This is a genomic window from Chryseobacterium sp. BIGb0232, from assembly GCF_024810195.1.
In the GTDB taxonomy this organism is placed as follows: Bacteria; Bacteroidota; Bacteroidia; order Flavobacteriales; family Weeksellaceae; genus Chryseobacterium; species Chryseobacterium pennae.
Map to the genome: position 1 here is coordinate 1 of NZ_JANUEH010000001.1, position 57671 is coordinate 57671.

Genomic DNA, 57671 nt, shown 5'->3' on the forward strand with positions numbered 1-57671 from the left:
CGGACTCGAACCGATGACCTTCGGGTTATGAGCCCGACGAGCTACCTACTGCTCCATCCCGCGGTGTATTTTTAGAGTGCTTACCGAAAGCACTTGCTTAGTAGCGGGAACCGGACTCGAACCGATGACCTTCGGGTTATGAGCCCGACGAGCTACCTACTGCTCCATCCCGCGGTGTATTTTTAGAGTGTTTACCGAAAACACTTAACTTAGTAGCGGGAACCGGACTCGAACCGATGACCTTCGGGTTATGAGCCCGACGAGCTACCTACTGCTCCATCCCGCGGTGTATTTTTAGAGTGCTTACCGAAAGCACTTAACTTAGTAGCGGGAACCGGACTCGAACCGATGACCTTCGGGTTATGAGCCCGACGAGCTACCTACTGCTCCATCCCGCGATATTGGATTGCAAATGTACGACTTTTTTCGTAAACTAAAAATATTCACCCTCTTTTCGTCTCTAAATCCTTTTAGTAGCCGGATAATCAGTGAGAAAAATTTTGTCTGAAACCAGCCTTTTCTCTTTATACTTTCCCCATTTTAGACTTTAAAACTCATTCTTCTAACATTAAATCTATCAAGTAATGATTACAAAATATTCATTAACCTAGATAAAACTATTTCGAGATGATCAGATTTGAACAATAAATCTTACCATGAAAAATATAGCACTTATACTTACTCTTTCATTTTTCCTTTTTTCATGTAAAAAAAATAAGGATAAGTATGATCTGCCAGATACAAAAACTCATATTGCAAAAGTCACAGATACAACATCAATAAATGGCGTATTATTGGAGCTAATGGAAAAGCAGAGTTAAGGGTTAATTCAAAAACCTATACATTATCTGGAAATATAAAAATAAGTCCACCTTGTTATTTTCTAAGAGATGGAAATAAGAAATCAGAGAGCTTTTCTTATCCGGACATTAAAGTAGATCATACTTTAATTATTCTGGGAAATATAGAGAAGCAGGATAAGCCTAAAATTTGTGGCAAAGGCTTACAGGGAATTCTCTTTAAAAAGGACAGTATTATTATCACCTCTAAAACATTACAGCATTCTTTTGCATGTGCTGATACAGGAACAGATGAAAAAAACTTCTGGGGATTTGCTCATGATTAAACAATAAAAAAAGAGAAGCAATATGTATTACTTCTCTCATTGAGTAGCGGGAACCGGACTCGAACCGATGACCTTCGGGTTATGAGCCCGACGAGCTACCTACTGCTCCATCCCGCGATATTAGATTGCAAAGGTACGATTTTTTTTAAAAAATCCTAATTTTTCTTTTAAATAAAGGACTTTTATGAAAACTATTTTATTATTTGTATCTTTGTTTTATGGCAAAGATATTAAAAATTTATCCCGACAATCCACAGGAAAACCTTGTGAATGAAGTCATTAAAACATTAAATAATGGCGGATTGATTATCTATCCTTCAGATACGATTTATGCGCTTGGCTGTAATATTTTTGATATAAAAGCCATGGAAAAGTTAGCCCAACTGAAAAAATTGAAACTTGAAAAGTCAAAATTCTCAATCATCTGTAATGATCTGAGTCATCTTTCCGATTTTACAAGACCTATTGACACTTCGGTTTTCAGGTTTCTGAAAAGTCACCTTCCGGGACCATTTACTTTTATTCTTGAAGCTAACAAAAGTTTACCTTTAGCCTATAAAGGCCACAAAACAATCGGTATCCGTGTTCCGGACCATCCGATTCCGCAGCTTATTGTTGAAAAACTGGGACACCCTATTGCTTCCACCTCCATCAAAGATGATGATGAGATTATTGAATATTCTACAGATCCTGAGCTGATCGCTGAAAAATATGATCATCTGGTGGATATTGTTATTGATTCAGGGTATGGAGACAATGTGGCTTCAACCATTGTAGACCTTACTTCCGGGGAACCTGAAATTATCCGTCAGGGGAAAGGAATTATTTAGTTCGAGATTTTTGACGTTTAAGATTCTGATTAGTATAAGAGCAGTTGATAGGTTGTATGGGGCTTAATGGAAAATATTCTGTAGGAATTCTGCTCACATTTATGCTTCTAGGCATAGTGATGCTGTATGTTTTTCCTGTTATCAGTATGGTTACAGGAGTAAGAAGCATTACGGGAGATACTTTTTTTATCAGCAGGCTTACTATCTGGGCCGTTTTCCTAATTATACTTCTGTACAGTCATTATATTGAGAAAGAGTCTTTTTTAGTTCAGAAAGAGAAGAAATATTCCGTTTCGTTCAGTATAAAAGCTGTAATCTGCTTATATCTGTTCTGTATTTTTGGAGGAGCTGTGATCAATCTGTTGATCCAGAACTTCATCCATAAAGAAGAGAGCAGTAAAATTCTGCAATTCGCTTCAATTTTTAAGAATAATTATTTTTTAATTATTTTTACATGCTTTACAGCAGGTACTGTTGAAGAGCTTCTGATGCGGGGCTATATACAACCCAGGATTGAGAAAATATATAATAGTCCATATGCCGGAATTTTAGTTTCTGCTGCTTTATTCGGAATTCTGCACAGCACTTACGGAACCATTGGTCAGGTTGTAATACCTTTCTTTATTGGGATTATTTTTGCTTTGTTTTATAAAAAATATTCAAATATTAAAATTCTGATTGCCTGTCATTTTATGATCGATCTGATCTCACTGATGGCCATGAATTTTATTGATTTTAAACATTTATCTGTATTTTAACATTATGAAAATTGTAACATCACCTGCCAAATTAATGAACGTAGAAAATTCAACGGACCTGTTGAAATCCACGACTCCTAAATTCATTGAAGACGCAGCTTTTATACAAACTTATTTAAAAGAAAAATCACCAAAATATCTTTCCGAACTCATGGAAATCTCACCAAAACTGGCTGATGAAAACTGGGAAAGAAATCAAAAATGGAAGTCTAAACCTACTGCTAAAGAGTCTGCCCCTGCCATGTTTGCCTTTACCGGTGAAGTATACAGAGGCTTGGATGCTAAAACCCTCGACAAAGATGCAGTAGACTATCTGCAGAAAAATTACAGAATGCTTTCCGGGCTTTATGGCCTTTTGAAGCCTTCTGATAAGGTAATGCTGTACAGGCTTGAAATGGGACGTCATTTTGAATTCGACCAGTACAAAAACCTGTATGAATTCTGGAGAGAGAAGGTCACGGAACAGTTAAATACTGAAATGAAAAAAGGTGAAATTCTACTTCATCTGGCCAGTAATGAATACGGAAAAGTAATCGACAGAAAAAAACTGAACCATCAAGTGGTTGATTTTGATTTTTATGAACTAAAAGATGGTAAACTGAAAACCATTGTAGTGTATACAAAACATGCAAGAGGTCTTGTAGTAAGATTCTGTGCTGAAACCAAGGCTCAGACCCTTGATGATGTAAAAGCTTTCAACTATGAAGGATACAGAATTAACGAAGAGAAATCTACCGATACCAAACTGGTCTTCACTAGATAAATGAACACTGCAGAGATCCGAAATATAGCTGTTCCAAAGGTTCTGAAACTTGTTTTCTCAATAAGTTTCATGGTCAGCTGTGCCCAGGAAAAAAATGCATCCATAAATGGATCTCTTGACAATCACACTTTTAACAGTGCGTATAGTGATTCGGTAAACTTTGCAGCCACAAATATTTTTTCTGTTATAAAGTTTAAAAAGGCTGAACAAAAAAACAGCAGTTCCATCAATCGTGACGGACTTTATTACAATCAGGAATCTTATACAGAGTATCTTCGGGATGGCCGGAAACTGTATCAAAAATATAATTACGATACGAATGCTGTTGTAGAAAAATTTCATTATAAAAATAACCTTCTCGTTCTTAAAGAATCTGTTGAGAATAAAAACAGATCCCGGTATAACTGGCTTTTTTACAATAAAGAGAATAACCTTCAGGAAGAAATTGAGTATAAAAAAGATGACAGCCAATCGTTTATTTATGAAGGATATACACAGTACAGCTATTCTTCAGAAGCAAAAAAAATAACGGTTAAAATCCTTGATTACGGTTATGATTCTATAGCAGATCCCGAAAAGGAATATATTTTTGAATTTCCTTTTCTCACCAAAAAAACACCTTTGTACCAGTCTAAAATTCATCGTTATCAATGGATGAACGGAACCTATAAGCCTATTGACACTAAAGATTATATCATTGAAAACCGGGATGTAACTTTCCGTTATGATAAAAGCGGCTATCTGCTTTCAGAAACATGGTTTGCCAATCATCATTCTCTGGAAAATAAGACGGAATATTATTATTCTAAAGATTATCTGGAGCGTACTGAGCAGCAATATCATATGCTAGGAACAGAAAAATCGACAAAGACCACCCGAAGATATGATGATCACAATAATCTTGTTTTTGAGCAGAGTACAGAATATACGGGACATCTTCAGTATGCAGAATCTTTCGAATATGTTTATGATGAACAGGGAAACTGGATCTCAAAAAAACATTACAGGCAAGATCCTGATGAAGGTGCCAACAGTAAAAAGAAACTTATTGATTATGAATATCGTGAAATAAAATATTATGACCCGAATTCTGAACCAAAAAGTTTTTCTCTCCCTGAATTTCCGAAAGCTGCGGAGGATATCAGGATCAAAATTCCAAAGATATCCAACGAAAAACAGAGTCAGATAAATGCCTTTCAAGAGGCTGTGAAAAGTGGAAATTTCGATACTGAAATTACCCTGAAAAAAGCAAAAACTCTTGAAGAATTTACTCCAAAATTCTGGAATTTAAAAGACCAGAATTTTGGAAATTTAGATAACAGCCCTGAAGATGAAGCGGTTTGTGTTTATGAAACCCCAATAGAAGGAGATCTAGGCTTCGCTCAAAGTCTTGCTATTTATAAAAAAGAGGGAGAAAACTGGGTATTATGGCATCAGTCAACCAACCCTATTCTTTCTACTGAGCACGGCGGAATGATGGGAAATCCTTATGAAGGTATCAGTATTAAAAATAAAACTATTATCGTTAATCATTTTGGGGGAAGCCGGCAGAAATGGCATTACACCCATAGATACAGATTCCAGAACAATGCCTGGTACCTGATTGGAGCTTCCGTTAATTTCGGTTCACCATGTGATTATTTCCAGTCGTTGGATTATAATATATCTACAGGGGATGCAATATTTGATTATTATTCTGAAACCTGTAGTAAAAACAATGCGGTACAAACCAAAAACTGGAAAGAAAAAGTCAATAAAAAAATACCTTCTCCTTTAATGGATGAATTTCAGGTAGGCGAGAATAGAATTGAATTAAAAAGTAAGAAAACAGAAATGTTTTATTAAATACCATGACATTAGCAGAACTTAAAAAAAGTTTTTCAACCCATCTTTCAGAAACTTATACAGAATCGGAAAATGCATTTATCTTTCAGATTTTTGCAGAACATCTCTTAGGATTAAATGCAATTCAGCAACGCCAGTCAGCAGATCAGGAAATATCTTCAGAGAATGAAGAAAAATTCGGTCATATTATTTCAGAATTAAAAACAGGAAAGCCTTATTTGCAGATTTTAGGGGAAACGGAATTTTACGGAATGAAATTCTTTGTAGATGAAAATGTACTGATTCCCCGCCCGGAAACAGAAGAATTGCTTGAAATAGCAATACGGGAGATTAAAAAGTATCAAAACTTACCATCTGCAGCCCATGTTGTAAAGATTCTGGATATCGGAACCGGAAGCGGCATAATTCCTTTGGTTTTAAAAAAACATTTCCCTGAAACTGAAGTATCTTCAATGGATTTTTCTGAAAAAGCCCTGGAAACAGCAAAGCGGAATGCAGCCTATCATCAGCTGGATGTTACATTCATTCATGCAGATTATCTGAATACTCAGCTGACTGAAGAATATGATATTATAATCTCAAACCCTCCCTATATAGGTATTGAAGAAGAAACCGAGATTGCTGATTCGGTGAAAGGTTTTGAACCTGTAATGGCCCTGTTCTCTCCCACTTCTGATGCCCTGATCTTTTACAGAAAGATTGCTGAGGATGCAAAAGAGCATCTGAAAAATAATGGTCTCCTGTTTCTGGAGATCAATCAAAAGTTGGGACCTGAAACCCTGGAATTATATAAAGACTTCTCTGATGCACAGTTATTAAAAGACTTATCAGAAAATGACAGGTTCATTTATGGAAGAAAATAGTAATTTTATACCATAAAACATAACCATACATCACAGAAAATCATGGTCATCAAGCCACACAATATCGGAAACATCCAAATTGCAGAAGTAACTTCAGACCAGATGATCATTCAGTCTGCAGAAGACGGATTGGATCTTATGGGAAACATTTACTATCAGGGATTTGATAAAGTAATTATTTACGAAAAGGACATCACTCCAGATTTTTTTGACCTGAAAACCAAAGTTGCAGGAGAAATTCTACAAAAATTCTCCAATTACCGGATCGCATTGGCTATTGTTGGGGATTTTAGTAAGTATGAAAGCAAAAGTCTGCAAGATTTTATCTTTGAAAGTAATAAGACCCGGCACATCAACTTTGTTTCAAAACTTGAAGAAGCTTTTGAAAATTTTTCAAAATAACAAAAATTAGGAAAAACACCTATTAATAGGAATAAAAAGCTCTTGTTTTCACCGAAAACTCTGTTAAACAATTAATTGAGTAATAACACTTCTATTATACTATAAGCTTCCCTGTAAGACTACTTACGGGGTTTGTTTTTCACCCCATCCATTGAAAACCAATCAATTCCCTAAACCAAGCTGTACAAAAATAATCTATAAAAATTGTTTTATGTATAAAATTAATAACTGAAAATTAAATTTTAATTTAAAAATTAAACAAAATAAAATTTAATCACCATAAAATAGGCAAATAAAATGAATTATTTATATATTTGCACTAAACACAAAAGGATTATGAATTATACTTTTTTAGTAGCCATTAAACATATCACGGCTATTTAACTCATCTTATTTTTGAATTCTCTTTGCAGAATAAAAAGATCATCCTCAGCTATGAGGTATGTATTTATTATGTCTGTTATTGATCTTATTGGAAGAAGTTTCCATATACAGGTTTATTCAATGAAGTATCAATCCAACAGGATTGTGATACATATTTTTCTGCTATAGCCGAAACTATCTAAAAAGTCTAATACCATTGTCTTTTACAAAAACACAACCATAAAAACACATTTAAAGAGAGTATTAACGCTAAAAACAAACAAATTAACGTATCATAAATACACTTACATGAAAAATTATTTCGTATCAATTATTTTATTTTCAATGAGTTCATTTGCTTATGCACAGATTGGGATTAACATATCCAATCCGGATGCAAGCGCAGCCTTAGATATTTCCAGTCAAAATAAAGGAATGCTGATTCCAAGGCTTACGACAGCTAAAAGGGATGCAATCCCCAATCCTGCCAATTCTCTTCTTATCTATGACACTGATAAAAAGTGCTTAAGTCAAAATATCGGAACTCCTTCCAGCCCAGATTGGCTATGCATCAGTGGGAATGCTGTAAAAATGTTTTATATGCCTAGCGTATCTTTTGATACTTCTCAAAATGCTACTGCTCAAACCAAAGATTTATATACCTTATATAAGAATCAATTTGGTACTCCAAAAGCAAAAAGCACAAGTGCTCCTGCTTCTATTCCATTCTTCCCGTCAAGTAAAGATCTTTATTATTATGTAACGGATGCTGACCCTAATGTATTCAGAAATATTTCTATTTCTGATTCCGGAGTCATGACATATGATGTGAGAGCTGCGGCTACAGACTGTTCATTTATTAATATTGTTTTTGTTGTAAAATAATGGAGTTATGAACAGAAATAATTTAATCTTACATTTTCAAAAAATTCTGTTTATTGCGTCCTTGTTTATTTTTTCACAACACATTACAGCTCAAAATCAACAAGGCACAGGCTATCCTTATTTTGTTAATTTCACCCAAGGGCTACAACCTCAGGAAGCCTATAAGGTAGCAACAAGCGGAGTTCAAAATGATGCAACTTTTACTACGGAAGGGCTAAGGCTAACCCGGAATGTGACTAATATATCCGGTGGCGTTATCCTTGCGGACAAAAAATTTACCAGTGATCAGGGAATTAAATTCGAATTTGAATATGTTATCTATGGTGGAAATTCCAACGGAGGTGACGGAATCTCCATATTTTTGGTAGATGGATCCATTCCCAAAGATCAGCTTAATCTCGGCTATTTTGGTGGAGGATTAGGCTATACTTTTGTGATGAGAAATCCAAGACAAGGAGGAAATCTGGAAGGTTTGAGAGGCGCATATCTGGGAATTGGTCTCGATGAATTCGGAAACTTTAAAACAAGATTTCGTCAAGGGGACAGAACCAGAAACGGACTTACCGATGTATCTATAGCTGATGGCCGGAATAATGTAACTTTAAGAGGCAAACGTGGGAATCAGTATCTTTCATCTTCTGAACCTGCCGGATACAATGGCTATCCGCTGCTTTACAGTACGGCAACCAACGCTTCTCCTTCAAGCAGCAACCGTTCAGTATCCCTAAATACTCAAACCGGAAAGCATATTGCTATTAAAAACTCAACTTTTAGCCAGTTTACTATGGAAAACGGGGGAAATTCAATTCCTCAGAATGATTCTGATGCCAGATTCCGTAAGGTATATGTCACTCTAATTCCTAATCCTGCAGGAGGCTATAATATTACGTTAGAGATTCAGCATGGCAACGTCAAGGAAAAGGTTATTGACAGCTACTATTATCCTACATCTTTAAAATATACAGAGAATGCAATGCAAAACAATCAGGTAAGAACGCTGGATACTTCACCTCCTTCCACTTTCAGAATTGGATTTGCGGCTTCCACCGGTGATGCCAAAAATATACATTTGCTAAAAAATCTGGGAGTTACCAAACCTTATGCCGCTGAAGTTACCGATGATCTGTTTGCAGGATGTCCGGGAATAAAATCTACCTATTCACCCCTGCTGAACGATGCAGCTTATACTTCAAGAACGGGTCAAAATCCACCTGTTGCTTCTTATGATAATATTGACTTCAATTCATTCCGGTTTTTAGATATCAATGGTACCGTTATTCCTAATATAACCGGAGGTATCTATACCAATAGCGAAGGAACATGGACCTATTATCCGGCAACCGGAAAATTAGCATTTAAACCGGCTAACGGATTTACCGGAGTAGCCAAAATAAGATATGACATCAAAGGCGGTGGAAGGAATGGCTCTGAAGTCCCTTATAATCAGGAAGACTATCGATCCATGCCAGGATTAATACAAGTTAATATTTCCAATACTAACAATTGTAGTAAAGCTTGTGTGATTTCCAATAAGAATGTCACTCAAAAAATACAAATCAATCCATAGCAGACAATACCCTAAAATTTAAAAACCGACTTTTGTCGGTTTTTTTATATTTATGGATGAATAGTTTGAAACCTATGGCATCATCACAAAAGATATACTCAGTGGGAATAGGCTGTATGAAATCAACTCTTCATTTCTTTAGATTTAAAATAGCCAACAGCATCTTCTATCGCTTTATCTATCGGCTGATATTGAATTTCCAGATCTTTTACTGATTTTTGATTGGAATAATAATTCTTGATTTGCAAAGCTTTCATATTGTAAGTGCTTAGCGCTGTGCTCACATTAAACATCCGCAACCTATCTCCTATCCATCCTAAAATAGATAAAATGATATTAGCAATAGGGATCATCATGGGTTTTTGCTCCGTTATTCTATTGATCTTTCTAAAAAAATCTTTATAGCTCAGGTTTTCATTCGCTAAAAGATATCTTTCCTTATTTTTTCCCTTTTCAATAGCTAAAATAACCCCATCGGCTGCATCTTCAGCGTGCACAAAATTCTTACCTCCTTTCGGATAAAAAATCAACTTCTTTTTCCAGGCCCAGAAAATTAATTTCCCTGAACTTGGTTTTACATCATAAGCTCCGATCATGAAAGCAGGATTCAGAATGACAACTTCTGTATTTCTACGATTCTCTAAAAGATAATTTTCAGCATTTAATTTACTTTGAGCATAGAAAGAATCTGTAAAAGGGTATTTCTGATTTTCATCTTCACTTCCCGGCTTTTCCTTGCTTCCATATCCGATTGTATTGGCTGAACTTACAAACAGGAACCTCTGTACGCCACAGGTTTCCGCCTGAGAGAAGAGATTTATAGTAATATCATAGTTTATTTTTTTATAATTTTCGTAACGGATCAGGTTCTGATTCGTTTCTGCAGCGATGTGAATGATGCAGTCAACATCTTTAAAGAACGAGGAAAGATCAGATGAAAGTTCTCCTTCAACCAGTTTCAGGTTTTCAGTTTTTTCACCCAGATATTTGCTTTTCTGGCGCACCAGAGCAATAACAGAATAACCATTTTGTAATAATTTAATGATAACATTGGTTCCCAGAAGCCCGGTAGCTCCGGTTACAAAAACTTTTTTCATACTTCAATCTCTCTTTTAATCGCCTGGGTCATCAGGGGTAGTTTTATCCAAATAGGAAGAATCTTCATCATCAGCCAGCTGATTGGGTTGACCATAATTACGGAGTCTTTTTTTAATAGCTGCTGAATGCACCGGGCTGCTACTTTATCCGGATTTAAAAGCGTCAGCCTGCCAAAGAAACCTTGTTTTTCTATTCTTTTACAGACATCTGCATTGGTTTTCATAGCACCGGGATTCACTACACTTACAAAAACATTGGTATCTTTTAGTTCTTCATGCAATCCTCTGGAAAAGGAATGGATAAAACTTTTAGAGGCAGGATATACTGTTTTAAAGCCTATCGGAGAAAATGCGGCCATGCTTGAAACATTCAGAATATAGGCATTGGGTTGCTTCAATAGATTAGGAAGCAGCTGATGGGTAATAAGGGATGTTGCCGTTACATTCACCTGCAAAATGGTATTGATATACTCAGAAGTTGCTTCGGTAAACTTTCTGGTACCGCCAAGTCCAGCATTATTGATCAGAATATGAATATTAAAAGATGAATTAAGCCATTCTGTAAGCTTCATTACATTTTCATTGACAGACAGGTCCACTTCGTAATAATAAGCCTTTATAGAGTACTTTTCTTCAAGAGTAAGGGCAAGTTCCTTTAAATCCTGATTGGGTAGGCTCACCAGAATGACATTGATCTTTTTCCTGGCCAGATGTTCTGCAAAAGCTTTTCCCAATCCCTGACTTGCTCCTGTAACCACAGCGTATGATTCTTTGGTATCCATAAGATTAAATTTTATGATACAAAACTATCACAGAAGCGGTCTTTTAATGTTCAGGATTATCTGAACGAACCTATTTTTAATGAAAAGATAAAATATTTACAAACAATTAAAAGTCAAGTAATTAAACTTAAACACAAGGTAAAAGTTTATAAACTAGAACCTATTTTTAAACTCAGAAGGAGTCTGACCTGTTATTTTTTTAAAGGTGGTATTAAAAGAAGTCTTGGAATTGAAACCTGATTCATAAGCAATTCCCAGAATAGATAACTTGCTGTTAGAATCTTTAAGAAGGCTTTGGGCATACTCAACCCTGAACTCATTCACGTACTGGAAAAAATTCTTTTGAAAGCCTGTATTAATTACATAAGATAACTGATGGGTAGAAACGGATAAGACCTCTGCCAGTTTAATGAGATTCAGTTCACTATCCAGATAAGGTTTTTGTGTTTCCATAATATTTCCAAGCTTCGTTTTGATCCTTACCAGCTCTTCATCAGAGATCAGCTTCTTTTTCACTTCTTCAGAATCAGGATTATCATTCATCGAGATCAATTCTTCACGTTGTTTTTCTTCCAGAGGATAGATCTCTTTCTGTTTTAAAGAATAGTAACCGACACAATAAATAACCACCAGAAATATGGCATTGATAAAGAAATTTAATGACTTGGGATCATAAAACAGATTGTAAACCACATAGATGATGTTTACAACAAGTATCACCAGGATAATATATTCCAGCCAGTTCAGATTGATTCCTTCTGTATTGGAAGAAAACTGCTGGATTTTCCGCTGATGTTTTCTGATGGTGATATAAGAGATTACGGTATAAAACAATGCCTGAACCATAATCAGGATAATGCTCAGAAACTCGAAAGGCTTGGTATATCCCAGACCTGTCAGTACAAGACACATCATGAATGCCGCTGGAAACAACAGAAATTTTAAATCTGTTATTCTAAATGTAAAAGAAGGATTGGTATAAAATAATACACTAAAGTAAAAAAAGACAGGCGTCAGATATTGTACAAACCTCACCAAAAAAAGGGAATGGAACTCTATTGCTGAGCCGGTTATCAGGAAAAGCACTTCATCCATCCAGAAGGTAGACCAAAGAAAAAGAAAGATTCCAAAACAGAAATTGGCTTTCCGGTTAACTTTTAAAGGGTTTGCAATCTTCAGCAGAGAAAGCAAAACCAATGAACCATAGATAAGTATCACGATGAAACTATTGAATTCTGATGTGTTCATTGGTTTTGATATTTTAAATTAAAAATAATCTTTTATCCTATTCGTTTCCTGACGAAAATCTGATAGCCCAGATAAATCAGCGGAAGTGACATCACTCCCAGGAAAAGTATGTTACTCATCGCCAGCTGCGGATGCAGTACAATAGAATAAACAAGTCCGAAGAAAGCACCTCCAAGGTGAGCTGCGTGCCCCAGGTTATCCCATTGCTTAGGATTAAGCATCATGTATACTGAATATCCGAAATACAGTGTTCCGAACAGCCATCCCGGTAAGAAATTCACGCTGATCTCATTTGGGGCCATAGCTATGGAAGCAAAAATGATTCCCGAAACAGCTCCAGAAGCTCCGATCGCGGAATACCAAGGCTGTTTCTGATAAATCTGTAAACTGAATAAGTTTCCAAGAATCATCGACCCGAAATAGATAATCAAAAATCCTATTTCTCCAAAGAAATGAACCACCACTCCCTGAAAGAAGTATAGGGAAAGCATATTGAAAAACAGGTGCATAAAGTCTGCATGCAAAAATGCAGAACTGATCAGCCTTATATATTCTTTACGGTTGGCAATCGCTCCAACATTGAATTTATATTTTTCAAATAGCCCTGTATTATTGAATCCCACATAACTAAATATACAGGTAACTGCAATAATGATCAAAACAACTATATCCATCTGATGTTTTTATTATATTCTTTATTATAAGCTTTATAGGGCCTATTCTGTTTCTATTTCTCCATCTGCCTCAAACAGATCTCCTATAATACCGCCATCTTCATCCATATCTCCCATGGATTCTGGTTCTTCATAGATTTCCGGTTCTTCTTCTACAGGTTCAGGAATAGTGATATTGATTGCTTTTACTTTAAATTTAGTAAACTGGTTACCAATTGCTTTTATTCCTTTTACGGTAATGAATTCATCAATATTAATGGTTTCCGCATCACGTTCTTTGCCTTTATCTTTTGTGAAAATAATTTCTGCTGTTGCATCATTAGCCACAATTACATTCTCTATAAATGACTTAGGATGTTCAGATGGCATAAAGGTCTGTACGTTAACAGTATTTTCCAGTAAGAATCTCTTGATGAAATAAATGTCCTTTTCCCCATCATAGTAGATACACGTAATTGGCTGTGCAGGTCTCCATTTTTCCAATACCAGATATTCGTCATCGAAACGGTTCCCAAGATCAAACGAAACAAGCTTTACTTCTCCATTGGTATTGATGGTTAAAATTTTATCATCACCTTTGAAACTCCCCAGCAAACTACCTCTTGCATCAGCATTCAGTCTTCTTACTGTATCATCAAACCAGATTCTTCTTGGGGCTAGTGTAGAAACACCTTCTTCTTTAAGATCTACTTTCTTCACTGCATATTTGGTTACCAGATTTCCTTTGGAATCACGTCCTTTAATTGCTAGATCAGAGAAATTGATCTCCATTTTATTCTTTCTGATTCTCGGATTTGGTTTTAAAAGAACAGTAACGGTTTCCGCTTCACCATTAGGATTTGCTGAAAAATATAATGTTTCTGAACCTTTTTTGTCTGAAGCCAGCGGATAATCTGTATTTCGGGTTACTCCCGTCACAGAAAAACGTTTCATATAATAAGGTCCTTCCCTACCTTCACGGTAGATCATGTTGTAAACTGTTCTCTTATCATTTTTCTTCCATATGGCAACATGAAGAATGTCTTTTCCAACAAAGGTTTTAGCCTCCACTTTTACGACTTTCATGCTACCGTCTTTTCTGAAAATAATGATGTCATCTATATCCGAACAATCAAAAAGGTACTGATCTTTCTTCAGTGAGGTTCCGATGAAGCCTTCTTCAAAATTGGCATAGAACTTCTCATTGGCTACAGCTACTTTCGTTGCATCAATGGTATCAAAGATTCTAAGTTCTGTTTTTCTCTGCTTATCCTTTCCGTATTTCTTCTGAATATTCAGATAGTAATCGATAGCATATGTAATCAGGTTGGCAAGATGATGTTTTACCTGCTCAATTTTACCTTCCAGAGCAGCTATATTTTCTTTAAATTTATCTAAATCGAATCTTGAAATTCTCTTGATCCTGATCTCTGTTAATTTTAAAATATCTTCTTCCGTTACCGCTCTTAAAAGGTGTTTGGTATGAGGTTTTAATCCTATATCAATAGTTTTTAAAACATCTTCCCAGCTCTTCACCTCTTCAATATCGTGGTAAATCCTGTTTTCGATGAAGATTCTTTCCAGTGAGGAGAAATGCCAGCTTTCCTGAAGCTCATGAAGTTCTATTTCAAGCTCTTTTTTAAGCAATGAAACCGTATGATCGGTATTCGTTTTCAGAATATCGGAAACATTCATGAACATTGGTTTATCACCTACAATCACACAGGCATTCGGAGAAATCGTTACCTGACAGTCTGTAAAGGCATACAGCGCATCAATTGTCTTATCCGGAGACACATCATTATGAATATGAATCAGGATTTCAACTTTATCGGATGTATTGTCTTCAATTTTCTTAATCTTGATCTTTCCTTTCTCATTGGCTTTTAAGATAGAATCGATCAGATCACTCGTTGTTTTGGAATAAGGAAGTTCAGAGATCACCAGCATATGTTTATCCGTCTGGGTGATTTTAGCTCTGGCTCTTACTTTTCCTCCTCGGTGACCGTCATTATATTCTGATACATCAAGATAACCAGCGGTTAAAAAATCCGGGTAAATCTCAAATTTCTTACCTTTTAAATGGGCAACAGATGCATTGATAAGTTCGTTGAAGTTATGCGGAAGGATCTTGGTGGAAAGTCCAACTCCAATTCCTTCCACTCCCTGAGCAAGAAGCAAAGGAAATTTTACAGGAAGGTCTATTGGCTCGTTATTTCTACCATCATAGGATTTTGTCCATTCCGTAGTTTTAGGGTTAAAGACTACTTCCAGGGCAAAAGGGGTCAGTCTGGCTTCAATATACCTCGCTGCTGCTGCAGAATCTCCAGTATAGATGTTCCCCCAGTTTCCCTGAGTATCAATCAGTAATTCTTTCTGCCCAACCTGCACCATGGCATCTGTAATGGAAGCATCACCGTGAGGGTGATATTTCATGGTATTTCCCACGATGTTGGCCACCTTATTGTAACGGCCATCTTCCAGTTCCCGCATAGAGTGCATAATTCTTCGCTGAACAGGCTTAAGCCCGTCAAATATCGAAGGAATAGCCCTATCCAAAATTACATAGGAAGCATAATCCAGAAACCAGTCTTTGTAAAGACCGGAAACCTTTTTTAAGCTTTCACCCTCATGCGAATATTCTTCTGTCGTCATCTGTTATATTAATCTTTTTTCTCTTTATTGGCTTTTACCACTTTATTCAGAGAGAGTTTTAAATCGTTTACTTCTTTTCTGGTCAAATAAGAGATCTGGTACTTCAGAATAGTAGATCCATTATTCTTACTTGAGACGGTAATGTATAGTCTTTTGATGAAAAAAATACTTACTACGTCATATTTTATCAGTTTATACTTTGGAAATTCATCATGAAGAGCCTTGCTTAAAAAGGGAATAATATTCCTGTTCTTAAAATGCAGTGCTTCTCCGTCACTGTCATATTCAAAAATCTGTCTTCCATTCAGAAAAAAAAATATCAGCAACAATACAGGAATGATAACCATCAGATAACTTTCATTACCTAATGCATGAAACCTATAATTATTGGCTAAAAATCCTATTATTCCAAACACTACCATCATAATTAGCAGTGTATTTATAAAGTTATAAAATGATGTTTTACTACGGTTACTTAATCTCATTGTGATTCTTATGCGGTGTTCATTAGCTTTAGCTATTTACTTCATCAAGAATGGTTTTTTTATCAATATCAGAATCGTCTTCCACTACCAGGTTCTCAAGAATGAAAGTCTGTCTGTCCGGTGTATTTTTACCCATATAAAACTCCAGTAGCTGGTCTATGGTCTGGTCTTTTCCAATCACCACCGGTTCTAAACGGATATCTTTACCTATGAAATGCTTAAATTCATCCGGAGAAATCTCTCCCAACCCTTTGAATCGGGTAATTTCAGGATTTTTTCCAAGATCATTCAATGCTTTTACTCTTTCTGCTTCTGAATAGCAGTATCTTGTCTCTTTTTTATTTCTAACCCTGAATAATGGGGTCTGAAGAATATAGAGATGGTTATTTTTAATCAGATCTGGAAAAAATTGCAGGAAGAATGTAATCATCAACAGACGGATGTGCATTCCATCGACATCGGCATCAGTTGCAATAATTACCTGATTGTATCTCAGGTCTTCCAAACTTTCTTCAATATTTAAAGCAGCCTGAAGAAGATTGAATTCTTCATTCTCATACACCACTTTCTTCGTTAGTCCATAGCAATTCAGAGGCTTCCCTTTTAGTGAGAATACCGCCTGAGTTTCTACGTCTCTCGATTTCGTAATCGATCCGGATGCAGAATCTCCCTCGGTGATAAAGATCTGTGTATCTCCTTTTCTTTCAGCTTTCTGGTCGTTGTAATGCTGTCTGCAGTCACGAAGTTTTTTATTGTGAAGAGAAACTTTTTTAGCTCTTTCTCTTGCCAGTTTCTGGATTCCGGAAAGTTCTTTTCTCTCTCTTTCAGAGATCAGAATTTTTCTCTGGATTGCTTCTGCAATTTCAGGATTCTTGTGTAAGAAATTATCCAGTTTGCTTTTCAGAAAATCAATAATAAAAGTCCTTACAGTAGGGCCATTCGGTCCCATATCATTAGATCCCAGCTTTGTTTTGGTCTGAGATTCAAAAACAGGTTCTTCCACATTGATAGAAATCGCTGCAATGATTGATTTTCTGATATCGGAAGCATCAAAGTTTTTATTAAAGAATTCACGGATCGTTTTCACATAGGCTTCACGAAAAGCATTAAGGTGAGTTCCCCCTTGCGTTGTATTCTGTCCGTTAACAAATGAAAAATAGGTTTCCATTTGTGATTTATCGGAATGGGTAATCGCCAATTCAATATCGTCCCCTTTTAAATGAACGATCGGATATAAAGTATCGCTTTCCAGTTCTTCTTCCAAAAGATCCTTCAGACCGTTTTCAGAAAAATAAGTTTCCCCGTTGAATAATATTTTTAGTCCGGGATTCAGATATGCATAATTGCGGAGCATTCTTTCGATATACTCTTTTCTATATTTGAAATGCAGGAAAATATCCCCATCCGGAATAAATGAAATTTCAGTTCCATTTCTGTCTGAGGTTTCTTTTTCATCAAAGTTTTCCGTGATTATTCCGCGGGAAAATTCCGCCATTTTCATTTTTCCGTCACGGAAAGAACGTACTTTGAAATATTCTGAAAGGGCATTTACTGCTTTCGTTCCGACTCCGTTCAGCCCGACCGATTTTTTGAAGGCTTTACTGTCGTATTTACCTCCGGTATTCATTTTGGAAACGGCATCTACCATTTTTCCCAGCGGAATTCCACGACCAAAGTCACGAATGGTAACCTTGCCGTCATCCAGTTTTATTTCAATTCTTTTACCGGATCTCATCCTGAACTCATCAATGGAGTTATCCAGGATTTCTTTAAGTAAAATGTAAATACCGTCATCGGCAGATGAACCGTCACCGAGCTTCCCGATGTACATGCCGGGACGCAGACGGATATGTTCCTGCCAATCGAGGGTTCTGATATTCTCTTCGGAGTAGGTTGGATTTATTTCTTGTGACATATATGATTTCAGCAAACATACAAAAATACGAAATTGTCCAAAATTATCCGAATTTTAGTCTTCATTTTTTTATCAACATTCTTCCTGAAATCAGTATTCATATCATAAAAAGTAGACTTAAAGGGATAAAGAATAAAGGGCAAGTGTCTATATTCCGACAATTACCCTTTACAATTATTGTTTAGTACTCTCCAGCTGGCCAATTATATTTTTAAGCATAACCGGAACAATTAATTTATGAAATGGACGAACCGGCAGAAAATATAGCACTCCCAGCCAGTTATGAAATTTTACGGTAGTGGAAATCGTTAAAGAATTTTCATCCTGTCCTCCTTGATTTTTATCGAACAAAAGAGAGACTCTGAAGTCCAGATGTTTATCATCTTCCCCAAGAATAATCTCATTACTGGTCTTATCGAACACCTTGAAAATCCCTACCCGTTCCCCTACTTCACAGGTAAAGGAATCAGAATCTTTTACCGGAACAGTCTCTGCACCTGTTTTGAGACCGAATAATTTCACCACCTTGTTTCTGAAGGCAAACATCTTTTTTCCCCATTTAGGCCCACTTGTAAAAAAGGCTTTTCCAATTTGTGTAATATTAAAATTCTGCCCATTACCAACCAGCCCACCTACAAAACTGTCAGCATAATCAAACTCATCTTTTCCTTGAGCCAAAATGGATTTTGCCGGAAACTCAATCTTCTTAATTTTCATGATCATTGGTTTAAAATTATTTTTAGCATAACAAATGTAAACATCATCGAACATATCTAAAAGTAAAAAGTTATATTTTTTAAACAATTGTTTAAAGTTATTTTTTACTGCTGAAAATTCTAAGGGAATTTGTTGAAAAAACGATGATTTTATCTCCGATAAAATTGATTACGGGTAGATCTTATACAGGTTACACCAGAATCTTAAAGATTAATATTTTTTAATAGCCACGAATACACTAATCAGTTCATTAGCACATTCGTGGCAAAAATAAAGTGTATACCTGAGAATCTTTGATTCTCTTGCACCTTAAAAACAGTTCCTCTTATAAATTCTTTGCACCATTGGGTTTCCCAACCTAAAACTATTTTAATGACTTATTTAAATAATTCATTAAATTCGGTATCAACAAAATCTGTTTTTTTATGATACAACTTCCTTTATCTAAGCTTTCCAATGTAGGAACCACCATTTTCAGTCAGATGACGCAGCTGGCCAATGAAAATGAAGCGATTAATCTTTCTCAGGGGTTTCCTGATTTCATGCCGGATCCTGAATTGCTGAACAATGTAGATCACTTTATTAAAAAAGGCTTCAATCAGTATGCACCATTGGGAGGAATGATTGCTTTAAAGGAAGAGATAGCAAGGAAAATAGAGAACAGCCATCAGGCTGCTTATCATCCAGATTCGGAAATTACCGTTACTGCAGGGGGAACTCAAGCTATATTTACCGCTATTGCTACTTTTATTAAGAAAGATGATGAAGTGATTATTTTTGAACCGGCTTATGATTGTTATGAACCTACCGTTGAGCTTTTCGGAGGCATTGTAAAAAGATTCGAAATGAAAGCTCCGGATTATCAAATCGACTGGATTGCTGTAAAAAACCTGATCAGCGACAAAACTAAAATGATCATCCTCAATAATCCTAACAATCCTTCCGGAAAAATCTTACAAGAAGAGGACATTAAAGCACTAATTCAATTGGTAAAGGGAACTTCTATTCTTATTTTGAGTGATGAAGTATATGAGAATATTGTTTTTGATGGAAAACAGCATTTAAGTATCTGTAAATATCCTGAATTAAAAGAAAGAAGTCTTCTTGTGGCTTCATTCGGAAAACTTTTTCACGTTACGGGATGGAAGGTAGGATACTGTGCGGCTCCAAAAGCTTTAACCGATGAATTCAGAAAGGTACACCAGTTCAATGTTTTCTGTGTAAACACCCCTATTCAGCTTGCTTTGGCAGAGTATATGAAAAATGACGAGCATTATATCCATCTTAATCAGTTCTTTCAGGAGAAAAGAGATTTTCTGAGAAAAGGGCTTTCCGGGACTTCTTTTGAACTTTTGGATTGTGAGGGAACTTACTTCCAGGCTGTAAAATATTCTAAAATTTCGGATAAAAATGATTTTGATTTTGCCAGCGAACTGACAATTAATCATAAAGTGGCCACTGTTCCATTTTCTTCTTTTTATAAAAATAAGCTGAATGAAAATGTAATCCGGCTATGTTTTGCCAAGAAACAGGAAACGCTGGAAAGAGCTTTAGAAAATCTTTCAAAACTATAATGATGTAAGGTTCACCGGAAGTATTGTAAGCCCGGCATCAAGGAACTTATTCATTATCAGAAGTAAGTAATAAATTACGATATTTATATTTTTTCTTCAAAAGGTGATTTAATGTTAAAACTTTTCATACATTCGTAATAACTAACTTATTAAAAATCAGAATCATGAAAAACAAAACATTAGCAAAAGCAAAGCATTTGAATAAAAAAGAGCTGCGCACGATCAATGGAGGACTTTTAATGTGTCTTGATGCTTCATTAAGATGCAGACAGTATCATCCTAAGTGTGCAGAAGATCAATGTAAGCCGGGACAGCCACAACAACCTTGGGATTAATTCCTGAACAATACTTAATATCTTAAATATCACGATTATGAAAACAGATATTCTACTGAAGAGACTTAGTAAAAAAGAATTAAAGACTATTGCTGGGGGTATGCTGGACTGTATGCCTGCTCAGAAAGTCTGTCTGCCTCATATGGAGCCATGCAATTCTAATGTTGATGAAAATGGCTGTGCTATGATTTCTCCTCATTGCGGACAAAAAATATGCAGACCTTAATAACAACCAATTTAACACAATCTAAACTATGAAAAACAATATCGAACTTAACGGAAGAAAATTGAACAAGAAACAACTGATCACCATCAAAGGTGGACTGAAAATCTGCAGACCGGAAGGCTTTACAGAATGTAAAGAATATGGGAAATTCTGCGGTGAACCGGAATGTAAAGCTCCTTTATAGTTCAACAAGACTCTACATCATAAAAAAGTCTATCTCCAATAGGGATAGACTTTTGTTTTTATATGTTACTATTTACAGGCAATACAACAACACCCCTATTAATTTGATACAATCACAAAACTTATTTTTCTCTCATACGGGATTTACAATTGGTATTTTCCGTATATTCGTTATACATAACTTACTAAATATCAAACCATGAACAAACAAAATTTAAACAGAGGAAAAAAACTAGCCAAGAAAGAGTTGGAAATGATTACAGGAGGAGGAGAGGTAAGATGTAAAATCTATGGGGACCGATGTTATTATTATGGCCCGGGATGCAGGGAAAAAGAATGCCAGCCACCCGTTCCTGTTGATCCGATTGACGATTACTCAATAATTATATAAAATAAGAACCGGCATACTTTACCGGTTCTTATTGTTATTAAAGAAACATTCCTCCTGAAACTTCAATTCTTTGTCCGTTAATCCAGCCAGCGTCATCTGTACATAAAAAAGCCACTACCCCACCGATATCATCTGGAAGGCCTACTCTACCCAAAGCTGTAGAACCGGATACCATATCATTGATTTCTTTATTATCTCTTACTCTTCCGCCACCGAAATCCGTTTCAATAGCTCCGGGAGCTATTACATTTGCTTTTATTTTTCTGGAACCCAATTCTTTGGCCATATATTTTGTAAGCATTTCCACTCCTGCTTTTATAGAACCATAGACAGAAGAGCCTGGTGTTGCAAACCTTGCCAGCCCTGAAGAAATATTAATAATTCCTCCGCCATCATTGATGAAAGGCAGTAGTTTCTGAGTTAAGAAGAATACTCCTTTAAAATGAATGTCTACCATATCATCCATCTGTTCTTCCGTAACTTCTGTAATAGGTGAATATAAAGCTGTTCCAGCATTATTAACCAGGTAATCAATATGAGAATTACCGGTGGATTCTTCTAGGTGACGGGTAACATTTTTAATAAAATTATCAAAGCTTTTACGGTCTTTTGTATCTAGCTGAAATGCTGCTGCATTCCTTCCTATAGCTTTTATTTCATCCACAACAGCTTCTGCTTCTTCCTCATTGTTTCTATATGTAATGATCACATCAAGTCCTTTTTGCGCAATCTTAAGTGCTGAGTTTTTACCTAAACCTCTGTTTCCTCCGGTTACCAATGCTATTTTTGTCTTTGTGTCCATATTTTGGGTTGTTTTAGTGATACAAAGTTGGAATATTTACAGCGAAAAGCATTTACTCGAATCAATCCGAAATTTGCAAAATTCAAATCATGCACGGAATTCTAAAGGAGTAAACGATGTTTTTCTCTTGAAAAAGTTTGAAAAGTGGGCTATTTCTTCAAAGCCGAGAGTATAAGAGATTTCAGATATATTCCATTGGGTTTGTCTCAAAAGGATCTTCGCTTCCTGGATAATGCGGTCACCAATAAATTCCGTAGTGGTTTTGCCGGTGCTTTCTTTTAATCTTTTATTGAGATAATTAACATGTACTGATAATCTTTCAGCGTAGTCATTGGCAGCTCTCAGTTGTAACCGTTGTTCCCTTGATTCAATGGGAAACTGCCTTTCCAACAATTCTATAAATAGAGATACTACTCTTATGGACGCATCTTTTGAAACTGAAATTTTTGTAGCAGGCTGCAGTTTTTGTCCATAATGAATAAGCTCCCAGACGTAATTTCTGATCAGATCATATTTAAATATATAATCCGAATCTATTTCTTTTTTTATTTTTTTAAAGAGAAGTTCTATTTCATCTGCCCAGTCATCATCAATTTCAAATATAGGAACCGCCCCAGGTTGAAAAATAGGCAGATTTTCCAAGGTATTGTAAGAGGCTTCTTTCATAAAAAAGTCTTCCGTAAATACACAAAAACTTCCTGATTGCTGAGCATTCTCCGGAATCCAATGGTATGGAACCTTAGGAGTGGCAAACAGCAATGCATTTCTTTCTATGGAAACGGTCTTATCGGCATACTCGGCTCTGTTTTCCCCTCTGATCAAACTTATTTTGTAATATTTCCGTCTGTTATAGGGCATTTCTGAAGTATTCCGTACTCTTTCAAGGGTTTGAGCAATGTCGAATACATTAAAGTGACCAATATCTTTGTGGAGGCCTTTAGGAAAAATATCTTCCAAGCTTTTTCCCAGCTTGGCAGTCATTTCCCTGTAAAAATCTTCTAGTGAAGCATGGGCTAATTTTTCCATAACAGATAACTTGTAAAATTCAAATATACAAAGTTATGAGGTCTCTTTTTTATCTGTTGTTTTTCAATATTAAGAATCTGCTTATTCCTGTTAAAGATTCTTGGCTGATATTCCAAACTCTTTTTTGAAAGCAAAAGAAAAGTGTGAAAAATCTTCAAAACCAAGATCAAGATAAATATCGCCTGGTCTTAGTTTTTTCTCTTCAATAAGAAAACGAGCTTCCTGTAATCGTCTTTTTACTAACCAGCGATTGGGTGTTTCATTAAAGATCTTTTTAAAATCTCTTTTAAATGCTGATAAACTTCGTCCTGTAAGAAAAGCCAACCTCTCTACATTCACATTGAATTTATAGTTTTTTTGCATAAACTGCTCAAGATCCAAACGCCCCGGAATTCCAAAATCAAAAAGGACATCTGCTAATTCAGGATGTATTTGCAGGAGAATGAGTAAAAGTTCTTCTCTTTTTACATCAGAAAAAGCACTGCTGATATTCCCTGAATCTGTATAATAAGGTTCTAATGAAATTAAAAAATGATCTATTAGTTTGTCTTTTTTTATGGAAATAAATGCATCTTTTGAATTAAATTTCTGAAAAGACAGGGTATGTTTTTTCAGAAATTCTTTCAAAAACAATTCGTCAAAGATAAAAACCACCTTTTCAAATTTATCATTGTCTTTCTGTTTATTATAACGTGCCAGTCTATTTTTCCTTACGATACAGCTATTCCCCGGCTTAAGGGTGTAGTGTTTATTTCCATCATAACCATTCATTGTACCCTTTGCCAGAAAAAGGAAGAAATGTTCTGATATAAACTGCTCAGGAGAAATAAGAGGTCCCACAAAGCAGGATTTTATTTCAGTAATCTTCATTTTGCATTATTTTACGTTTTTCCACCATTGTTTAAAAGTTTGAGCTCCATCATCCAATCTCACCACCTCACCTATTATTGGGGTAGCCAGACGGTAGTTTTTTGATTGGGACAAGGCATAAATTCGGTTAAGAGGTTCATTCCACGGATGCTTTGCCAGGGTAAACTTAGAGTGATGAACGGGCAATAGGTTTTTCGCTTTTAGTTCAGCAGTTGCCAATGCCACTTCTTCAGGCAGTTCATGTACGGATCGCCAGGCTTTGTTATACTGTCCACACTCCATGATTGCCCAGTCTATAGCAGGATGATCTGCAGCTATTTTCTTAAAACGGTCACTATATCCGCCATCCCCGCTATAATAAATATTCATCGCTGAAGACTGAATGAAAAAAGACAGCCACAATGCCTGTGAATCTTTAAATCCCCTGCCTCCTGCATGATGAGTATTCTCTGTATATATTGCAAAGCCCTGTTTTACTTCCAGCTTATCTCCCCAATCTTTTTCGATAATTTGCTTAGGTTTATACCCCCATTTTTCATAATGTGCTCCTGCTCCCAAACCACAAACCACAAATTTCACTTTAGATTGTAGTGCTTTTACAGTCTCATAATCCAGATGATCATAGTGATCATGGGAAAGTAGCATATAATCAATTTCAGGCATATCGGCTACAGTATATACATCACTTCCTTTATAAGCTTTTACCCCCCATGGCAAAGGAGATGCTTTACCACTGAAAACAGGATCCACCAAAATTTTAATCCCATCTACCTGTAAAAAGAAAGATGAATGCCCAAACCAAACCAATATATTCTCATGAGAGGGAATAGCCTTTAAATTTGTTTTCACGGAGGGTAAAACACCTTCAGGTTCGGTATTCGGATAAGTTTCAACCATGGATTTCCAAATTTCTTCTATAAAACTGTATCCCGGAGTAATAACAGGCTTTTCTTCAAGATTCCTGAATTTTCCGTTTTTGTAGTGAACTGATTCTTTTATTGATGCCAGTCTTTCACCTTCAGGAAGTGCTCCGAACTGAGGCTGTTTCATATAAAAATAAACGGTAACCGTCACGATTAAAATGAGACACAGTAAAACAGCGCCTACAGTTTTGATTATTGTTAAAATTTTTTTCATCGGGTAGCTTCTTTTATATCCTTTACTTCCAGTACAGCACTCTTATATCCATTTTCAGCACAATGAATCATTGACAGCCCTACTTCTTCCATAGTACAGATCCAATCAGGAAATAGGAAATACCATACGGGAGACAAGACCTCAAAAAAACGATAAATAAAACGAACATTTTTCTGCCCTTTTACTGGTTTCATAAATCCGGGACGAAAGTTATAAACTGCTTTAAAAGGGAGTTTCAGCAGGGCATTTTCTGTCCGTCCTTTTACTCTTGCCCACATTACTTTTCCTTTCTCTGTACTGTCTGTACGGTTTCCGGAGACATAAATAAAAGTCATAGTTTTGTTTATTTGAGATAATATTTCTGCGAAAGGTAACACAAAATCATAAGTCTTCCGGGTAAAACTTTCTTCAGTTTCTCCTACAGAACTTACTCCTGCACAAAAGAAGCAGGCATCATATTCCTTAAGTTCTGTACTGTAGTTGTTAATTTCAGAAAAATCTTTTATAATAAGCTCTTTAAGCTTATTATGCTTACGTTCTGAAGATTTTCTGCTGACAGTTAATACTTCCGTGACTTCCGGATTATTAAGACACACCAGTAAAACTCCTTCTCCCACCAATCCTGTTGCTCCTGTGATGATTACTTTCATTTTAAATCTGGTTAAATTTAATTAAACTTTCTGCAGCAGCCACAATGGCTTCTTCGGCACTTCTGGGTTTCCAATGTAACAATGTTTTCGCTTTTTCATTACTTGCTTTTTTTACCAGACCTAAATGTGGAACAATCATTTTAATCTTCGGATTGAAAACTGACAGCAATCGTATTACCCAGCTTGGCAACTCCTTTGTTGGAACTTTATGGGCAACATCCCCTAGGTTTCTTCTTAAGATTTTTGCAACTTCCAGCATCGACAGTGCTTCCCCGGCAACAGCAATGAAACGCTGCCCGTTTGCTTCAGGCATTGTTAGGGCTCTAAAATGAAGATCTGCTACATCCCGGACATCCACATATCCTGTAATGAGTTTAGGGCAACCTTTCATTTCTCCGTTCATCATTTGTCTTATAATCTGGATAGAATGGGCATAGTCAGTTGATAAAACAGGCCCCATAACAGTTGTTGGATTAACTACAGATAATTCCATACTCTCCCCTTCACTTTGTATAAATTCCCAGGCTGCTTTCTCAGAAATGGTTTTAGAGCGCTGATAAGGAAATACCGTATCATTAAGAACTGTCCAGTCTTCTTCTGTATAAGGTGTATCTTTCAGAGTTCCGTAGCTTACTGCACCAAAAGCAGATGTCAATACAACTCTTTTTACTCCCGCTTTCTTTGCTGCCCGCAATACAAATAAAACTCCATTCTTAGCAGGAATAACAAAATCATCTTCTGTTTTTGCATCTGTATTGGGAGTAGGTGATGCTGTATGCATAACATACTGACAACCTTCAGCAGCTTTATCCCAACTAGCTTCATTTTGTAAATCAGCTTCGGTAAAAGATATATCTTCAAAAGAAGTGATTCCACCCTCTTTAAGCATTTCTTTTACCAATTCTGCTTTTTTAAGGGAACGGAGTGTAGCTTTCACTTTATACCCGTTATTAAGCAAAGTGATTATAGAATAACAGGCAATAAATCCTGAACCACCAGTTACGAGAACCGTTTCTTTTTTTTCCATTTTCTTACGTATTTATAAAGCAAATTTCCTGATTAAAACACAGATAGAGTTTGTTGAAAAGTTCTTTTTTATGTGTTGAAAGGTTCATCATATTGAAGAAGATCAATTTAGTCTCAATTACTAATTTAAATGCATTTTATTAAAATAATTATCATTTTATCTATAAACAGTGATTTATATTCAATTATTTTCATTACATTCGTTATAACTAACTCACTAAAAATCAAATCAATGAAAAATCAATTTTTACAATTCGGGAAAAAACTTAATAAAAAAGAACTTACAACGATTAGAGGAGGATTACTGAACTGTATGGAATCGGTACTTTGTCCCACTCCACATGAACCATGTGAATCTCCATATCCTAATGGCTGTACCATTATTTCACCTGTCTGCGGACAAAAAGAGTGCAGACCAGCACCCATCACTATAGAATAATTCTCAAATCTCTTAAAATTAATACTATGAATAACGGCAAAAAACTGAACAAAAAAGAATTAAAATCCATCAAAGGTGGATTACAGATGTGTCTTGATCCTGAAACAAGACGATGCATAGATACTGGAATACGATGCGCGGAAAGAGAGTGCAGATATGTACCTGAGCCTCCATTTCCAAACTAATTAAAAAAACTAACTATCAGGTAATTTAAAACTAAAAATATGAAAAATAAAAACTTAAACAACGGCAAAAAACTAAATAAAAAAGAGCTAAGATCCATCACTGGAGGATTAAGACAATGTATAGACCCTATGACTGGCAAATGCAGAATTTTTGGCTTTGGATGCGCAGAAATACAATGCAGACCTGTATTGGAACTTTAAGAAACATATATCAGCTTAAATAACGCAAAAAAGCTAAACAAAAAGGAATTAAGGATTGCTGCCAGTGGACTCATGAAATGTACCTGAATCTGATATTCCTTAGGAGAAACTCCTCAAAGGTTAATAAAAAAATAACATCTAAAATCAACAACTATGAAAAATCAAAATTTAAGTAAGGGGCAAAAACTAAACAAAAAAGAATTAAGATCCATTACCGGAGGATTAATGCGATGTTATGATCCAATGACAGGCAGCTGCTTTATGACAGGACCAAAGTGTGGTGAAACAATTTGCAGATTTGTACTGGAACCAGAGGACCCATTCATGTAAGATATTTAACTATACCTGTTTAAAATACAAAACACTTCTGTTCATTTGGAAGTGTTTTTTTTATAAAGAAAGCTTATATCTTTTACAGGCCCTGAGCACGAAAAAAGTAAAGCAGGAATTGCAAAATATAAGATTTTCACAGTTACTGCATTTATTAAAAAAAGCTTCCAAACTTACACAAAAAGTAAATTCTTTTTATAATTTTCAATGCATCATTATATGCAAAAAAACGCTCCCAAATACATGGAAACGCTTTTTTTATAAACTAACTTTAATATTTTTTCTTATACGTTGAATCTAAAGTGCATGATGTCACCATCCTGTACAATATATTCTTTACCTTCTACAGAAAGTTTTCCGGCTTCTTTTACTTTTACTTCTGAACCGTACGTCATATAATCATTATATTTGATTACTTCTGCACGGATGAATCCTTTTTCAAAGTCTGTGTGGATTACTCCAGCTGCCTGAGGAGCCGTCCATCCCTGTCCGATAGTCCATGCTCTTACTTCTTTTACTCCGGCAGTGAAATACGTCTGAAGTTTTAAAAGATCGTAAGCTTTTCTGATCAAACGGTTTACTCCCGGTTCTGTAAGACCTAGCTCGTCAAGGAAAATTTCTCTTTCTTCGAAAGTCTCTAATTCATTGATGTCAGCTTCAATCTGAGCAGCTAATACAACTACTTCAGCCCCTTCATTTTTAGCCATCTCTTCGATCTTTGCAATCCAATCGTTTCCGTTTTTGATAGAATTTTCATCTACGTTACAAACGTAAAGTACCGGCTTATTCGTTAAAAGCTGAACTTCAGCAATGATTGACTTTGCAAAATCATCCATCGCAAATTCTCTTGCGTTTTTCCCATCTTCTAAGAATTTCTGTAAATTCTGAAGGGTTTCGTAAGTAAGAAGATCTTCTTTCTTACCGGATTTGATGAATTTTTTAGCTTTTTCAACTGCTTTCCCTACTGTTTCAAGATCTTTCAGTTGAAGTTCAATATCAATGATTTCTTTATCTCTTAACGGATCTACTGAACCTTCTACGTGAATGATATTTCCATTATCAAAACATCTTAAAACATGGATAATTGCCTCACACTCACGAATATTTGCCAAGAACTGATTCCCCAATCCTTCTCCTTTGCTGGCACCTTTTACAAGACCTGCAATATCAACGATTTCAACAACAGCCGGTAAAACTCTTTCAGGTTTTACGATTTTCTCCAATTCAAACAATCTCTGATCCGGCACTGAAACTGTTCCCAGGTTCGGTTCAATAGTACAGAAAGGATAGTTTGCTGATTGAGCTTTTGCATTGCTCAGACAGTTAAAAAGTGTTGATTTACCTACATTCGGCAGGCCTACGATTCCACATTTCATATTGTAAAATTCAAAGTTTAAGGTTTAAGGTTGGAAGTTCTAAGTTTTCAGATTCAAAGTTTTCACTCTGATTGTTGATTCCTGAACTTTCAGCGTGCAAAGATAGTGAATTTTAAGGGAGTTTCATAATAAAAAAATCTGCCAGCATTCCTGACAGATTTTCAAGCAGTTTTTGCTTCACCGGTGATTTTTAGGGATTATTTCCTGTGGCTTCCTGGGCCAGAGGAACATCATTCGGGGCTTCCTGTAAAGTTTTATCTAAAGTAAATAAAGATTCATCCGTAGCTCTGTCTCCGCCTGCAATTTTTAATTTATCGATAAGGTTCTGAGCTAATGTTTCTTCTTCAATCTGTTCCTGTACAAACCACTGCATAAAATTCCAGGTTGCCCAGTCTTTTTCGGCCATAGAAAGATCTACGATTTTGTAGATGGCGGTTGTATTGTCTACTTCATGTTTGAAAACACCTTCAAAACAGGCTGTAAGGCTTTCCGGATCTGCCGGAGGAGCCGGTATGGCATTTACTTTTGGTTTTCCGCCTCTGTTTAAAATATACTCCATAAATTTGATCGAATGGTTTCTTTCTTCCTGAGAATGACGGTAAAGAAAATTGGCAATTCCCTGATAACCTTTATCATCGGCCCAAATGCCATACGACAGAAAAATGTGTGATGCATGAATCTCCTTGTTCATTTGGTCACTAAGTGCTTTTTCCACCTTTGCGGAAAGTCTGTTAGTATTCATAATGTTATATTTTGGTGATTATGTGATTATTCATGCAAAAATGATTCCGAGAAGGCTTTGACTTTACATTGAAACAGATAAGTTTAATTTATAATATTCTGATTTTTATTATTTTAAATTAATAATTTATAAATATTCACAATACACAATAAAAACACAATACATTAAAAATCAACAAACTATACTGCATACGAGTTACAAAAACATCTTCGTAGTGAATTTCTTTTTTAATGAAAGGCTGCCATTTGAAAAAGTCTAAATAATTACAAAGTATATCCACCGGAGTTACCCAAATTTAATGAATAATTAATCATGAAAAATCCCTAAATTTTCACTCAGGGATTTTATATTTCAGAAATATTTACATTATTGGTTAGAAATAAACTTATTTCTAATTTATAATTTTACTGCAGGAGATTCAAGTATTTTAACAGTTGAACTGGCAACAGATTTTACGACTCCTTGCTCATTCATAGGGATAGAACTATCTCTTAGTAAACCTTTAGTTATATCCATATTATTGATTTCGTATCTATAGCCTGGTGTGCATAAAACATAGGTACCATTTATAGTTATTGGAACGGTATAATTCACTTCTGAACCTTGCATTTTTGTAAATACTTTAATGCTTTTTTTACTATTAGCAGGCACCTTAGTTTTATAAGAACTAGTTAAGGTCTTTTCGTTTGTAGTATCTTCTCCCCAAGATTTTTCCCCACCTACCATTATTTCTACAGTCGTTTCCCCTTTCGCAGTGAGCGGAATACCGAATGATAAGGTTGAACCAATTTTCAAACTCCCTGAAAATTTCGTATTCCAAGTGTATTTGTAACCTGTTTTATAAGAATAGGTTACTGTAATTTCACTATCTTCATTACTTGCATTAGTCACCTCTGTTGAGAACACTTCATCAGGTAATTCTAATTGATTGGGTTTAGCTACAAGTTCTGGTTTTCCCAAAAGAACATAAGTATCTGCTTTCCACCAGTTTTTCTCTTCTTTAATATTTTTACGACCTAAAGCAAAATCACGAGTAAAAAGTACTCCATTAGGATCAGGATAACTACCCCCTGGGGTTAGAGATTTCAGCTGTTTTATAACCTCTTGTTGCTCCTTTCTGCCATTGTCAGTATCACTCAGATCCCATCCCATTTGAGATAAATATTTTTCAGTAAAAGGAACTTTGATATCCGATTGCTCCATTGATCTTGCAGATGTTTTAGCTCTATTCTTTAGCTCTGGAATCAAGTTGATTTCTTTTACTATTGTCCAACCTTGTGCTAATAATTCCTTTTCTGTTATACTGTTGTTGGGGGTAGTTGATTTCTCATTTTCTAATATGCTCGTGCTGTCAGCTCGCGAACAAGAAACAATAGATAGTACTGTAATCCCAACATATAGGAATTTTAAATATTTTTTTTTCATTGTATTTTAGCTATAAGGTGGCAACCCTTTTTTAATTAAAAAAAAAGTGTAGAAATATTGATTGTGTTCTAATTAGTGATTTTTAATTTTGCAGTCATCATTTTTACAATGTCAAATATACAATATAATTCACATAATTTTGATTAAATATTAATTTAAACCATTTATTAATAATAGTATTGTATTTTTTTTATGATTTTCATTTAAAATATAATTATTTAAACCCATTATGCATTTTGAAATAAAAATACTCTTCTAGAATATTTTTCATGAAAATAACGTCATTAACGATTATGTAATATAGATTATATTAATAAAAAATATAATATCAATTGATTATTGCAATTAAAATTAGTCGTAAATGATAGATTTTATACTAAAATCGCCAAAATATACAATGGATTATTTAAGTATAATTGTGAGTATAAATTATTAATACCCTTGCTTATTAGGTTTAAATTTTTAAAAACCTTTTTCACAGTTTTTTCTTCAAACCCAGAAATCTAAAGAATTCAACAAAAAAGAGGTTCAACTTAAAGTTAAACCCCTTCTAAATTTTATAAGATCTCTGGCAACGAATTATTTCATTTTCTTTGCCATATAATCACTTTCATTTCCTAGTCTGTTTATCGCTTTAATGGCTAATGCATTAAGCTTTTTCCCATCTTTAAACTTAGGAATATCTTTGGAAAGAGTATCCTGTGTCATAATTTCGGTTTGCCATACTCCGTCATACTGACTGAAAAGCACCCATTGGAAGACTTCTGAAGCATTTTTTGAACTCCATCTTGTCTGTGCAAAGCTTCCATTATCTGTAATAAATAAGGTTGGTGTTTGTAATGGAGCGGTCTTGATCCATGGAGATTTCGGAACTAGTGCTTTTTCACTGTAAGGTCCATTCTTCAAAGCTGGAAGCATTCCCGGGTTTTTAGTCAATCCTGCAATGCTCCAGTGAATTTCACCGGCATCATTCTTCAGGATCTTTCTGGAAATTTCAATCTGGTTTTTGATTTCTGTTGGGCGGTCATAGGTTTTAATCTCAACCGTATTCAAACCTGGCCATAAGTGACGTTTCATTGTATTTTCTGACTGCCACCAGTTTAGCAACGCTTCAAAGCCCTGCCCTTTTGAATCAATCGGCCAGTACAATTGTGGAGAGAAATAATCTACCCAACCTCTGTTTAACCATAATTTAGCATCCGCATATAACTCGTCAAACTGTGAAGATCCAACAATTCCTGCGGGATATCCCGGTTTCCAGATTCCAAATGGGCTGATTCCAAATCTTACGTTATTTTTTTCTGCATGAATTTCCTTATAGATACGTTCTACAAATTTATTCACGTTATCTCTTCTCCAGTCTGCTCTAGATAAGGTTCCGCCACTGCTTTGATAAGCGTTCCATGTAGCATAATCCGGGAAATCGGCTCCTTTGTTATAAGTAGCGTATGGATAGAAATAATCGTCAAAATGAATGGCATCAATGTCGTATCTTTTTACAATATCCTTCACAACATTGGAAACATGGTCCTGCGTTTTTGGATTAGCCGGATCAAACCAGTACATTCCATTTTTTAATCTCACCACAATATCAGACATTCTGTTAGCCATTGACATCTTATTAACTGTACCGCCATTGGTATGGTGGGCACGGTAAGGATTCAGCCATACGTGTAGTTCCAATCCTCTTTTGTGAGCTTCTTCGATCCAGAATAATAACGGATCATAGTTTGGATAAGGTGCAGCACCGGTTTCTCCAGTCAAGAAGTAAGACCATGGTTCAAGATTGCTTGTATACAAAGCATCTGCGGAAGGTCTGATCTGAAAGATGGCTGCATTGAAGTTATTATCTTTGAGCATATCCAGCATACTGATAGCTTCTGCTTTCTGCTGATCTACAGTAAGATTATTTTTGGAAGGCCAGTTAATATTGGCAACACTGGCAATCCATGCGCCACGGAATTCTCTTTTGATCTCCGGAAGATTGGTTCTGAATGTTTCTTCCGTTGTAGTTCCTGTGGTAGGCTTTACTGCTACAGGAGGTTTTGGCTGGGTTGTAGTGTTATTGGTATTAGGTTTTGTTGTATTTTTAACAGGAGGAGTCTTTGTTACATTGTTCTGAACGGAACATGAGATACTATAAGATGAAACAACTCCCAATAAAACGATAAGTTTTAATTTATTCATTTTCATAGCCGTAAAACTACTTTAAATTATATTTTACTATTTCGGATATTCTTTTGAAAAAATAAACAATTTTTCCGATTATTTAGAAAAAAAGCCTCGAAAAATTCGAGGCTTTTCTATATGATATTGATTATAAATCAGAGCTTATTAAGCTTTCCCTGATCTTTCAACTCTTTTTCTTTCTTCTTCAGAAAGAAGTTTCTTACGCATTCTGATAAAGTTTGGAGTTACCTCGATTGCCTCATCAGCCTGGATATATTCCATACATTCTTCAAGAGAGAATAAGATTTTTGGTGCAACACCTGTATCTTTATCTTTTCCAGAAGCTCTCATGTTATTCAACTGTTTTGCTTCAACGATGTTTACAACCAAGTCACCCGGCTTATTTTGCTCACCGATAACCATTCCTGCATAGATCTCCTCACCCGGATCAACATAGAACTTACCTCTATCCTGTAATTTAGCGATAGAATATTCTGTAGCTGGACCTTGAGTTTTGCTGATCAATACCCCATTACTTCTTCCAGGAATAGCTCCTTTGAAAGGCTTGTATTCTGTGAAACGGTGTGCCATAATAGCTTCACCTGCAGTAGCTGTCAACATTTGAGAACGCAATCCGATCAAACCTCTTGAAGGAATTTCGAATTCCATGTGCTGCATTTCACCTTTAGTTTCCATAATGTGAAGATCTCCTTTTCTCTGAGTCGCTAAGTCGATAACTCTTGAAGCAAATTCTTCAGGAACGTCTACAACTAAAGATTCATAAGGCTCACATTTTTCACCATCAATTTCTCTTAAGATAACCTGTGGCTGACCAATCGTCATTTCATACCCTTCTCTTCTCATTGTTTCGATCAAAACTGACAAGTGAAGAATACCTCTACCGAATACCAAGAAAGTATTGGCATCATCAGTCTGTTGAACTCTTAATGCTAAGTTTTTCTCTAATTCTTTATATAATCTTTCTTTCAGGTGATTAGAGGTAACATATTTACCGTCTTTACCGAAGAAAGGTGAATTGTTAATTGAGAACGTCATGTTCAACGTAGGCTCATCAATTGCAGTTCTTTCCAATGGCTCAGGATTTTCAAGATCTACGAAAGAATCTCCAATCTGGAAAGCATCAAAACCTACTACAGCACAGATATCTCCTGCCTGTACTTCAGTTACTTTTTTCTTCCCTAAACCTTCGAAAACGTATAATTCTTTTACTTTTCCTTTTACCACTTTTCCATCTGCCTGAGCAAGACCAATCCATTGAGATTCTTTAAGCTCTCCTCTTGTTACTTTTCCGATTGCAATTCTTCCTAAGAAAGAAGAGAAATCTAATGAAGTAATCTGCATCTGAAGGTTACCTTCAGTTACTTTAGGCTCAGGAACATACTGTAAGATACCATCTAATAATGGCATAATGTCTTCAGTTTGTTCTAATGAAGTGTTGAACCAACCTTGTTTTGAAGATCCATAGAATGTAGGGAAATCCAACTGCTCTTCTGTAGCTTCAAGGTTGAAGAATAAGTCAAATACTTTATCATGAACTTCATCAGGACGACAGTTTGGCTTATCTACTTTATTGATAACCACTAATGGTCTCAATCCTAATTCTAACGCTTTCTGTAGTACGAATCTTGTCTGTGGCATTGGTCCTTCGAACGCATCCACTAACAAAATAACTCCGTCAGCCATTTTCAATACTCTCTCTACTTCTCCACCGAAATCCGCGTGACCAGGAGTATCAATTACGTTAATTTTAGTGTCTTTATAAGTAACAGAAATATTCTTGGATAAGATGGTGATCCCTCTTTCTCTTTCAAGATCATTGTTATCCATAATTAATTCTCCACTCTCCTGATTTTCTCTGAAAATATTGGTAGCGTGGATGATTTTGTCAACCAAAGTCGTCTTACCGTGGTCAACGTGTGCGATAATCGCAATATTTCTAATGTTTTGCATATAGGATTTTTACGGGTGCAAAAATAGTGATTTTAAATGAATTAATTAAAAAGTTTATGCAATATTTAACAATTTCATAATGAGAAAATTAGATAAAATACTTTTACAGTCTTCTGAAAAACACATAATATTAAGGTTGAGTTATTTCATTGTTTCTCCCTTCTGCTCCTATAATTTTCCATGGCTATATTGATCAATTTATTCAGGAAATCTTATTTTGTATACTGATAATACCCTCTGAACGTTTTTTATTTGACCTTTGAAAAATTCCCTTAGCTTTTTGTCGTTAAATTATTTTTGATTGCTGAATGATCAATATAAGGCGAAAATGGATTCTTTTTTAAATACAACCAATTTACAATCTCTATATACTTTTTAATCTAACTCTTTCAACTATTCTATAATAAAATATTACACGTCAAGTTCTGACGCCACCCCTTTTTATCTTTGTCTCAATAAATTCTTGCAAGGATATTACACTATTTATTTTATTAAACACCAAAAACAAAAAAATGAATACAATTGAGTTAAATGACGTATTTACAGGGGAATGGACTGTATTTTTAGAAACTAATGAAAATTATATAGGAAATCCTATTACGGATGCCATGTGTGATGAAATCATTTATAAGAAAATTGATCAGAAATATTACAGAAGAGTTCTGGAAAATAACGAGGTTAATGTTCAATGGTTTGGAGCAAAGGGTGATGGAATTACCGAGGATACCCACGCAGTACAATTGGCTGTAGATTTCTTAAAAAATATCAAAGGCGGAACTTTATTCTTCCCAAAAGCAAAATATGTAATCCAGAGTGTAGATTTTATTGGTAAAGAATATTCTAATATTTCTATTATTGGAAACCAAGCCGTTATTAAGCAAAAAATTGGTATAAAAAGGTATATTGACAATTGTCCGGTATACCCTTCTGGGAGTAACACCCCCGAATACCCAAGAACTGGAGAAAATGACATTTGTCTTTGGAATGGTTATAAAGAACGTACCTCTTCCCGTCACACAGGTATGGATGGTGTATTTGTATTCAATTCCAAAGCATACAGGGAATATAACGATATCAATGCTATTAAAAATATTAAAATAAAAGGAATCCGTTTCGAAAGTCAGAATAATGTAACAGAAGACTTTGATGAATTAATGTCACAAGTTGTATTATGTGGGGTTTCTAATGTCCTAATTGAGGAATGTGAATTCATTCAGTTTTATTCTGACGGGATTACTATTTTAGGAAGCATCAATGAACATCCTGATACCAAAAGATGTTACAATGGCTATGTAGAAATCAGAAACTGTCTTTTTGACGGAGTAAACTGCAATAACCGCCAAGGTGTTTCTGTTTATTACTGTGACAGATCATTAATTGAAAACTGTACTTTCAAAAACATCACAAGAAGTGCAGAACCTGGAGAACCTGGAGCAATGCCGGGAGCTATTGATTATGAATCCGATTCTGTGAATATCTATCAAAGATCAGCTATTGTTAGAAATTGTTACTTCGAAAATATTGGTGGTAGCCTTGGAGCTATTTCAATACTTATACACAATGTAAAAGATGAATATCCTGATCCAATGGCCTTAGCTGGGTATACTCCAGAAGTTACAAACTCTGCAAATCCTGATCTTGATTCTATAAAAAAAGCGAATTCATTCAAAGGGTTTGTTTTTGAAAATAATATTTTTGAAAAGGTATTAGCTCCTCTAAGCATCATTGGTATAGAAAATTATATGGATTATAAAGGAAATTACATTGTCAAATTTGTTGATTCTTCTGTTAATCACGCCAAATTATTGATGAATCTGAGTAAAGCATATGGAGTCTTGATTGAAAACAATAGTTTTACCAATATTAAAGAAGGTGCTCTAGCGAGAGAGGGTGCCAATAAGGTTCTGTTAAAAAACAACAATATTTCCAATGTAGGAGAAGAGATCTGTATCCATATTTCTGATCTATCTTCTCATATTGAGATTATTGGAAATACATTCAAGCATATTAAAGCTCTAGCTATTAATTTTCAGAATAAGCTATCTCTTTCTAATAGTAAAATTATTGATAATGATTTTGGAACACCTCAAAATCTAAATAATATCTTAATGGTTTTAGGATCAGGAAATGCTACTCCGGAAGATTTTATTAATCTAGAAATAAGAGGAAATAAACATTCTGGATTCAATGATATTGGAATATATCCTTTCATGGTGGATCCAATATATCCAAACTACACTCAGATTCCACCTTCTAAAATTTTATATGGAGTATCAGAATTTCAAAGCGCGGATATATTCCCAGATCCTACCTATCTTGGAAATTTGATCGGTATGGTAAAAAATGAAAGACTAAAGGATTATAATGGTATTCCTATTATTGTTCAGACTTTTATTCCTTATGATCCTATCAATAAACAATATAGAAGGGTTGCCGTTAGTAATACAGCTTTCAGTGCCTGGAAGGAGATCTAATTATAAATTTCTTTTTATCTGAAAAACACCTCTTTTTGAGGTGTTTTTTACTAATTAATGTCTTATCAGCCGATACATCAAAATAATATCAATTAAAACCACAATGAAAAACTTCACCAGAAAAGATTTTTTGGAGACTTTATGATTAAAGATCAACATTCCGGAAGCAGCGCCTATAATACCTATCAATGAAAGACCTAAAAGAACATTCTCAGAAATCCTCCATTGCTGCCTTTTGGCTTGAAGTTTATCAAATCCAAAAACACAAAAGGTAATAAGATTAGCGATTAATAGAAAAGGAATCATTCTACAATTAATTTGCTGCAAAAATAAAGTTTAATTTATATATGAAAAAGCCCTGTCTTACTTCCACAAAATATTTGTCATATTATCAGCATAAGATTTTTTAAATTTGCCACTCATAAAAATGAAGTAATGACAGTACATGATTTGGCAGGAACTTATTCTATTAAAGGAAGCAATCAGGAAGAATCTGATGAATTTTCTTATCAGGGTACCTTAATTTTATCAGTTGATGAAAATGCCCGCATTATTGCCCAATGGATGATTGGCGATCATATCCAGAACGGAACAGGATTTTATAAAGACCGTATTTTAGTGCTTAACTTTAATTATGAAGGTGATGATCACAACATTTATAAAGGAGTTGCGGTATACCGTTGTCTGAGTCAGGATATCCTGGATGGTTTTTGGTCTGAGAAGCATGGTAACCCGCTGTATTTGGGGAGTGAGTATTGTGTGAGAATTGAGAACCCTATATTTTTGAATTGAGGGTTCTATATAAAAGCCTGAGATTTTCTTACTCAGGCTTTTTACTATTAATTTCTAAGCAAATGAGTATGAATACACGTGCTGATAAACAGCAATGCTCTTTAAGCTTACTTCTTCATCAGTATATTTATCTTCTGGGAGCCATAATAACTGCTCATAAATAGTGGCTTTTATACCAGCTTTTACTTCACGAATTTCTTTCCAGTGGGGAATATTTAATTTTTCATTTTTGAGAATTTCTAAAGTTTGCGTAGCCACTTTTTTCACTTTTTCTCTTTCATTCTTATTCAGGTCCTTATCTTGAATTAAAAGATCAAAAATGGATAAAGTAGGCTGATCTAAATTTTCTTGATAAGCTCTTTTTTCTTCTTGTGACAGGGATTGAATAAATGCTGACAATTGCTCAAAACTACGTATCAATTCTACTTCAGACTTACCATTATTGTAATCTTCAATAATTTCTTTATAACGCTCATAAAATTCTAAGCGTAGAGGATTTTCTTTAAGCATTTGTTCTAACTTTTGCTCTACTGCTTTGTTCAGATCATATACCAATTCATTTTTTCGAGAGAGTTTCTCAAATGCTTTTTTTAGTGCATCAATGTTCAATTTAGACAAATCTATCATGGTATACTGACTTTCCTGAACAACATCTACCACCACTGAATCATTGACCACACTCTGTAAACGTAAAATAATCTCGGTTACATCAGCGCTTTTAACCTTTTGATTAAGCCTACTGTAAATGGCGTCAATAGCGTTATATTGTGGAGTAAATTTTTTTGCCTGCTTTTCAGGAAAAAGTGCTTTATACTTTCTAAATACATTTCTGGCAGCTATTTCAAATTTAGCACGGGATTCATCATTTCTACATACAGCATTCGCACCATTATTTACGGCTGCAATTTTCCCCATAGCTGTAGCTCCAATTAATGTATCTAAATCAAAATTTTCTTCTTTTAACATTGCGATTACTTCATCAATAGCTTCCTTAATTTCACCAGACATTGCTTCTAGCTGCTCGAATGGCTTTTGATTATCATTACCATCTCCTTTTTTCTCTTTATCCCCTTCCCCATAAACAGCATAAGCTTTTTCTAATTGCTGATAAACATTACCATAATCAACGATCAGCCCGTTTTCTTTTTCATCATCATAAACTCTATTAGCTCTGGCAATGGTTTGCATTAAAGTATGGCCTTTGATAGGCTTGTCAAGATAAACTGTTGAAATTGCTGGAGCATCAAATCCTGTTATCCACATCGCACATACAATTGCCAATCGGAATGGATTCTCCTCATCTTTAAATTCTTTTTCAAGATTCCGTTCTACCATTTTACGACGATGGGTTTCAATATCTAAATTCAATTTTTTGAACTTATCAATTTCATTTTGCTCTGAACTGATTACAACCCCTACCTCTGTTGAAACGACTAAATTATATTTACGTTTTAATTCCTGCTCTTCTTGAAGATCTTTAGAGTCTGTAATCCTTTGTTCAAGTTCAGCAAGATATTCAGGCCAATACTCCATAATATAGTCATACATTCGGACTGCTGTCGGTTTATCAAGTGTAACAAGCATTGCTTTTCCCTGATACCCTCTCTCATTAAAATGCCAGACCAAATCTTTAGCGATTGCTCTCAAACGTGACTCTGCTGTAAGTATTGGATATTCTTTTTTAAACAGATAAGCAAGTTTCTTTTGCTGGTCTTCATCAAGGTTTTCATTTTCCAAAATCTCAGCCATTTGTTCATCCAATGCTGGATTATCTATATTCAATTGTTCGCCGCGATTCAAATATTTTAACGGAAGAGTAGCTTCATCTTCAATAGCTCTTTTAAAGTCATATACAGAAACATATTCTCCAAAGATATTTTTAGTAACTTCTTGCTCTTCTTTAATGATAGGAGTTCCTGTAAATCCTAAATATGAAGCATTTGGCAAGCCAAAAAACCTCATATTTCTTGCATATTTACCTCCTTGCGTACGATGTGCCTCATCAGAAATTACAATAATATTTTTCCTTTCAGTAATAAGAGGGTATTCTGTCTCTAATTCAGGATCAATAGAAAACTTGTGAATCAATGAAAATACATATCGATGATTCTCACTTAATAATTCTCTCAAATGATCTCTGCCTGTTACCCCTTTCTTTTTACCTGCAATTACATTTTTATTGTTAACAATTCCAACCCCTGAAAATGTATCATAAGCCTGATTCTCCAATTCTGTACGGTCAACAACAATTAAAAATGTATAAGAGCCTCCAAACTTGCGATGTATCTTCTCACAAAGAAAAACCATAGAATATGTTTTACCAGAGCCTTGAGTATGCCAATACACCCCTAATTTCCCTTCAAGATCATCTATATTCTGTACATTTTCCAACACTCTGTTTACTCCGATGAACTGGTGGTTCTTTGCCATCAGTTTTACAATATTTCCATTGCTTTCATCGAAGAGTAAAAAATTCTCAAAAATATCCATCAGGTTTTCAGGAGCACAAGTTCCTCTAAGCATTGTATCTAAACTTACAATTCCTTCAGCATCTTCTGTTATACGCTTCCAGTCAAGAAAATATTTGTAAGGACTAGTTACAGTACCCACTTTAGCATCAGTACCATTGCTCAAAATTACAAAAGCATTATGATAAAATAAATGAGGGATTGTATCCTTATAATCTTTAAAATTATCTTCATACGCAGATCGCAGATCAACAGCGTGAGATTTAAGCTCGAAAAAAACTAAAGGAATACCATTTATAAAACCAATTACATCAGGACGACGATTATGCAATTCACCGCTGACTTCTAATTGCCGAACAGCTAAAAAATGATTATTTAAGTAATCATTATAATCAAATATTCTTAAAGTTTTCTTTTGTGTTTTGCCTTGTTCATTTGTAAAAGAAATCTCAACCCCATTTTTAAGTAGTTGATATTTGGCTTTATTCTGTTGTGCAATAGTTTTATCTGCTTCTTTTTGAACTATTTTTTCTAAAGCTCTTGTGTACGCCAATTCCGGAAGGTCTGGATTTAACTGCTGTAAAGAATCTAAAACATATCGTTCTAAGACTACTTCACCTTTATTCTCACGACCTAATAATCCTTCAGTCCCAAAACTTTCGTTCTTCCAGGCTGTAGTAACTTCCCACCCAAGTTCTCTTAAAACTTCTTCGGTAGCGTTTTCTATTAATGCGTCTTCTGAGTATTCGTAGGACATATTAGCTTCTTTTTAATTTAGATAGATATTCATTCATCAATTTAATCATTTCATTGCGATGTTGCACTGCTTTTTTCCAATCCCAATCAGTATTTTTAAAAATTAATTCTGATTTTAAAGAGTCAGCGTCTGTTTTAGAATCATATTTTCCTTTTTTCTGCTTATAAGGCATATTGCTATATTCAGAGTTCATACCTGGAGACAATAGTACTAAATTTCCGAAATCATCAATGGGATGTTTTCCATCTAATTCTAAAAAATTCAATTCATCATCAGAAATATAGTTTATATGTTTATTTTCTTCTTTTGATTTCTGAGGAAAAATATGTTCAACTGAATTTTTTGCGGTTAATCTAAAGCTATTCCAACGATGTATGTCTAATTGATGAACACTACATAATTCATTTCTGTTTTTCCATAAAATATATTCTAATTTATAAAATATATAATTTGGATAATGAGTTCCGGAACATTGTCTTAAATAAATCTGTGTATTTTCTAAATGATTGAGTTCTTCTTCGAAATTTTGAAAAACTACTTCAAACGTTCTTTCTTTTAATTTAGAAGTATTTTTTGTAGAATAGAAAAGTATGTTCTCTAAAATCTCTAATTTCTCAAGCAATTGTTGATTCGATAATTTTTCATTTTGTAAAAAATATAAAAAAGGTGTTAACCAATATTGTGTTGTCATTTCTTGTGAATGATACAACATACCTTGAAGCTTTATTAAATCTTTTAAAATTTCATCTGTGGTTTCCAGTCGTTGAACACTAATTGTTTCATTGGTAGTACCGTTCTTATTTTTTAAAATACTTTTGGATAATTGAATAGATTCTATACCATGAAACTCTTCTTTAGCTTCATGATTGTAAATCCATTTAACAACATATTTATCAAATAACACACGTATTTTCCATAATAATTCTAAAAAACATTCTGCCTTATATTGAGTGTTAAAATTTTCTTCTACATTAAAAACCTCCAAGAGTTTTTTATCAATAACCTCTGCTGATAATTCCTTTGAAAAGCCATTTTTTAATTGATATACCCTTAAAGTGTGTAATAAAAATGCAGGAAAAGAAATAATACTTCTAATTGATTTACTAGAATATTCATTCTCTATAATTTCTTTCTTTGACTTATTATCTACATTCAGATTTGGATCTCTAAGAATTTCCAACAAAGATGGATTTGAGTCATCGTTAGTCTGTTCCGTTTTTAAAATTTGTAAAATGTCAATATTTTCAATTTCGAATTTCAATTTAGTTTCTAAGTTTTCTTCATAGAAAACGGCTGTACTTCCATATAAATCTTTCCAATTTAAATCGGCAACGTCTTTTACACTTTTTTCTATATATGTATTCATATCTGAACAAGCATCCCAAATAAGTGCATAAGTTAAACGTCTTTCTTTAGGAATCTTTTGCAACAACTTTGACTTCAACAGTTCGTGATGTTCAAGTTGCTTTCCTCGATTATTCATAGCTTCGAATACTCTATTCATATCCGACTTGTTAGGAATAAAAGTGTATGTCAGATTAATTTGTGTATAGAGAAAGTTTGCAAATTCAGAAAGGTCAATTAAAAAGCTATCTTGAAATTCATTTAGAAACCCTTTAATAAATGATCTTCCTTCCACCAAAGGAATTATTTCACTTACTTCACTTTCAGCTCCTTTTATTATTTCTCCTTTATCATTTAGAAACTCTTTAAAACTCTCCTTATCCTTAAGAAAATTTTGAGCCTTATCTCTAATTGAAAAATAAATTCTTGGTTCGTTAGGAGCTAGGTATGTAAAGTTTTTTAATAATTGATTGTGCTTTGATAGTTCATCACAAATCAGCCATAAAGTGGTAAACCTTTGTTGTCCATCTACTAAATCTATCTTTGACTCATTGTTCGACAACATTACGCCCCCCAAAAAGAAATCATAATTGATATCTTTCAAAAAAGCATTTTTAATATCTTCTAATAAAGTTTTGATCTGATTTGATTTCCATACATATAATCTTTGATAAATTGGGATATTAAATGTAAGCTGATATTCAACTACATTTTTTAGCGTTATTAAACCAGAAAATATCTTCTTATTATCTTGATAAGTAAGCGTTACAAAGTCGTCGTTTTTATTTAGCAAGGCTTCCATTGATCCAGTTTTGTTTTTCTGTAAGTTGATAGTTGGTTGTGATATTTTTTAAGTAGAATATTCTCACACATTGATAGTAATTTTGCCGGGCAGGTGAAAGCTTAGTTTGAAGTGTATCATCAAAATGAATAGTAATATCACCATTTTCTAATTTTTTATATATAAACCCTTCATAATAGTTCTCTTCAACTGCTCCCTTCAAAGCAGATAACACTTCGCTCGTGAGATAGGACTGTTGTATGAGCTGTAAAATATTACCATACACTCTCAGTAAAACAATAGGTGACTGCTCAACAATACTTGATCTATTCATTCGGAATGCTCCCATAAAATGTTCAAACCATTTTGTGAAAGGCTCAATTTGCTGTTCTCCAAATTTGTCGTAATACATTACGACAGCCATTTGGTAAAGGTTAATGAAATAATCATTGTACAATTCATAGATCAACGAGGTTATTGGATTTATTTCCTCAACCTTTTTTTCTCTAAATATATAATTGAATAAAGCAGTGTATTTTTCCGTAAATAAGAAGAAACCAATTCCTTTTTGAATAGGTTGATTTATAGTAAATGGAATATCAATACTTTCTGAACCATATAAACGTATTCTGGAATTGAGTTCAGGCTGCATTTGCTTATTAAACTTTAGACTGCTTCCTAATGTATTATTAAAAGAAGGGTACAGTTTAATATCATCTACTGTCTCGAAAACAACCGTATTTTTCTGAAAAGTATCTAAAAGTGATTTACGGGAAGCAAACCACAATTTATTTTTAGACCAAAAACGAATGCGCCATAATTGCTTAATGAATAATTCATTTAATGATTTGAGATTTGGTTCATTATGAATTTTCGCATTATTGAGTGAATTTATGCGATCAAATTTTTTAGCAAAAAACCTTAAGTATTCTTCATAGTTATTTAATTCTCTGAGATGATATGATTTAAAAAAATCTACCTCGTCTAAGGGAACACCTCTGTTATTTTGGCTATCAAAAAATACAAAGGCATTATCTTCGTTTTCTGTGATGATAAATGAGAAAACAAGTTTTTGAATAATTTTATTGAAGTTCTTGCTAATTAAACCTCCTCTGATACTTTTTAAAAGATTTCTATTTTCTTTAATGTGATTAGATGATACCTTAGATTTATAATTAAAATCAAAATTACCTCTACTTAGCACCGAATTATTTTCATTCCAAACATAATCCATAATTAATAAAGTCGTTAAGCGCTGTTGCCCATCAATTACTTCATACTTACCATCATTTTTATGAATCATTACTGAACCCATAAAATATTCTATGGCATCATCATTAAATTTATTGTCTTTAAAAAAATGATCATTCCAATCATTTAATAACTCTGTAATATGTTCCTTATTCCAAACATAAGGTCTTTGATAATCAGGAATAATAAGCTTTGTATCTGATTCAAATAAATCGTAAATACAAATTGTTCCTACTTCAAAAAGTTTTGTAGCATTTTCTACAGTATCTAAATCCATAGCTTAATTTATTATATTTCCCAATTCTTAACTCTAAAGACTCTTTTATCTACAGACTTTGTAACAAATTCAAATGCCTCATCGTTCACTAAAATATATTTTAGCTTTTTTTGATTCTCTTCTTTATTCCATTTGGAAATTGTATTCCTAAGTTTCACATTCAAAAAGGATGGTGCAACATTAAAAGACTCTCCTTCAGACTCTTCAGAATCTAAATAAATAGTAAAATCTCCTTTTCCCTTTTCGTGCAATATTCCTAATCTTATAGTAAAACGTGCATTTTCTAATGACGGATTATTTTGAACCAATTGAATGATACCATTAATTATTACTAAATCAGAAGCGATGCGATTAGCAGCTTCAAAAATAGTAATGTTTTGATAAGGCCCTATTTTTTGAGGATTATTGATATCCTTTCTTTTCAGATAGTTAATCATTTCAAAGTAAGCTCCGGTAACAGGTGGTTTAGGGAAAGGATTATCATTTAAAAAACCGAGATATCTTTCCTTAAAAGCACACAGAGCTTTATAATCAATATCAATTAATTCCTTAGGTTTAATTAAGTAATCTACCTTTTTCATATAATAAATTACTTATTAATTAGAATATAGGATAGTTCCCCTTTGTAGGTAACTTAATATATTTACCATTATACTCCCAATATTCAGAGTCTTTCAATGAAGAATGTACTTCAATCTTATAATCAGCAGAAATATTGATTAATCTTTTTCCCTCTAAATAAATATCAAACAAATCGTGAATGTCTGATCTCAATAAAATACCATTTGTTACTACACTTGTATGAATGCCGTTGTATGGCTGTATATGTGCAGCTTCTAATAATGACAAAACTTTACTTCTACTAATTGCACAAGTATTATCATAGGCTTTTAAGAGATCTTTTCTAAATTGGGATTGACGTAACCGTTTTTTTATTTTTTGTAAAGTGTACTGTAATTCCTCCTCATTTTTACTATTTATGAATTCATCATTTTCAATTTGTTCAGTTGAAACATTTCCAAATAGCTCATTCCAATGATTTTCATTTAAATTTGAAGTTATCAGTAAGCGTTTGTGAATTGCACCATTAGGTTTTTCTGGATCGACTTTACCTTTTTCTCTGATCTCATCATTTGCATTAGATTTAAATCTATCTAAATCAATTGTTTCAAAATTAAATTCAGTCTGATCTTCAAATCTAATTCTTCGATAATCATTGTCAGGATAACTATTGGCGGCAGTTGGCTTTGCAGCAACATAAATAGTAATATTATGAGCCTTAATTGTTTTTAGTTTATCCAAAATATGCCTAAACAAGATTGTATGATCCTTATATCTACCTCCGCCACCAGCATCAAGAATAAGGCCTTCTAAATGCGTTACACTATCATATCCATAAGATAGTTTTGCATCAAATGTAGTTTTTATTTCGTTCATAGGTTATTAGTTTTATTTTTTAATTATTTCTCATATTGTAAGGTTTCAGTTAGAAATCTAATCGCCCTTTCTACATTTGCATTACTAAAAATCGTCCGTTCTAACTTTGCTTCCCATTCCTTTTCAGATTTTATAATGTTCAAAACATTAGTAGTCGTAAACTCAAGATTCTTTTTAGAGAGCTCAACCAAACTATTATCAACCGTTGCTAAAAGCTCCAGCTCATCATTAGATTTGAACATAAACTCTGTAGTCAACCAATCCAAATCTGCGATTTGCCAGTAGTTGGAAAAGTATTTTTTAGCATCTTCAATTTTTTCGGCAACGACAAATCCTGTTGTTCCCTTTTCGCCTTTCCAATCTTTTATGTATTTACTAGTAAGCGCAATCTTTTCAGGACCACCGTATTTTGTTTTTGGATTGTAAGGCCCTGCAGCTTTTCTCAGATAATCCTGAATTTTATTGTCTGAATATCTGTGAAAGAGATAAGAAAGTTTGGTATATCTTTTTCTGCCTAAAGGAAATTTTTCACTTCCAAATCTATCAGTTAAACAAGCAATCAAAACGGCTTCTTTAAATTCTTTGGAGGCTTCTTTTTTAGGTTGTGCTAAAGGAATTATTTTAGCATTGGTTGATTTTACTTCTAAACTTTTCACATCAATCATTCCCGTCATCAATCTTGGAAGCAGAATATCTCGTGACTCACGTAAGAATTGATTTTGAGATTGAAGGTTAAATATTGAATATCTTAGACTCTTTGAATAATCATTCCATTTACTAAGAATATTTTTATTAGGTAGCGTAACTAAATAGTTTGTTATATCTTCATTTTTTAGATTTAAAACTGTAACTGAATTAGCTTTAGCTATACAATTATTTTTAAAATCTACAGAATTTAAAACATCGAATAAATAATATTTCAAATCTTCATCAGAAACAATTTTTGAAACTCTTTGATTCAAATAGTAACTTTTACCATCATCCGGCACAAATCCTACATTACCAATTAACAAACCTTCTCTTGTGACATCGGATAAAACCATCAGCAAGTCAAAAGGAGCTAAAATATGGTTTTCTTTCACTTTAGTTCCTTCAACTAAATATTTGTTTTTGATAAATTTCAGCCCTCCTCCAACTTCAAAATTTCCCATTCTAACAACTATATTATTGTTTTGTACGTCCTGAAAATCTTTACTTTTGAAAGCAAAGCCACTTATAAGTTTTATCTTTTCACCCAACTTCACTTTTACCCAATCTTCCGGTAAACCATTCTCATCAAAAACCGCTGTTTCATAACCCGGAAAACGCATTCGCACAAACCATTCTTCGTAGGTTTGTTGTGCCATTTCTTCCAAAATTTTGATGCGATTTTGATTGTTTTCTATCAAATCATCATAGCCAGATAAAATGTTGGCGATTTTGCGCTGGGTTTCTGGAGTAGGAAAGTCGAACACAAATTCTTTAATTCCTGAAATTGGAATTCTCATTTGATTTGCTGCACCTTTACCTCTCTGCTGAATGAAGTTTCTGAATTTCTGAGTTTCAGTTAAATAATATAAATATTTTTGATTTATCACTTCAGGATCTTTCGTTTTTAATGCAATAGCATTTTGATTTAAATAAAAATCCTTTACTAAACTATTCACTCGAATTGTTCTACCAGCAGCAGAGTTTACAAGAGAGGGGTGTGACCCTACAGTTGCTATAATAATATCATCTAATTCAAGCTTGTTCTTTATGTATTTTAAATGTAGGTTTTCATCTAAGTAAGAAATATCATTAATTGAAAAGCCAGATGAATTAAAGTTTGAAACTTTTAATACAGGAATTCCCTTATTTCTGTAATCAGACTCATTCCAACTACCACCATTAATAAAATTACAATTTGTCTCTAAATCTAAAATCATAATTTAAAAGCTTGAATTTGATTCATCAATTGGTTGGCTTCTGTATTCAGTTCGGCTAATTCACTGTGCAATTCATGCATTCGGGTTTTGTAATCAAAATCCATATCAATGTCGATATTTACACCAACATATCTTCCTGGTGTAAGGCTGTAATCCTGTTCCGCCACTTCTTCCAAATCCACTACCTTGCACAAACCTTCTACATCACGATAAGTTCCATCTGGAAAATGTTGATTAAACCAAGAATTATCTGCTGCTACTTCAGTAGTTTCATCTCGGTATAATGCCATTATAGCAGTTAATCCTTCCAATTGTTCAGGAGAAAAGTCATTAATAGTAGTGCTAACCTTTAGATAAACATTACGGGCATCGATCATCAGTATTTTATCTTGGTTCTCTTTTCTCTTGCCTTTATCAAAAAACCATAAATGGCAAGGTAGCGAACGGGTATAAAAAAAGTTGTTCCCGATAGAAACAATACAGTCTACATTTCCTGTTTTAACCAATTCTTCACGAATACGTTTTTCGGCATTTCCCGCATCGGTTGCTGAGGATGCCATTACAAAGCCTGCCCTTCCTGTCGGGTTTAGATATGACATAAAATACTGTATCCAAAGATAATTGGCATTTCCAATTGTCCCTTTACCAGTCAATGGTGCACCAAAAGGTAAACGTTTATCTTCTGCTAAAAATTTATTCTTAGCATCTACTTTATCCACATTAAAAGGCGGATTTGCCATCAGGAAATCGCACTTTCCAAATAATTCGTGCGGATCACTGTAAAAAGAGTTATTATTAGCAATATTGCCAGTTATTCCGTGGATGGCTAAGTTCATTTTAGCCAGACGAGTTGTATTACTTTTATATTCGGTACCATAAACTTGAATAGCTTCGTTAACTTTTTTGTTCTGATGGTCTTTGATAAAATGTGCAGTCTGTACAAACATACCGCCCGAACCACATGCGGGATCATGAATAGTCCCATGATCCGGCTGAATAAAATTCACAATCAGTTGTACCAATGACGGAGGGGTAAAGAATTCCCCTCCTTCCTGTGCACCGGCTCCCATCATGGAAAGCTTCATCAGGAAATATTCATATACCCTTCCGAAGACATCACCTTTCGCTTTTTGTACAGAGTCACTGTTAAAAATACGGATCAGGTTTGCCAGTAAATTATTATCAGAATCATCTTCAGGGGTCAGTTCCTGATAATTTTTAGGAAGAATACCTGCCAGTTCTTCATATTCAGCTTCAATAAGTTTCATGGCAGAATTTACAGCTTCTGCTAAATCTTCACTTTCAGGTAAATTGGCAAGGTGAGTATATTGCGCTTTTTCCGGTAAAAACATTGCGCCAATAGCCACATAATCATCTTTTCCGGCTTCACGACGTCTTCCTGTCCGAGGATTTATAGGTAACGTTTCTTGTAGTTTATCTTTTGCTTCTAAATATTTATTTTCGGCAAAACGCAATAAAATTAATCCTAATAATGGATCTTTATATTCAGCAGCAGTTAATTTTGAATTAGCCCTTAATTCATCTGCTGCTTCCCAAAGCTCTACTTCGAGCTGTTTAATATCTTTTTGAGTCATTTAATTTTGAAACATACTAATTTACATTTCTAATTCAGAAAAAATTATAGTATGATATATTTGATTTTAGCCTTCAAATATAAGGAAAGATATATTTTCAAGTAGTAAGAATAGACTTAAATAATATCATAATTACAAAGAAATTTCGACCACTTTCAAATGCATTTCAAAATTAAATCAGCATCCCCCCGAGCTAGGAGCTGTTGCAGCCTATCATTTCCACTAGAGTATTCAAATAAGCCAGATCTATATTTCTTTGCCAGCATAATCACTGCGCTCCAATCCTAATAAATACTTCACTTCCACAAAACAAAAAAGCTGCTTCCAAAAGAAAGCAGCCTATAGATTATTGATAAATCTAAAAATTATTTTTTAGCTTTTACATCAATTGCGATTTCGATGTCTTTGCTAATCATCCATTCTGCAGGATCAGTTTCAGTAGTTCCGAATTTGATTCCCCAGTCTGTTCTGTTTACAGTGAATTTAGCTTGGATAGCTGCAGTATTATCTACTACATCTACTTTAGCAGGGAAAGTAACATTCATTGTTTTTCCCATTAATGTAAGGTTTCCGCTTACTGTTTTGTTAGCTCCTGCTACAGCATCTTTTGGTGCTTCTTTTAGGTCCGCTACGCTTGTAATTTTAAAATCTGAAGCAGGGTTTTTCGCTACGTCAAAGAAGTCAGGGTTTTTAAGGTGAGCTTCAAGCTCTGCAGGTTTTTTATCTTTTTCAGTTACTGAAGCGGGATCAACTTTAATAGAAGTCATATCAATATTGAAGTTTCCAGCTACTACTTGTCCACCTTCAATGCTTAAGTCTCCTGATTTTACATTAAGAGTTCCCCAACGAGGAGCGAAACCTCCTTTATGGAAAGCTTTCCAATTCACAAGAGAAGTTGCAGCATCTACTGCCAATACTTCACCTTTACTCTCAGCAACCGACTGTTCTGTAGCTACTGATGTATCTGTTTTTTCTTTATTGTTACATGATGTTGCCAGCAATCCTACTGCTACTAATGCAATTACGCTAATTTTTTTCATATTATTGAACTGTTTAAAAAAGTTTATTGTTTTCGGATACAAAAATAGAAAAACCTTATGGGTCATCTCTTATCATACATCAAGAAATGTAAATTTTGTTACCAATGTTAGGATTTGTAATATAAGAAGAAATAAATGAGGTGTGGAAATAGTATAGTTTATTATAGTCTTCTTTTTGAATTTACACTTCTCATCATGAATTCCTATTTGATTTTCAAGATATTTTCAAAAATATTTTCATGTTAAATATTTAATGTGAAAATATTTAACATATTCAATCTTTACCTATAAAAATAATACCATAAAAAAATCACAAGGGAACATCTAAAATCTATTATAGGAAGAATTGATTACTGCCCAGCTGGCTTTTGCATACTTGCAGATGCCCATATGTATCATAAATAAAGTCCCTCGGTTAGAGGGATTTTATATATATGGTCTTAAGATTTATTATCTTCATAATTAGTCACAGTTTCTATTTTTCTCATATATATCATTAAGTTGTGAATTGTTTTTTAAAAATTATTATCTTAGTGATCAGTCACAGCTAGGATCTATAGGTCGGGTTATTTCAGCATGTTGTGAATTGCTTTCAAAAATTATTATCTTCTTGATTAGTCACAGCGTCTCCTGGTTCTATCGTATCCGGGAGCCGTTGTGAATTTATTTCAAAAAATTATTATCTTCGTGATTAGTCACAGCAAGTATGACAAAATGCGTAATGACCTGGCTGTTGTGAATTGCTTTCAAAAATTATTATCTTCGTGATTAGTCACAGCTAATGCTAAGATCCCTTCTTTATCCTTTCTGTTGTGAATTGCTTTCAAAAATTATTATCTTCGTGATTAGTCACAGCGCTAAAAAATTCTTAGAAAACCTTTAAAACGTTGGGAATTGCTTTCAAGAATTATTATCTTCGTGATTAGTCACAGCGAAAACGGAATGTTCATTCAGGTGTCAAAGGTTGGGAATTGCTTTCAAGAATTATTATCTTCGTGATTAGTCACAGCCAGGGAATTAAGAATGAGAGAGGAAGAATTGTTGGGAATTGCTTTCAAGAATTATTATCTTCGTGATTAGTCACAGCTTATATCTACGGTTACGAGTGGGAAAAGTAGTTGGGAATTGCTTTCAAGAATTATTATCTTCGTGATTAGTCACAGCAGCAAGACCTGTCTTCATTTATCAAACAGGGTTGGGAATTGCTTTCAAGAATTATTATCTTCGTGATTAGTCACAGCAATTACGATATTAAAATGGCAGCGGCTTATGTTGGGAATTGCTTTCAAGAATTATTATCTTCGTGATTAGTCACAGCTTACCCTCTTTAATAAAGTGACGGCAATTGGTTGGGAATTGCTTTCAAGAATTATTATCTTCGTGATTAGTCACAGCATTAAAATTCACTTGAGCTGTATCCCAATAGTTGGGAATTGCTTTCAAGAATTATTATCTTCGTGATTAGTCACAGCTTACTCGGATAAAAGAAAAGAGGCGGTATTGTTGGGAATTGCTTTCAAGAATTATTATCTTCGTGATTAGTCACAGCAATCATGAAACAGATACAATTAGATCTAAAGTTGGGAATTGCTTTCAAGAATTATTATCTTCGTGATTAGTCACAGCGGAATCTATTTTAATGGGAAAGATCACCTGGTTGGGAATTGCTTTCAAGAATTATTATCTTCGTGATTAGTCACAGCTTAAAGTCTTTCCACATTTCAATACCAAAAGTTGGGAATTGCTTTCAAGAATTATTATCTTCGTGATTAGTCACAGCTTTACAAAAAGTGTCTTAGATGATTTGATCGTTGGGAATTGCTTTCAAGAATTATTATCTTCGTGATTAGTCACAGCCGCATTTCGTTATATTTGAAGTCTTAAGCTGTTGGGAATTGCTTTCAAGAATTATTATCTTCGTGATTAGTCACAGCAAGTAGCCGAAATTCTAAGTAAGTATGTCAGTTGGGAATTGCTTTCAAGAATTATTATCTTCGTGATTAGTCACAGCCTCAAAAAACAATCTACTGAAAATCAGCAGATTGTTTTTGTTTTTAGGATTTAAAATTTAGAATAATTCAAGCTGTTGAAAGGTTGGAGGAGGTTCTTCTTTATTTCTGGCAAAGAATATTTCAATATCTCCAAACTGTTTGTCAGTAATGCACATAATGGCAACTTTACCTGCTTTTGGAAGCATAAACTTAACTCTTTTAATATGAACTTCAGCATTTTCACGACTCGGACAATGCCTTACGTACATTGAAAACTGAAATAATGTAAAACCATCATCAAGCAAAGATTTACGAAAGCGATTGGCATCTTTCATATTGGCCTTAGTCTCTGTTGGTAAATCATATAATACTAAAACCCACATAATTCGGTAAGCATTAAACCTTTCGGCATTCATATCAGTTCAGGATAAGAGATCAGACGCTTTTCTCCTGTATAACATTTATACAGTGATGTTGCTGTTGTTTTTACAGCAACCAATAATGGTCTCTTTTTATCATCTATTTTTACATCTTTGGTCGCAATCTGTAAAATAAAAGCTTTAAATTCTTTAGTTAAATCTTCCGTCTCTGAATTGATTGTAAGCCATTGCATTACTAGTAAATCAACGAAAGGACGATAAGGTTCCATCAGATCATCGGCCAGACAGTAAGGATTATATTTATTTTTATGGAAAATTCCAAGAACAGGAAGCAGTCCGGTCTCAACAATTGCTCTTGCCACAATGCTTCTGAGAACCGAATATCCGAAATTGAAAAACTGATTGGGTGAATCTCCAAAACGCTGTCTCAAAAAATCCAAACTAATGAGATACTTCCAGTAATGTTGTGCTGCAATGCCTTCCATATTGGTAATATCACCGCTTTTCACATTATTTTGATAATCAACCATTGGTTCGTAATAATTCCCTAAACGTTTTAAAACTTCTTTTTGATTTTCAATTTTACATTCGACAGTTTGTTTCCAAAGTTGTTTTTTGAGGGGTTCACTAGCTTCTAATTGGTCTTTGATCCGGTCAGAATGCTCAGTGTGTCCATACAATGGAAGCATAATTCCGTGTGGTAAATGATGCCCGTCACAGCTCACCACCACCACATTATTCCCCATCATTTTCTGAATCAATTGGTGTGAGATTGTAATCTGGAAATGGTCTAACATTAGCAACCCCAAATCTTCCACGGGAACCTTGCCTTTCATTTCTTTAGTGGAAGGATCCAAAATATACATCTGTTCATCTTTAAGTTTAAGATAAGCAGGATTGCCGATATAAATGGAGCGGGTGATCATAAAAAAGAATTTATGATTTTTAATTTTTTATCGACAATCATTCCGTTACACATATCTTCTGATAGTAAAATAGTACAATCATTAAGTATTTTAATAGTAAGTTGTGTAATTTCTTTCTTATCCTTCTTCTCTTTCCTTTCGAGAATTTTTATAAATTCAAAAAGAACTAATTGAGTAACAAATGGTGTCATAAGCAACATCTCTACTGCCTTATCTTGCTTTTTAATATCTTTATTATCAAAAGCATATAAAAGAACATTCGTATCAATTGCAATATTACCTATATCCATCAAACATTTTTTTAACTTTTTCTTTTGTTAGAATATTTATATCACCTAGCCTATCACAATCAATTTTAAAGCAAACCTCTGCAATTTTGATTCTATCCTCTGACATTGTGACCTGAAGCTTATTCTGGCTTTCCAATTCTCCGATTTTAGTTTTTGAATCATATTGTTTTATTAGATAAGCAATATCTTGACGGACGAAGTAACATTCAGTACCTGAAGTTTTTTCAACTTTATAAATTCTTTTAATTTGTTCCCTATTTAAATTATTCAAGCTCACCCCTCTATCCATAAACTCATCTTCTTCAGGAACATAAACCAAATCATTGGGAGATAAATAAAATAACAGTTTATCTCTTTTTTTATTTTCTAATGGCACTGAATTCAACCTTTGTTTTTGCCTTTCAATAACTTCATTCAAAGGAATTGTTTCATAGCTTCTTTTTCCACTTTTATCTTCATAAATCGCAAAAAATAAGTTAGTTCCTTTAGCAGCTTCTACATATTTATTTTTTTTATTCCCTGATTGTCCAATAGAAAACCTTCCCGTTCCTTTTTCAAATACCCTTACTTTAAAAATTGGCTGGTGAAATACTCCGTTATTTAATTCAATAATGTTTTTATTCATCTCTTCTATAGATTCCGGAGTGAATGCTAAAATTTCAGGAGGAATTTCTTTTCCTTTTTCATCGAAAGCACCTTTATAATTTTCTAAATGTGACAAAAGTATTTTTTGTATGCCTGTATCCGTTATTGAGCTCCTAATTTTTTTCTCATCGAAACTTATATCCAACGGTTTTCTAATTGCAGTCAATATTTCTTTTTCACCAACTTTTACCCAAGGTAAATTCACTTTTGCATAAACAAATTCTTTATGCATTGGCTTTCTTATTGCCCAATTTGTTCCCGTTTGTTCTACTCTTTCTTTCGTCTTCACACCATCTTTCTCTACATATTTTTCATAATAATTAGTAGCCTTATTAATCACACGAAGATTTTGCTTAAAACTTACAATAACGGTTTCCAATTTATTCTTAGCATCCACAGTAAAATTATCCCAAGGCTTCAAAAATTGTTTCGAAGCCTCTCTTTCGACTCTGTTGCCGGTTTGTGGATGTTTGTAAATAATTTTTTCAAACTTCATTAGTTTCTTTTTTAAATCGTAACGCTTAGTATCTGATTTTGCAGACTGATTATTAAGCAGATTCACATGATCTTTTGTCGCACAAGCAATTACCAAAGCATCTAAAGCGTGATGTCTATGGTCGATTCTTTTCTTTGAAAATCCTTTTGAAAACTCTACAGGAACGGTTGGTAAAAATTTCTGATGATTTTCATTCCAGGAAGTAAAATCTGTTGAATTGGTCAATTGATTCATCCGTTCAAAACGTGGTAAAATCAATTCATTCCAAACATCATTTAAACCCCAATCTTGTTTGAGCTGTGTCGTAATTTTTCCATTCCCTGGAACAATATTTTTAGAATTCACGCCTTCATCAGTACCGTCTTCCTGTCGAACGATATTGGAAAGAACACCTGAGATATATTTACTGATATGACGAGTATCATTCAACTGACGTTCAATCATTTTTTCAGGAATTTCTTCTAAAAGGAGCTTGTTTCTTTTGCCTCTATTATTGGCATAATGTTTTTTTACAAAATCTTCGTATTCTTCAGCTTCAAAAACTTTTACACTTTTCCCAAAACTACACTCAACAATCGTTCCTCCAAACTGCTTAATAAATCCTAAACCGATGTAATTATCTTTCAATTTATTAACTGCTGACTCACAAATAATTTTATTACTAAAACTGTCATCAAAATATTTGCTTTGCGGAATGATATGTTCAATTTCGTATTCCAATGTAAATAATTTATTTAATGGAATAATCTGTCCTGTATAAGGAGATTTATACTTCTGTTCCAGCCAAAGTTTGTATCTCTTTAAATCT

The 57671-nt window shown here is 34.2% G+C and carries 51 protein-coding genes, 4 tRNA genes and 1 CRISPR repeat array (1 of these 56 running past the window's edge); of the genes, 19 read left to right on the forward strand and 36 right to left on the reverse strand.

From position 1 onward, the window contains the following. Positions 1 to 101: 101 nt before the first annotated feature. From M2372_RS00005 to M2372_RS00015, 3 genes are all read right to left on the reverse strand, one after another. Positions 102 to 174 (reverse strand) — tRNA-Met (locus M2372_RS00005). A 39-nt stretch (positions 175 to 213) separates the two neighbouring features. Further along, a tRNA-Met gene (locus M2372_RS00010) sits at positions 214 to 286 on the reverse strand. Between the two features lie 39 nt (positions 287 to 325). Next, positions 326 to 398: transfer RNA gene (locus M2372_RS00015), tRNA-Met, on the reverse strand. Between the two features lie 258 nt (positions 399 to 656). Here M2372_RS00015 and M2372_RS00020 point away from each other — a divergent pair. After that, on the forward strand, positions 657 to 821 hold the full coding sequence (locus M2372_RS00020) for a hypothetical protein (RefSeq protein WP_185018748.1): 165 nt from the start codon (positions 657 to 659) through the stop codon (positions 819 to 821). A gap of 349 nt (positions 822 to 1170) precedes the next feature. On the opposite strand, the gene M2372_RS00025 is transcribed toward M2372_RS00020, so the two are convergent. Further along, positions 1171 to 1243: transfer RNA gene (locus M2372_RS00025), tRNA-Met, on the reverse strand. Positions 1244 to 1344: 101 nt separating this feature from the next. Here M2372_RS00025 and M2372_RS00030 point away from each other — a divergent pair. The 8 genes from M2372_RS00030 to M2372_RS00065 all read left to right on the forward strand — a co-directional run bounded on the left by M2372_RS00030 (position 1345) and on the right by M2372_RS00065 (position 9402). After that, a complete protein-coding gene (locus M2372_RS00030; protein ID WP_115971624.1) occupies positions 1345 to 1956 on the forward strand; it encodes an L-threonylcarbamoyladenylate synthase in 612 nt (203 codons plus the stop codon). 101 nt (positions 1957 to 2057) lie between these two features. Continuing rightward, on the forward strand, positions 2058 to 2714 hold the full coding sequence (locus M2372_RS00035) for a CPBP family intramembrane glutamic endopeptidase (RefSeq protein ID WP_185018746.1): 657 nt from the start codon (positions 2058 to 2060) through the stop codon (positions 2712 to 2714). A 4-nt stretch (positions 2715 to 2718) separates the two neighbouring features. After that, entirely contained in the window at positions 2719 to 3477 is a 759-nt protein-coding gene (yaaA, locus tag M2372_RS00040; protein ID WP_115971677.1) for a peroxide stress protein YaaA, read from the forward strand. Next, positions 3478 to 5322 carry a hypothetical protein gene (locus M2372_RS00045; protein ID WP_123318894.1) on the forward strand — a complete coding sequence of 615 codons (1845 nt, stop codon included), beginning with the start codon at positions 3478 to 3480 and terminating at the stop codon, positions 5320 to 5322. A 5-nt stretch (positions 5323 to 5327) separates the two neighbouring features. Further along, a complete protein-coding gene (gene prmC / locus M2372_RS00050) occupies positions 5328 to 6185 on the forward strand; it encodes a peptide chain release factor N(5)-glutamine methyltransferase (RefSeq protein WP_123318893.1) in 858 nt (285 codons plus the stop codon). 42 nt (positions 6186 to 6227) lie between these two features. Then, positions 6228 to 6587, forward strand: coding sequence for a DUF4180 domain-containing protein (locus M2372_RS00055; RefSeq protein WP_123318892.1), 360 nt, complete (start codon positions 6228 to 6230; stop codon positions 6585 to 6587). A gap of 672 nt (positions 6588 to 7259) precedes the next feature. Beyond that, positions 7260 to 7835 carry a hypothetical protein gene (locus tag M2372_RS00060; RefSeq protein WP_123318891.1) on the forward strand — a complete coding sequence of 192 codons (576 nt, stop codon included), beginning with the start codon at positions 7260 to 7262 and terminating at the stop codon, positions 7833 to 7835. Positions 7836 to 7842: 7 nt separating this feature from the next. Continuing rightward, positions 7843 to 9402, forward strand: a complete 1560-nt coding sequence (locus tag M2372_RS00065; RefSeq protein WP_228455666.1) for a hypothetical protein — start codon at positions 7843 to 7845, stop codon at positions 9400 to 9402. A 122-nt stretch (positions 9403 to 9524) separates the two neighbouring features. Here M2372_RS00065 and M2372_RS00070 read toward each other — a convergent pair whose 3' ends face one another. The 8 genes from M2372_RS00070 to M2372_RS00105 form a co-directional block, all read right to left on the reverse strand. Then, complete coding sequence (locus tag M2372_RS00070) at positions 9525 to 10499, reverse strand: NAD-dependent epimerase/dehydratase family protein (protein ID WP_123318890.1); 975 nt, start codon at positions 10497 to 10499, stop codon at positions 9525 to 9527. Then, on the reverse strand, positions 10496 to 11281 hold the full coding sequence (locus M2372_RS00075; protein ID WP_123318889.1) for an SDR family oxidoreductase: 786 nt from the start codon (positions 11279 to 11281) through the stop codon (positions 10496 to 10498). The genes M2372_RS00070 and M2372_RS00075 overlap by 4 nt, the downstream gene beginning before the upstream one ends. A gap of 153 nt (positions 11282 to 11434) precedes the next feature. Then, complete coding sequence (locus tag M2372_RS00080; RefSeq protein WP_123318888.1) at positions 11435 to 12529, reverse strand: AraC family transcriptional regulator; 1095 nt, start codon at positions 12527 to 12529, stop codon at positions 11435 to 11437. Between the two features lie 32 nt (positions 12530 to 12561). Beyond that, positions 12562 to 13203 (reverse strand): rhomboid family intramembrane serine protease, encoded by a 642-nt coding sequence (locus M2372_RS00085; RefSeq protein WP_115971615.1) that lies wholly within the window; start codon positions 13201 to 13203, stop codon positions 12562 to 12564. A 42-nt stretch (positions 13204 to 13245) separates the two neighbouring features. After that, positions 13246 to 15837 (reverse strand): DNA gyrase/topoisomerase IV subunit A, encoded by a 2592-nt coding sequence (locus tag M2372_RS00090; protein WP_115971614.1) that lies wholly within the window; start codon positions 15835 to 15837, stop codon positions 13246 to 13248. A gap of 8 nt (positions 15838 to 15845) precedes the next feature. Then, a complete protein-coding gene (locus M2372_RS00095) occupies positions 15846 to 16262 on the reverse strand; it encodes a hypothetical protein (protein WP_123318887.1) in 417 nt (138 codons plus the stop codon). An 88-nt stretch (positions 16263 to 16350) separates the two neighbouring features. Beyond that, a complete protein-coding gene (locus M2372_RS00100; protein WP_115971612.1) occupies positions 16351 to 18237 on the reverse strand; it encodes a DNA topoisomerase IV subunit B in 1887 nt (628 codons plus the stop codon). Positions 18238 to 18411: 174 nt separating this feature from the next. Then, positions 18412 to 18954 carry a DUF2867 domain-containing protein gene (locus M2372_RS00105; RefSeq protein ID WP_123319105.1) on the reverse strand — a complete coding sequence of 181 codons (543 nt, stop codon included), beginning with the start codon at positions 18952 to 18954 and terminating at the stop codon, positions 18412 to 18414. 425 nt (positions 18955 to 19379) lie between these two features. Here M2372_RS00105 and M2372_RS00110 point away from each other — a divergent pair, with 425 nt between their 5' ends. From M2372_RS00110 to M2372_RS00130, 5 genes are all read left to right on the forward strand, one after another. Continuing rightward, positions 19380 to 20528, forward strand: coding sequence for a methionine aminotransferase (locus tag M2372_RS00110; RefSeq protein ID WP_123318886.1), 1149 nt, complete (start codon positions 19380 to 19382; stop codon positions 20526 to 20528). 164 nt (positions 20529 to 20692) lie between these two features. Then, on the forward strand, positions 20693 to 20863 hold the full coding sequence (locus tag M2372_RS00115; RefSeq protein WP_165852237.1) for a hypothetical protein: 171 nt from the start codon (positions 20693 to 20695) through the stop codon (positions 20861 to 20863). A gap of 37 nt (positions 20864 to 20900) precedes the next feature. Continuing rightward, positions 20901 to 21089 (forward strand): bacteriocin, encoded by a 189-nt coding sequence (locus M2372_RS00120; protein ID WP_115971609.1) that lies wholly within the window; start codon positions 20901 to 20903, stop codon positions 21087 to 21089. Between the two features lie 28 nt (positions 21090 to 21117). Next, positions 21118 to 21273, forward strand: a complete 156-nt coding sequence (locus tag M2372_RS00125) for a hypothetical protein (protein WP_165852236.1) — start codon at positions 21118 to 21120, stop codon at positions 21271 to 21273. Positions 21274 to 21471: 198 nt separating this feature from the next. Further along, positions 21472 to 21663 carry a hypothetical protein gene (locus M2372_RS00130; RefSeq protein ID WP_123318885.1) on the forward strand — a complete coding sequence of 64 codons (192 nt, stop codon included), beginning with the start codon at positions 21472 to 21474 and terminating at the stop codon, positions 21661 to 21663. Positions 21664 to 21700: 37 nt separating this feature from the next. Here M2372_RS00130 and M2372_RS00135 read toward each other — a convergent pair whose 3' ends face one another. The 6 genes from M2372_RS00135 to M2372_RS00160 all read right to left on the reverse strand — a co-directional run bounded on the left by M2372_RS00135 (position 21701) and on the right by M2372_RS00160 (position 27175). After that, complete coding sequence (locus M2372_RS00135) at positions 21701 to 22465, reverse strand: SDR family NAD(P)-dependent oxidoreductase (protein ID WP_123318884.1); 765 nt, start codon at positions 22463 to 22465, stop codon at positions 21701 to 21703. An 87-nt stretch (positions 22466 to 22552) separates the two neighbouring features. Then, on the reverse strand, positions 22553 to 23491 hold the full coding sequence (locus M2372_RS00140; protein WP_123318883.1) for an AraC family transcriptional regulator: 939 nt from the start codon (positions 23489 to 23491) through the stop codon (positions 22553 to 22555). A gap of 90 nt (positions 23492 to 23581) precedes the next feature. After that, complete coding sequence (locus M2372_RS00145) at positions 23582 to 24361, reverse strand: AraC family transcriptional regulator (protein ID WP_123318882.1); 780 nt, start codon at positions 24359 to 24361, stop codon at positions 23582 to 23584. Positions 24362 to 24367: 6 nt separating this feature from the next. Continuing rightward, positions 24368 to 25498 (reverse strand): MBL fold metallo-hydrolase, encoded by a 1131-nt coding sequence (locus M2372_RS00150; RefSeq protein WP_123318881.1) that lies wholly within the window; start codon positions 25496 to 25498, stop codon positions 24368 to 24370. Further along, the gene (locus M2372_RS00155; protein WP_123318880.1) at positions 25495 to 26148 is read right to left on the reverse strand and encodes an NAD-dependent epimerase/dehydratase family protein; all 654 of its coding nucleotides are present in this window, start codon (positions 26146 to 26148) and stop codon (positions 25495 to 25497) included. The genes M2372_RS00150 and M2372_RS00155 overlap by 4 nt, the downstream gene beginning before the upstream one ends. A gap of 1 nt (position 26149) precedes the next feature. Further along, positions 26150 to 27175 (reverse strand): aldehyde reductase, encoded by a 1026-nt coding sequence (locus M2372_RS00160; protein ID WP_123318879.1) that lies wholly within the window; start codon positions 27173 to 27175, stop codon positions 26150 to 26152. Between the two features lie 231 nt (positions 27176 to 27406). Between M2372_RS00160 and M2372_RS00165 the strand changes: the two genes are divergently transcribed. From M2372_RS00165 to M2372_RS00175, 3 genes are read left to right on the forward strand one after another with little or no spacing between them, the layout of a single operon-like run. Beyond that, positions 27407 to 27613 (forward strand): hypothetical protein, encoded by a 207-nt coding sequence (locus M2372_RS00165; RefSeq protein ID WP_123319104.1) that lies wholly within the window; start codon positions 27407 to 27409, stop codon positions 27611 to 27613. Between the two features lie 26 nt (positions 27614 to 27639). Continuing rightward, positions 27640 to 27798, forward strand: coding sequence for a bacteriocin (locus tag M2372_RS00170; protein WP_123318878.1), 159 nt, complete (start codon positions 27640 to 27642; stop codon positions 27796 to 27798). 39 nt (positions 27799 to 27837) lie between these two features. Beyond that, the gene (locus M2372_RS00175) at positions 27838 to 27999 is read left to right on the forward strand and encodes a bacteriocin (protein WP_123318877.1); all 162 of its coding nucleotides are present in this window, start codon (positions 27838 to 27840) and stop codon (positions 27997 to 27999) included. A gap of 614 nt (positions 28000 to 28613) precedes the next feature. Here M2372_RS00175 and ychF read toward each other — a convergent pair. The 5 genes from ychF to typA form a co-directional block, all read right to left on the reverse strand. After that, positions 28614 to 29705 carry a redox-regulated ATPase YchF gene (ychF, locus tag M2372_RS00180; protein ID WP_115971600.1) on the reverse strand — a complete coding sequence of 364 codons (1092 nt, stop codon included), beginning with the start codon at positions 29703 to 29705 and terminating at the stop codon, positions 28614 to 28616. 190 nt (positions 29706 to 29895) lie between these two features. Then, positions 29896 to 30447: a ferritin gene (locus M2372_RS00185; protein WP_115971599.1), complete on the reverse strand. Its 552-nt coding sequence runs from the start codon at positions 30445 to 30447 to the stop codon at positions 29896 to 29898. A gap of 396 nt (positions 30448 to 30843) precedes the next feature. After that, on the reverse strand, positions 30844 to 31872 hold the full coding sequence (locus M2372_RS00190; RefSeq protein ID WP_123318875.1) for an aerolysin family beta-barrel pore-forming toxin: 1029 nt from the start codon (positions 31870 to 31872) through the stop codon (positions 30844 to 30846). Positions 31873 to 32451: 579 nt separating this feature from the next. Next, positions 32452 to 34065 (reverse strand): glycoside hydrolase family 10 protein, encoded by a 1614-nt coding sequence (locus M2372_RS00195; protein ID WP_123318874.1) that lies wholly within the window; start codon positions 34063 to 34065, stop codon positions 32452 to 32454. Positions 34066 to 34206: 141 nt separating this feature from the next. Continuing rightward, entirely contained in the window at positions 34207 to 36012 is a 1806-nt protein-coding gene (gene typA, locus M2372_RS00200) for a translational GTPase TypA (RefSeq protein ID WP_115971595.1), read from the reverse strand. 512 nt (positions 36013 to 36524) lie between these two features. Here typA and M2372_RS00205 point away from each other — a divergent pair. Beyond that, on the forward strand, positions 36525 to 38486 hold the full coding sequence (locus M2372_RS00205; RefSeq protein WP_123318873.1) for a glycosyl hydrolase family 28-related protein: 1962 nt from the start codon (positions 36525 to 36527) through the stop codon (positions 38484 to 38486). Positions 38487 to 38540: 54 nt separating this feature from the next. Here M2372_RS00205 and M2372_RS00210 read toward each other — a convergent pair whose 3' ends face one another. After that, on the reverse strand, positions 38541 to 38792 hold the full coding sequence (locus tag M2372_RS00210; RefSeq protein WP_123318872.1) for a DUF1294 domain-containing protein: 252 nt from the start codon (positions 38790 to 38792) through the stop codon (positions 38541 to 38543). 129 nt (positions 38793 to 38921) lie between these two features. Here M2372_RS00210 and M2372_RS00215 point away from each other — a divergent pair, with 129 nt between their 5' ends. Then, entirely contained in the window at positions 38922 to 39278 is a 357-nt protein-coding gene (locus tag M2372_RS00215; RefSeq protein WP_123318871.1) for a hypothetical protein, read from the forward strand. Positions 39279 to 39332: 54 nt separating this feature from the next. On the opposite strand, the gene M2372_RS00220 is transcribed toward M2372_RS00215, so the two are convergent. The 12 genes from M2372_RS00220 to cas9 all read right to left on the reverse strand — a co-directional run. Further along, positions 39333 to 42503 carry a type I restriction endonuclease subunit R gene (locus M2372_RS00220; protein ID WP_123318870.1) on the reverse strand — a complete coding sequence of 1057 codons (3171 nt, stop codon included), beginning with the start codon at positions 42501 to 42503 and terminating at the stop codon, positions 39333 to 39335. A gap of 1 nt (position 42504) precedes the next feature. Then, a complete protein-coding gene (locus M2372_RS00225; protein WP_123318869.1) occupies positions 42505 to 44649 on the reverse strand; it encodes a DUF262 domain-containing protein in 2145 nt (714 codons plus the stop codon). Continuing rightward, a complete protein-coding gene (locus M2372_RS00230) occupies positions 44630 to 46156 on the reverse strand; it encodes a DUF262 domain-containing protein (protein WP_123319103.1) in 1527 nt (508 codons plus the stop codon). The genes M2372_RS00225 and M2372_RS00230 overlap by 20 nt, the downstream gene beginning before the upstream one ends. A gap of 11 nt (positions 46157 to 46167) precedes the next feature. After that, complete coding sequence (locus M2372_RS00235) at positions 46168 to 46737, reverse strand: hypothetical protein (RefSeq protein WP_123318868.1); 570 nt, start codon at positions 46735 to 46737, stop codon at positions 46168 to 46170. 19 nt (positions 46738 to 46756) lie between these two features. After that, entirely contained in the window at positions 46757 to 47593 is an 837-nt protein-coding gene (locus M2372_RS00240) for an HNH endonuclease (RefSeq protein WP_123318867.1), read from the reverse strand. Between the two features lie 23 nt (positions 47594 to 47616). Then, complete coding sequence (locus tag M2372_RS00245; protein WP_123318866.1) at positions 47617 to 49500, reverse strand: restriction endonuclease subunit S; 1884 nt, start codon at positions 49498 to 49500, stop codon at positions 47617 to 47619. Then, positions 49497 to 51095: a type I restriction-modification system subunit M gene (locus M2372_RS00250; protein ID WP_123318865.1), complete on the reverse strand. Its 1599-nt coding sequence runs from the start codon at positions 51093 to 51095 to the stop codon at positions 49497 to 49499. The genes M2372_RS00245 and M2372_RS00250 overlap by 4 nt, the downstream gene beginning before the upstream one ends. 365 nt (positions 51096 to 51460) lie before the next feature. Further along, positions 51461 to 52135, reverse strand: coding sequence for a YceI family protein (locus tag M2372_RS00255; protein WP_115971591.1), 675 nt, complete (start codon positions 52133 to 52135; stop codon positions 51461 to 51463). Positions 52136 to 52713: 578 nt separating this feature from the next. Further along, positions 52714 to 54146: direct repeats of the CRISPR family, unit length 47 nt; unit sequence GTTGGGAATTGCTTTCAAGAATTATTATCTTCGTGATTAGTCACAGC. A gap of 57 nt (positions 54147 to 54203) precedes the next feature. Further along, on the reverse strand, positions 54204 to 54542 hold the full coding sequence (gene cas2 / locus M2372_RS00260; RefSeq protein WP_034678328.1) for a CRISPR-associated endonuclease Cas2: 339 nt from the start codon (positions 54540 to 54542) through the stop codon (positions 54204 to 54206). After that, the gene (gene cas1 / locus M2372_RS00265; RefSeq protein WP_123318864.1) at positions 54539 to 55432 is read right to left on the reverse strand and encodes a type II CRISPR-associated endonuclease Cas1; all 894 of its coding nucleotides are present in this window, start codon (positions 55430 to 55432) and stop codon (positions 54539 to 54541) included. The genes cas2 and cas1 overlap by 4 nt, the downstream gene beginning before the upstream one ends. Further along, positions 55429 to 55722, reverse strand: a complete 294-nt coding sequence (locus tag M2372_RS00270; RefSeq protein ID WP_123318863.1) for a PIN domain-containing protein — start codon at positions 55720 to 55722, stop codon at positions 55429 to 55431. Before M2372_RS00270 ends, cas1 begins: the two co-directional genes overlap by 4 nt. Further along, on the reverse strand, positions 55709 to 57671 hold the 3' end of the coding sequence (cas9, locus tag M2372_RS00275; protein ID WP_228455665.1) for a type II CRISPR RNA-guided endonuclease Cas9. It continues 2474 nt past the right edge of the window; 1963 of the gene's 4437 nt are visible here — the last part of the coding sequence; its start codon lies off the right edge, out of view; the stop codon is at positions 55709 to 55711. Before cas9 ends, M2372_RS00270 begins: the two co-directional genes overlap by 14 nt.

Excerpts from the sequence above, each read along its gene's own strand:
- M2372_RS00170 (WP_123318878.1), top strand. The coding sequence starts at position 27,640 with ATGAATAACGGCAAAAAACTGAACAAAAAAGAATTAAAATCCATCAAA.
- M2372_RS00075 (WP_123318889.1), bottom strand. The coding sequence starts at position 11,281 with ATGGATACCAAAGAATCATACGCTGTGGTTACAGGAGCAAGTCAGGGA.
- M2372_RS00135 (WP_123318884.1), bottom strand. The coding sequence starts at position 22,465 with ATGGACACAAAGACAAAAATAGCATTGGTAACCGGAGGAAACAGAGGT.
- M2372_RS00150 (WP_123318881.1), bottom strand. The coding sequence starts at position 25,498 with ATGAAAAAAATTTTAACAATAATCAAAACTGTAGGCGCTGTTTTACTG.
- M2372_RS00205 (WP_123318873.1), top strand. The coding sequence starts at position 36,525 with ATGAATACAATTGAGTTAAATGACGTATTTACAGGGGAATGGACTGTA.
- M2372_RS00235 (WP_123318868.1), bottom strand. The coding sequence starts at position 46,737 with ATGAAAAAGGTAGATTACTTAATTAAACCTAAGGAATTAATTGATATT.
- M2372_RS00225 (WP_123318869.1), bottom strand. The coding sequence starts at position 44,649 with ATGGAAGCCTTGCTAAATAAAAACGACGACTTTGTAACGCTTACTTAT.
- typA (WP_115971595.1), bottom strand. The coding sequence starts at position 36,012 with ATGCAAAACATTAGAAATATTGCGATTATCGCACACGTTGACCACGGT.
- M2372_RS00250 (WP_123318865.1), bottom strand. The coding sequence starts at position 51,095 with ATGACTCAAAAAGATATTAAACAGCTCGAAGTAGAGCTTTGGGAAGCA.
- cas1 (WP_123318864.1), bottom strand. The coding sequence starts at position 55,432 with ATGATCACCCGCTCCATTTATATCGGCAATCCTGCTTATCTTAAACTT.
- M2372_RS00175 (WP_123318877.1), top strand. The coding sequence starts at position 27,838 with ATGAAAAATAAAAACTTAAACAACGGCAAAAAACTAAATAAAAAAGAG.
- M2372_RS00110 (WP_123318886.1), top strand. The coding sequence starts at position 19,380 with ATGATACAACTTCCTTTATCTAAGCTTTCCAATGTAGGAACCACCATT.
- M2372_RS00230 (WP_123319103.1), bottom strand. The coding sequence starts at position 46,156 with ATGGATTTAGATACTGTAGAAAATGCTACAAAACTTTTTGAAGTAGGA.
- M2372_RS00045 (WP_123318894.1), top strand. The coding sequence starts at position 3,478 with ATGAACACTGCAGAGATCCGAAATATAGCTGTTCCAAAGGTTCTGAAA.
- M2372_RS00240 (WP_123318867.1), bottom strand. The coding sequence starts at position 47,593 with ATGAACGAAATAAAAACTACATTTGATGCAAAACTATCTTATGGATAT.
- M2372_RS00220 (WP_123318870.1), bottom strand. The coding sequence starts at position 42,503 with ATGTCCTACGAATACTCAGAAGACGCATTAATAGAAAACGCTACCGAA.
- M2372_RS00105 (WP_123319105.1), bottom strand. The coding sequence starts at position 18,954 with ATGAAAATTAAGAAGATTGAGTTTCCGGCAAAATCCATTTTGGCTCAA.
- M2372_RS00140 (WP_123318883.1), bottom strand. The coding sequence starts at position 23,491 with ATGGAAAAATTAGCCCATGCTTCACTAGAAGATTTTTACAGGGAAATG.
- M2372_RS00270 (WP_123318863.1), bottom strand. The coding sequence starts at position 55,722 with ATGGATATAGGTAATATTGCAATTGATACGAATGTTCTTTTATATGCT.
- M2372_RS00185 (WP_115971599.1), bottom strand. The coding sequence starts at position 30,447 with ATGAATACTAACAGACTTTCCGCAAAGGTGGAAAAAGCACTTAGTGAC.
- yaaA (WP_115971677.1), top strand. The coding sequence starts at position 2,719 with ATGAAAATTGTAACATCACCTGCCAAATTAATGAACGTAGAAAATTCA.
- M2372_RS00060 (WP_123318891.1), top strand. The coding sequence starts at position 7,260 with ATGAAAAATTATTTCGTATCAATTATTTTATTTTCAATGAGTTCATTT.
- M2372_RS00145 (WP_123318882.1), bottom strand. The coding sequence starts at position 24,361 with ATGAAGATTACTGAAATAAAATCCTGCTTTGTGGGACCTCTTATTTCT.
- M2372_RS00055 (WP_123318892.1), top strand. The coding sequence starts at position 6,228 with ATGGTCATCAAGCCACACAATATCGGAAACATCCAAATTGCAGAAGTA.
- M2372_RS00100 (WP_115971612.1), bottom strand. The coding sequence starts at position 18,237 with ATGTCACAAGAAATAAATCCAACCTACTCCGAAGAGAATATCAGAACC.
- M2372_RS00020 (WP_185018748.1), top strand. The coding sequence starts at position 657 with ATGAAAAATATAGCACTTATACTTACTCTTTCATTTTTCCTTTTTTCA.
- M2372_RS00065 (WP_228455666.1), top strand. The coding sequence starts at position 7,843 with ATGAACAGAAATAATTTAATCTTACATTTTCAAAAAATTCTGTTTATT.
- M2372_RS00030 (WP_115971624.1), top strand. The coding sequence starts at position 1,345 with ATGGCAAAGATATTAAAAATTTATCCCGACAATCCACAGGAAAACCTT.
- M2372_RS00080 (WP_123318888.1), bottom strand. The coding sequence starts at position 12,529 with ATGAACACATCAGAATTCAATAGTTTCATCGTGATACTTATCTATGGT.
- M2372_RS00155 (WP_123318880.1), bottom strand. The coding sequence starts at position 26,148 with ATGAAAGTAATCATCACAGGAGCAACAGGATTGGTGGGAGAAGGAGTT.
- M2372_RS00125 (WP_165852236.1), top strand. The coding sequence starts at position 21,118 with ATGAAAAACAATATCGAACTTAACGGAAGAAAATTGAACAAGAAACAA.
- M2372_RS00210 (WP_123318872.1), bottom strand. The coding sequence starts at position 38,792 with ATGATTCCTTTTCTATTAATCGCTAATCTTATTACCTTTTGTGTTTTT.
- M2372_RS00085 (WP_115971615.1), bottom strand. The coding sequence starts at position 13,203 with ATGGATATAGTTGTTTTGATCATTATTGCAGTTACCTGTATATTTAGT.
- M2372_RS00130 (WP_123318885.1), top strand. The coding sequence starts at position 21,472 with ATGAACAAACAAAATTTAAACAGAGGAAAAAAACTAGCCAAGAAAGAG.
- M2372_RS00165 (WP_123319104.1), top strand. The coding sequence starts at position 27,407 with ATGAAAAATCAATTTTTACAATTCGGGAAAAAACTTAATAAAAAAGAA.
- M2372_RS00035 (WP_185018746.1), top strand. The coding sequence starts at position 2,058 with ATGCTTCTAGGCATAGTGATGCTGTATGTTTTTCCTGTTATCAGTATG.
- M2372_RS00115 (WP_165852237.1), top strand. The coding sequence starts at position 20,693 with ATGAAAAACAAAACATTAGCAAAAGCAAAGCATTTGAATAAAAAAGAG.
- M2372_RS00160 (WP_123318879.1), bottom strand. The coding sequence starts at position 27,175 with ATGGAAAAAAAAGAAACGGTTCTCGTAACTGGTGGTTCAGGATTTATT.
- M2372_RS00215 (WP_123318871.1), top strand. The coding sequence starts at position 38,922 with ATGACAGTACATGATTTGGCAGGAACTTATTCTATTAAAGGAAGCAAT.
- M2372_RS00095 (WP_123318887.1), bottom strand. The coding sequence starts at position 16,262 with ATGATGGTAGTGTTTGGAATAATAGGATTTTTAGCCAATAATTATAGG.
- cas2 (WP_034678328.1), bottom strand. The coding sequence starts at position 54,542 with ATGAATGCCGAAAGGTTTAATGCTTACCGAATTATGTGGGTTTTAGTA.
- M2372_RS00195 (WP_123318874.1), bottom strand. The coding sequence starts at position 34,065 with ATGAAAATGAATAAATTAAAACTTATCGTTTTATTGGGAGTTGTTTCA.
- ychF (WP_115971600.1), bottom strand. The coding sequence starts at position 29,705 with ATGAAATGTGGAATCGTAGGCCTGCCGAATGTAGGTAAATCAACACTT.
- M2372_RS00070 (WP_123318890.1), bottom strand. The coding sequence starts at position 10,499 with ATGAAAAAAGTTTTTGTAACCGGAGCTACCGGGCTTCTGGGAACCAAT.
- M2372_RS00190 (WP_123318875.1), bottom strand. The coding sequence starts at position 31,872 with ATGAAAAAAAAATATTTAAAATTCCTATATGTTGGGATTACAGTACTA.
- M2372_RS00255 (WP_115971591.1), bottom strand. The coding sequence starts at position 52,135 with ATGAAAAAAATTAGCGTAATTGCATTAGTAGCAGTAGGATTGCTGGCA.
- M2372_RS00090 (WP_115971614.1), bottom strand. The coding sequence starts at position 15,837 with ATGACGACAGAAGAATATTCGCATGAGGGTGAAAGCTTAAAAAAGGTT.
- M2372_RS00245 (WP_123318866.1), bottom strand. The coding sequence starts at position 49,500 with ATGATTTTAGATTTAGAGACAAATTGTAATTTTATTAATGGTGGTAGT.
- M2372_RS00120 (WP_115971609.1), top strand. The coding sequence starts at position 20,901 with ATGAAAACAGATATTCTACTGAAGAGACTTAGTAAAAAAGAATTAAAG.
- prmC (WP_123318893.1), top strand. The coding sequence starts at position 5,328 with ATGACATTAGCAGAACTTAAAAAAAGTTTTTCAACCCATCTTTCAGAA.